56 protein-coding genes (2 of these 56 only partly in view) are annotated in these 55,856 nt (G+C 71.9%); 28 read left to right on the top strand and 28 right to left on the bottom strand.

Going from position 1 to position 55,856, the window contains the following annotated elements; genetic code table 11:
- Both ispD and J2X63_RS12720 read right to left on the bottom strand, forming a co-directional pair.
- Positions 1-153, bottom strand: partial view of a 2-C-methyl-D-erythritol 4-phosphate cytidylyltransferase gene (gene ispD, locus J2X63_RS12725; protein ID WP_309977599.1) — the 5' portion only. Its footprint begins 1,098 nt before the window's first position; only the first 153 of its 1,251 coding nucleotides appear in the window; it begins with the start codon at positions 151-153; its stop codon lies off the left edge, out of view.
- A gap of 82 nt (positions 154-235) precedes the next feature.
- Positions 236-718 (bottom strand): CarD family transcriptional regulator, encoded by a 483-nt coding sequence (locus J2X63_RS12720; RefSeq protein WP_159603022.1) that lies wholly within the window; start codon positions 716-718, stop codon positions 236-238.
- Positions 719-879: 161 nt separating this feature from the next.
- Between J2X63_RS12720 and J2X63_RS12715 the strand changes: the two genes are divergently transcribed.
- Positions 880-1,365, top strand: a complete 486-nt coding sequence (locus J2X63_RS12715; RefSeq protein ID WP_309977596.1) for a hypothetical protein — start codon at positions 880-882, stop codon at positions 1,363-1,365.
- A 74-nt stretch (positions 1,366-1,439) separates the two neighbouring features.
- Here J2X63_RS12715 and J2X63_RS12710 read toward each other — a convergent pair whose 3' ends face one another.
- Both J2X63_RS12710 and J2X63_RS12705 read right to left on the bottom strand, forming a co-directional pair.
- Complete coding sequence (locus J2X63_RS12710; protein ID WP_159603026.1) at positions 1,440-2,120, bottom strand: response regulator transcription factor; 681 nt, start codon at positions 2,118-2,120, stop codon at positions 1,440-1,442.
- Complete coding sequence (locus J2X63_RS12705) at positions 2,117-3,400, bottom strand: ATP-binding protein (protein ID WP_309977593.1); 1,284 nt, start codon at positions 3,398-3,400, stop codon at positions 2,117-2,119. Before J2X63_RS12705 ends, J2X63_RS12710 begins: the two co-directional genes overlap by 4 nt.
- Before the next feature lie 187 nt (positions 3,401-3,587).
- On the opposite strand from J2X63_RS12705, the gene phoU reads away from it, so the two are divergent.
- Positions 3,588-4,256 (top strand): phosphate signaling complex protein PhoU, encoded by a 669-nt coding sequence (gene phoU / locus J2X63_RS12700; protein ID WP_309977592.1) that lies wholly within the window; start codon positions 3,588-3,590, stop codon positions 4,254-4,256.
- 67 nt (positions 4,257-4,323) lie between these two features.
- Here phoU and J2X63_RS12695 read toward each other — a convergent pair whose 3' ends face one another.
- Positions 4,324-5,070: a phosphoglyceromutase gene (locus J2X63_RS12695; protein WP_309977591.1), complete on the bottom strand. Its 747-nt coding sequence runs from the start codon at positions 5,068-5,070 to the stop codon at positions 4,324-4,326.
- 76 nt (positions 5,071-5,146) lie between these two features.
- Between J2X63_RS12695 and J2X63_RS12690 the strand changes: the two genes are divergently transcribed.
- A complete protein-coding gene (locus J2X63_RS12690) occupies positions 5,147-5,956 on the top strand; it encodes a class I SAM-dependent methyltransferase (protein WP_309977589.1) in 810 nt (269 codons plus the stop codon).
- A gap of 16 nt (positions 5,957-5,972) precedes the next feature.
- Here the strand turns inward: J2X63_RS12690 and J2X63_RS12685 are convergent, their stop codons facing one another.
- From J2X63_RS12685 to J2X63_RS12670, 4 genes are all read right to left on the bottom strand, one after another.
- The gene (locus J2X63_RS12685) at positions 5,973-7,052 is read right to left on the bottom strand and encodes an FUSC family protein (protein ID WP_309977587.1); all 1,080 of its coding nucleotides are present in this window, start codon (positions 7,050-7,052) and stop codon (positions 5,973-5,975) included.
- Positions 7,049-8,206 carry a folate-binding protein gene (locus tag J2X63_RS12680; protein WP_309977585.1) on the bottom strand — a complete coding sequence of 386 codons (1,158 nt, stop codon included), beginning with the start codon at positions 8,204-8,206 and terminating at the stop codon, positions 7,049-7,051. Before J2X63_RS12680 ends, J2X63_RS12685 begins: the two co-directional genes overlap by 4 nt.
- Positions 8,206-8,814 (bottom strand): FABP family protein, encoded by a 609-nt coding sequence (locus tag J2X63_RS12675; RefSeq protein ID WP_309977583.1) that lies wholly within the window; start codon positions 8,812-8,814, stop codon positions 8,206-8,208. Before J2X63_RS12675 ends, J2X63_RS12680 begins: the two co-directional genes overlap by 1 nt.
- A gap of 139 nt (positions 8,815-8,953) precedes the next feature.
- Entirely contained in the window at positions 8,954-9,268 is a 315-nt protein-coding gene (locus tag J2X63_RS12670) for a hypothetical protein (protein WP_309977581.1), read from the bottom strand.
- Between the two features lie 77 nt (positions 9,269-9,345).
- Here J2X63_RS12670 and J2X63_RS12665 point away from each other — a divergent pair, with 77 nt between their 5' ends.
- From J2X63_RS12665 to pstB, 7 genes are all read left to right on the top strand, one after another.
- The gene (locus J2X63_RS12665) at positions 9,346-10,038 is read left to right on the top strand and encodes a response regulator transcription factor (protein ID WP_309977579.1); all 693 of its coding nucleotides are present in this window, start codon (positions 9,346-9,348) and stop codon (positions 10,036-10,038) included.
- 45 nt (positions 10,039-10,083) lie between these two features.
- Positions 10,084-12,258 carry an RNA degradosome polyphosphate kinase gene (locus tag J2X63_RS12660; RefSeq protein WP_309977577.1) on the top strand — a complete coding sequence of 725 codons (2,175 nt, stop codon included), beginning with the start codon at positions 10,084-10,086 and terminating at the stop codon, positions 12,256-12,258.
- Positions 12,255-13,193, top strand: a complete 939-nt coding sequence (locus tag J2X63_RS12655) for an NUDIX hydrolase (RefSeq protein ID WP_309977575.1) — start codon at positions 12,255-12,257, stop codon at positions 13,191-13,193. Before J2X63_RS12660 ends, J2X63_RS12655 begins: the two co-directional genes overlap by 4 nt.
- A gap of 175 nt (positions 13,194-13,368) precedes the next feature.
- Positions 13,369-14,460 carry a phosphate ABC transporter substrate-binding protein PstS gene (gene pstS / locus J2X63_RS12650; protein WP_309977574.1) on the top strand — a complete coding sequence of 364 codons (1,092 nt, stop codon included), beginning with the start codon at positions 13,369-13,371 and terminating at the stop codon, positions 14,458-14,460.
- A 101-nt stretch (positions 14,461-14,561) separates the two neighbouring features.
- Positions 14,562-15,500 carry a phosphate ABC transporter permease subunit PstC gene (gene pstC, locus J2X63_RS12645; RefSeq protein ID WP_159603702.1) on the top strand — a complete coding sequence of 313 codons (939 nt, stop codon included), beginning with the start codon at positions 14,562-14,564 and terminating at the stop codon, positions 15,498-15,500.
- The gene (pstA, locus tag J2X63_RS12640) at positions 15,500-16,597 is read left to right on the top strand and encodes a phosphate ABC transporter permease PstA (RefSeq protein ID WP_309977571.1); all 1,098 of its coding nucleotides are present in this window, start codon (positions 15,500-15,502) and stop codon (positions 16,595-16,597) included. The genes pstC and pstA overlap by 1 nt, the downstream gene beginning before the upstream one ends.
- A gap of 22 nt (positions 16,598-16,619) precedes the next feature.
- A complete protein-coding gene (gene pstB, locus J2X63_RS12635) occupies positions 16,620-17,399 on the top strand; it encodes a phosphate ABC transporter ATP-binding protein PstB (RefSeq protein ID WP_309977569.1) in 780 nt (259 codons plus the stop codon).
- A 28-nt stretch (positions 17,400-17,427) separates the two neighbouring features.
- Here pstB and J2X63_RS12630 read toward each other — a convergent pair whose 3' ends face one another.
- Entirely contained in the window at positions 17,428-18,315 is an 888-nt protein-coding gene (locus J2X63_RS12630) for an aminodeoxychorismate lyase (RefSeq protein WP_309977568.1), read from the bottom strand.
- Positions 18,316-18,591: 276 nt separating this feature from the next.
- Positions 18,592-19,230, bottom strand: a complete 639-nt coding sequence (locus J2X63_RS12625; RefSeq protein ID WP_309977567.1) for a DNA-directed RNA polymerase subunit beta — start codon at positions 19,228-19,230, stop codon at positions 18,592-18,594.
- Between the two features lie 600 nt (positions 19,231-19,830).
- Here J2X63_RS12625 and J2X63_RS12620 point away from each other — a divergent pair.
- Positions 19,831-20,088, top strand: coding sequence for a hypothetical protein (locus J2X63_RS12620; protein WP_309977566.1), 258 nt, complete (start codon positions 19,831-19,833; stop codon positions 20,086-20,088).
- Positions 20,089-20,361: 273 nt separating this feature from the next.
- Here the strand turns inward: J2X63_RS12620 and J2X63_RS12615 are convergent, their stop codons facing one another.
- From J2X63_RS12615 to sigK, 3 genes are all read right to left on the bottom strand, one after another.
- On the bottom strand, positions 20,362-21,402 hold the full coding sequence (locus J2X63_RS12615; RefSeq protein WP_309977564.1) for an LLM class F420-dependent oxidoreductase: 1,041 nt from the start codon (positions 21,400-21,402) through the stop codon (positions 20,362-20,364).
- A gap of 102 nt (positions 21,403-21,504) precedes the next feature.
- The gene (locus J2X63_RS12610) at positions 21,505-22,401 is read right to left on the bottom strand and encodes an anti-sigma factor (protein WP_309977562.1); all 897 of its coding nucleotides are present in this window, start codon (positions 22,399-22,401) and stop codon (positions 21,505-21,507) included.
- Positions 22,398-22,976 carry an ECF RNA polymerase sigma factor SigK gene (sigK, locus tag J2X63_RS12605; protein WP_309977560.1) on the bottom strand — a complete coding sequence of 193 codons (579 nt, stop codon included), beginning with the start codon at positions 22,974-22,976 and terminating at the stop codon, positions 22,398-22,400. The genes J2X63_RS12610 and sigK overlap by 4 nt, the downstream gene beginning before the upstream one ends.
- 298 nt (positions 22,977-23,274) lie before the next feature.
- Here sigK and J2X63_RS12600 point away from each other — a divergent pair, with 298 nt between their 5' ends.
- Positions 23,275-23,940: a fasciclin domain-containing protein gene (locus J2X63_RS12600; protein WP_309977558.1), complete on the top strand. Its 666-nt coding sequence runs from the start codon at positions 23,275-23,277 to the stop codon at positions 23,938-23,940.
- Positions 23,941-24,097: 157 nt separating this feature from the next.
- Entirely contained in the window at positions 24,098-25,273 is a 1,176-nt protein-coding gene (locus tag J2X63_RS12595) for a MarP family serine protease (protein ID WP_309977555.1), read from the top strand.
- Between the two features lie 36 nt (positions 25,274-25,309).
- Here J2X63_RS12595 and J2X63_RS12590 read toward each other — a convergent pair whose 3' ends face one another.
- Together J2X63_RS12590 and J2X63_RS12585 are read right to left on the bottom strand one after the other, a co-directional pair.
- The gene (locus tag J2X63_RS12590) at positions 25,310-26,242 is read right to left on the bottom strand and encodes an aldose 1-epimerase family protein (protein WP_309977554.1); all 933 of its coding nucleotides are present in this window, start codon (positions 26,240-26,242) and stop codon (positions 25,310-25,312) included.
- Positions 26,239-27,084, bottom strand: coding sequence for a DeoR/GlpR family DNA-binding transcription regulator (locus J2X63_RS12585; RefSeq protein ID WP_309977552.1), 846 nt, complete (start codon positions 27,082-27,084; stop codon positions 26,239-26,241). Before J2X63_RS12585 ends, J2X63_RS12590 begins: the two co-directional genes overlap by 4 nt.
- An 83-nt stretch (positions 27,085-27,167) precedes the next feature.
- Between J2X63_RS12585 and galT the strand changes: the two genes are divergently transcribed.
- Together galT and galK are read left to right on the top strand one after the other, a co-directional pair.
- Positions 27,168-28,337, top strand: a complete 1,170-nt coding sequence (galT, locus tag J2X63_RS12580; protein WP_396133134.1) for a galactose-1-phosphate uridylyltransferase — start codon at positions 27,168-27,170, stop codon at positions 28,335-28,337.
- Entirely contained in the window at positions 28,334-29,491 is a 1,158-nt protein-coding gene (gene galK / locus J2X63_RS12575) for a galactokinase (RefSeq protein WP_309977550.1), read from the top strand. Before galT ends, galK begins: the two co-directional genes overlap by 4 nt.
- 55 nt (positions 29,492-29,546) lie before the next feature.
- Here galK and J2X63_RS12570 read toward each other — a convergent pair whose 3' ends face one another.
- Both J2X63_RS12570 and J2X63_RS12565 read right to left on the bottom strand, forming a co-directional pair.
- Positions 29,547-30,119 carry a GNAT family N-acetyltransferase gene (locus J2X63_RS12570; protein WP_309977548.1) on the bottom strand — a complete coding sequence of 191 codons (573 nt, stop codon included), beginning with the start codon at positions 30,117-30,119 and terminating at the stop codon, positions 29,547-29,549.
- Positions 30,116-30,613 carry a YbaK/EbsC family protein gene (locus J2X63_RS12565; protein WP_309977546.1) on the bottom strand — a complete coding sequence of 166 codons (498 nt, stop codon included), beginning with the start codon at positions 30,611-30,613 and terminating at the stop codon, positions 30,116-30,118. The genes J2X63_RS12570 and J2X63_RS12565 overlap by 4 nt, the downstream gene beginning before the upstream one ends.
- Positions 30,614-30,670: 57 nt before the next feature.
- Here J2X63_RS12565 and J2X63_RS12560 point away from each other — a divergent pair, with 57 nt between their 5' ends.
- Positions 30,671-31,966: an APC family permease gene (locus J2X63_RS12560; protein ID WP_309977544.1), complete on the top strand. Its 1,296-nt coding sequence runs from the start codon at positions 30,671-30,673 to the stop codon at positions 31,964-31,966.
- Between the two features lie 26 nt (positions 31,967-31,992).
- Positions 31,993-32,529: a gamma carbonic anhydrase family protein gene (locus J2X63_RS12555; protein WP_309977542.1), complete on the top strand. Its 537-nt coding sequence runs from the start codon at positions 31,993-31,995 to the stop codon at positions 32,527-32,529.
- A gap of 43 nt (positions 32,530-32,572) precedes the next feature.
- Here J2X63_RS12555 and J2X63_RS12550 read toward each other — a convergent pair whose 3' ends face one another.
- The 5 genes from J2X63_RS12550 to glyA all read right to left on the bottom strand — a co-directional run bounded on the left by J2X63_RS12550 (position 32,573) and on the right by glyA (position 38,458).
- Positions 32,573-33,904, bottom strand: a complete 1,332-nt coding sequence (locus tag J2X63_RS12550; RefSeq protein ID WP_309977540.1) for a DUF6716 putative glycosyltransferase — start codon at positions 33,902-33,904, stop codon at positions 32,573-32,575.
- Positions 33,901-34,776: an N-acetylneuraminate synthase family protein gene (locus tag J2X63_RS12545; protein WP_309977538.1), complete on the bottom strand. Its 876-nt coding sequence runs from the start codon at positions 34,774-34,776 to the stop codon at positions 33,901-33,903. The genes J2X63_RS12550 and J2X63_RS12545 overlap by 4 nt, the downstream gene beginning before the upstream one ends.
- 4 nt (positions 34,777-34,780) lie before the next feature.
- Complete coding sequence (locus J2X63_RS12540) at positions 34,781-36,106, bottom strand: acylneuraminate cytidylyltransferase (protein WP_309977537.1); 1,326 nt, start codon at positions 36,104-36,106, stop codon at positions 34,781-34,783.
- A gap of 184 nt (positions 36,107-36,290) precedes the next feature.
- Positions 36,291-37,175, bottom strand: coding sequence for a bifunctional methylenetetrahydrofolate dehydrogenase/methenyltetrahydrofolate cyclohydrolase (locus tag J2X63_RS12535; RefSeq protein ID WP_309977535.1), 885 nt, complete (start codon positions 37,173-37,175; stop codon positions 36,291-36,293).
- Positions 37,176-37,183: 8 nt separating this feature from the next.
- Complete coding sequence (glyA, locus tag J2X63_RS12530; protein WP_309977533.1) at positions 37,184-38,458, bottom strand: serine hydroxymethyltransferase; 1,275 nt, start codon at positions 38,456-38,458, stop codon at positions 37,184-37,186.
- A 292-nt stretch (positions 38,459-38,750) separates the two neighbouring features.
- Between glyA and J2X63_RS12525 the strand changes: the two genes are divergently transcribed.
- Both J2X63_RS12525 and J2X63_RS12520 read left to right on the top strand, forming a co-directional pair.
- The gene (locus J2X63_RS12525; RefSeq protein ID WP_309977530.1) at positions 38,751-40,427 is read left to right on the top strand and encodes a family 20 glycosylhydrolase; all 1,677 of its coding nucleotides are present in this window, start codon (positions 38,751-38,753) and stop codon (positions 40,425-40,427) included.
- Positions 40,428-40,624: 197 nt separating this feature from the next.
- The gene (locus tag J2X63_RS12520; protein WP_309977528.1) at positions 40,625-41,458 is read left to right on the top strand and encodes a DNA/RNA helicase; all 834 of its coding nucleotides are present in this window, start codon (positions 40,625-40,627) and stop codon (positions 41,456-41,458) included.
- 206 nt (positions 41,459-41,664) lie between these two features.
- Here the strand turns inward: J2X63_RS12520 and J2X63_RS12515 are convergent, their stop codons facing one another.
- The 3 genes from J2X63_RS12515 to J2X63_RS12505 are packed head-to-tail and all read right to left on the bottom strand — an operon-like array spanning position 41,665 to position 44,860.
- A complete protein-coding gene (locus J2X63_RS12515) occupies positions 41,665-42,573 on the bottom strand; it encodes a carbohydrate ABC transporter permease (RefSeq protein ID WP_235934291.1) in 909 nt (302 codons plus the stop codon).
- Between the two features lie 3 nt (positions 42,574-42,576).
- A complete protein-coding gene (locus J2X63_RS12510; protein WP_309977524.1) occupies positions 42,577-43,554 on the bottom strand; it encodes a sugar ABC transporter permease in 978 nt (325 codons plus the stop codon).
- Positions 43,555-43,609: 55 nt separating this feature from the next.
- Positions 43,610-44,860: an extracellular solute-binding protein gene (locus J2X63_RS12505; RefSeq protein WP_309977522.1), complete on the bottom strand. Its 1,251-nt coding sequence runs from the start codon at positions 44,858-44,860 to the stop codon at positions 43,610-43,612.
- A gap of 318 nt (positions 44,861-45,178) precedes the next feature.
- On the opposite strand from J2X63_RS12505, the gene J2X63_RS12500 reads away from it, so the two are divergent.
- From J2X63_RS12500 to J2X63_RS12470, 7 genes are all read left to right on the top strand, one after another.
- Entirely contained in the window at positions 45,179-46,117 is a 939-nt protein-coding gene (locus tag J2X63_RS12500) for a sugar isomerase (protein WP_309977520.1), read from the top strand.
- A gap of 5 nt (positions 46,118-46,122) precedes the next feature.
- Complete coding sequence (locus J2X63_RS12495; protein ID WP_309977519.1) at positions 46,123-47,076, top strand: ROK family protein; 954 nt, start codon at positions 46,123-46,125, stop codon at positions 47,074-47,076.
- Positions 47,073-48,035, top strand: coding sequence for a hexose kinase (locus tag J2X63_RS12490; protein WP_309977517.1), 963 nt, complete (start codon positions 47,073-47,075; stop codon positions 48,033-48,035). The genes J2X63_RS12495 and J2X63_RS12490 overlap by 4 nt, the downstream gene beginning before the upstream one ends.
- Positions 48,032-48,883: a class II fructose-bisphosphate aldolase gene (locus J2X63_RS12485; protein ID WP_309977515.1), complete on the top strand. Its 852-nt coding sequence runs from the start codon at positions 48,032-48,034 to the stop codon at positions 48,881-48,883. The genes J2X63_RS12490 and J2X63_RS12485 overlap by 4 nt, the downstream gene beginning before the upstream one ends.
- Positions 48,880-49,665, top strand: a complete 786-nt coding sequence (locus J2X63_RS12480; protein WP_309977513.1) for a DeoR/GlpR family DNA-binding transcription regulator — start codon at positions 48,880-48,882, stop codon at positions 49,663-49,665. Before J2X63_RS12485 ends, J2X63_RS12480 begins: the two co-directional genes overlap by 4 nt.
- Positions 49,666-50,823, top strand: a complete 1,158-nt coding sequence (gene nagA, locus J2X63_RS12475; protein WP_309977510.1) for an N-acetylglucosamine-6-phosphate deacetylase — start codon at positions 49,666-49,668, stop codon at positions 50,821-50,823.
- A gap of 362 nt (positions 50,824-51,185) precedes the next feature.
- Entirely contained in the window at positions 51,186-53,015 is a 1,830-nt protein-coding gene (locus tag J2X63_RS12470) for a sigma-70 family RNA polymerase sigma factor (protein WP_309977508.1), read from the top strand.
- Here J2X63_RS12470 and J2X63_RS12465 read toward each other — a convergent pair.
- The gene (locus J2X63_RS12465; protein ID WP_309977506.1) at positions 53,002-54,216 is read right to left on the bottom strand and encodes an MFS transporter; all 1,215 of its coding nucleotides are present in this window, start codon (positions 54,214-54,216) and stop codon (positions 53,002-53,004) included. The genes J2X63_RS12470 and J2X63_RS12465 overlap by 14 nt on opposite strands.
- Positions 54,217-54,353: 137 nt before the next feature.
- Between J2X63_RS12465 and purU the strand changes: the two genes are divergently transcribed.
- Together purU and J2X63_RS12455 are read left to right on the top strand one after the other, a co-directional pair.
- Entirely contained in the window at positions 54,354-55,226 is an 873-nt protein-coding gene (gene purU, locus J2X63_RS12460; RefSeq protein ID WP_309977503.1) for a formyltetrahydrofolate deformylase, read from the top strand.
- 78 nt (positions 55,227-55,304) lie between these two features.
- On the top strand, positions 55,305-55,682 hold the full coding sequence (locus J2X63_RS12455) for a YrdB family protein (RefSeq protein ID WP_309977501.1): 378 nt from the start codon (positions 55,305-55,307) through the stop codon (positions 55,680-55,682).
- 78 nt (positions 55,683-55,760) lie between these two features.
- Here the strand turns inward: J2X63_RS12455 and J2X63_RS12450 are convergent, their stop codons facing one another.
- Positions 55,761-55,856, bottom strand: partial view of a hypothetical protein gene (locus tag J2X63_RS12450; RefSeq protein WP_309977499.1) — the 3' portion only. Its footprint extends 990 nt past the window's final position; the window shows 96 of its 1,086 coding nt (coding positions 991-1,086); its start codon lies off the right edge, out of view; its stop codon occupies positions 55,761-55,763.

Raw genomic sequence — 55,856 nt, 5'->3', positions numbered from 1 at the left:
GTGCGGCGTCTCCCGCATGCCGAGCACGGCATCGAGGGCGACGCCCAGCATCGTGTCGTCGCCGAGGGGCACGAACGCCTTGGGCTCCGAGTGCCCCAGGCGGGTGCCGCTGCCCGCGGCGACGACGATAACGGCGACCCTTGACGCGCTCATGGCACGAGCGTAGCGCGCGTCACCGGGCCACGAGCGCGCGAACGCCGCCGGCCTGGGGCCGACGGCGTCGCGGGGTTCGAGCCTAGGAGGCGAGGACCTCGTCGAGCACGGTCGACGCCTGCTCCTCGTCGGTCTTCTCGGCGAGCGCGAGCTCGGAGATGAGGATCTGGCGAGCCTTGGCCAGCATCCGCTTCTCACCAGCGGACAGGCCGCGGTCCTGGTCACGACGCCACAGGTCGCGTACGACCTCGGAGACCTTGATCACGTCGCCCGAGGCGAGCTTCTCGAGGTTCGCCTTGTAGCGGCGCGACCAGTTGGTCGGCTCTTCGGTGAAGGGTGCGCGCAGCACCTCGAAGACCCGGTCGAGGCCTTCCTTGCCGATGACGTCACGAACGCCGACGAGGTCGACGTTCTCGGCGGGAACCTCGATGACGAGGTCACCCTGCGTGACGTTCAGCTTGAGGTAGAGCTTCTCTTCACCCTTGATGATCCGTTTCTTCACCTCGGTGATCGTTGCGGCTCCGTGGTGGGGGTAAACGACGGTTTCGCCAACCTCAAAAAGCATGAATGAATGTCCTTTCGGCAACTATCAGGATATCACATTCCGGATCGTGCTAAGGTTCGCCACCCCTCCCCGGACGGGCTCCCGCCGTAGGCTACACTCGGATCGATTCCCTTCGCGCGGGCTCGCATCCGTTCGCGCGCACGCTCGCACTTGGAGGTTCTGTGAAGGCGCGTCTCGCGGCATCCGCTGCTCTGGCCCTCGGTCTCGCACTGGGCGCGAGCGGCTGCTCGATGCTCACCTACCAGGCGACGACCGAGAAGTACGACGCGAGCGACGGCGTCTCGGTCGATGTGGGCGACCTCGACCTGCGCAACGTGCTCGTGGTCAGCGAAGACGGGGAGGACGGCATCCTCGTGATGACCGTCGTGAACAACGGCGACGACGACGTCGAGCTCGGTGTGCAGTTCGGCGAGGGCGGGGGCGACACCCAGACCGTCGAGATCGAGGCCGGCGGCACCGCGGCATTCGGCGTCGACGAGGTCGAGGGCATCGACGTGCTCGACCCGATCGTGCTCGAGGGCATCGACACGATGCCCGGCGCGCTCCTCCCCATGTACTTCCAGTACGGCGACAACGAGGGCATCCAGAAGCAGGTGCCCGTCCTCGACGCCCGCCTGGCCGAGTACAACCACCTCTCCTCCAAGTAGGTCTCCGACTTCCGAAGGGGCGGATGCCGCGGCATCCGCCCCTTCGTCGTGTCGGCGCTGAGGCGCCCAGTCGCTCAGGCCTCGAAGCGGTAGCCCAGTCCCCGCACGGTGACGAGCTGAACGGGCTCCGAGGGCTCCGCCTCGATCTTCGAGCGGATGCGCTTGATGTGCACGTCGAGCGTCTTGGTGTCGCCGAAGTAGTCGGAGCCCCAGACCCGGTCGATCAGCTGGCCGCGGGTCAGCACGCGGCCGGGATTGCGCATGAGCAGCTCGAGCAGCTCGAATTCCTTCAGCGGCATGGGCACGGGGTCGCCGTCCACCTCGACCGTGTGCCGGTCGACGTCCATGCGCACGCGCCCGCCCTCGAGGATCGCCTCGTCGAAGTCCTCCACCTCGATGCGGCGCCGGAGCACGGCCCTAATCCGGGCGAGCAGCTCCCGCGTCGAGTACGGCTTGGTCACGTAGTCGTCGGCGCCGAGCTCGAGGCCCACCACGATGTCGATCTCGGAGTCCTTCGCGGTGACCATGATGATCGGCACGGTCGAGCGGGTGCGCAGCTCCCGGCACACCTCGGTGCCCGGCAGCCCGGGCAGCATCAGGTCGAGCAGCACGAGGTCCGCGCCGTCCTGGTCGAACGCCGCGATGGCCGACGGGCCGTCCGCGGCGACGACCACCTCGTAGCCCTCGCGCTCCAGTAGGAAGCTCAGCGGGTCGCTGAGGGCGATCTCGTCTTCGACGAGCAGGATGCGGGTCAACTCGGTTCTCCTCGGTCGGGGGTGGCCACACGGGCGGCGCGGTCGGCGCCCTTCCGGGCAGCGCGGTCGCTGGTCTTGCCCGAGCTCGCGGGGCGCGGCTGGTCGGGCTGCTGCTTCGGCTGCGAGGGGACTCGCTCGGGGCCGTCGGCGGGCAGCGCGTCCTCGGCGCGTGGCAGCCGGATGATGAAGGTCGAGCCGCGACCCGGCGTCGACCACACGCGCACGTCGCCGCCGTGGTTCTGCACGGTGTGCTTCACGATGCTGAGTCCGAGCCCGGTGCCGCCGGTGTTGCGCGAACGGGCCTGGTCGACGCGGTAGAAGCGCTCGAAGACGCGCTCGAGGTCGTCGCCCTCGATGCCGATGCCCTGGTCGGTGACGGCGATCTCCACCGTGTCGCCGACCACCTTCGCCCCGACGCCCACCCGGCCGCCCTCGTTCGAGTACGCGATGGCGTTGGCGATGAGGTTGTGCACCGCCACGATCATGAGCGAGCGGTCGCCGTAGACGATGGCCTTGTTGGAGGTGCGCACGGCGATCTCCACGTGCTTCGCCGTCGCGACCACGCGGTTCTGGTCGACCGCCGCCGCCACCACGTCGTCGACGCGCACGCGGACGTCGGGTCGGAGGGCGTCGCGCGCCTGCAGCCGCGACAGCTCGATGACCTCGCTCGTGATGTGCGCGAGGCGGCTCGCCTCGACCGTCAGCCGGCCGGCGAAGCGCCGCACCTGCTCGGGCTCGTCGGCCGCCTGGTCGAGCGCCTCGGCGAGCAGGCTCACCGACGCGATCGGCGTCTTCAGCTCGTGGCTGATGTTCGCGACGAAGTCGCGTCGCACCTCGTCGAGCCGGTGCGCCTCGGTGCGGTCCTCGGCGAGGAGGAGGACGAATCGGGTGCCGAGGCGCGCCACGCGGACGCGCAGCCTGATGGTGCCCTCGCCGTAGGGACCTCGCGCGACGTCGATCTCCTCGACCACGGCCTCACCCGTGCGTCGCACGCCGGCGACGAGGTCGAGGAGCTCGGGATGCACGAGCGCCTGCTGGCGCACGAGGCCCATGGCCAGGGCACCGGGCGAGGCCCTGAGCACGTTGTTCGACGGATCGAGGACGACGCCCGCCGACTCGAGCACCTCGAGCACCTGGTCGATGCCGTCGGGGATGGTGGGCGCGACCACCCGCGCCGCACTCGATCCGCGCCGTTCGGCGATGTGCAGAACGATCATGAAGGCGGCGCCGATGAAGACGCCGAAGGCCAGCGCCGTGAGCACCAGCCACATGGAGTCCATGGGTTCACCCTAACCAGTGCGATCGGCTGCTCCGCCCGCTGCGCCCGGCCCCCCGGCGGTAGGTTAACGAGTGTTCAGGCTCCCGGTACCTGTTGTTCACCCGTCGCGGGGATGATGTCCGGGGCCGGATGAGACCGGTGCGTCCGCGCGCGCTTCGGCGCCGGACCGAACAGACAAGGATTTCCACATGCGTGAGGTGTTCCAGCAGGAACTGCGCGAGGTGCAGGACCGACTCGTCGAGATCGCCGAGCTCGTGGCCATCTCGATCGAGAAGGCCACGCGGGCGTTCAACGAGTCCGACGTGAGCCTGGCCGAAGAGGTGATCGCCGAGGACCCGCGCATCGACCAGGCCACGTTGGCGCTCGACGAGCACGCGGTCACCATCCTCGCGCGGCAGCAGCCCGTCGCCCGAGATCTCCGCATCGTCGTGAGTGCGCTTCGCATCAGCGCCTCGCTCGAGCGCATGGGCGACCTGGCGACGCACATCTCGCAGCTCGCCCGCTACCGGTTCCCCGACAAGGTGGTGCCCAAGTCGCTCCGCGGCACCTTCGCCGAGATGGGCGCGCTCGACGTCGAGATCTCGCAGAAGCTCGCCGAGCTCCTGCGCAGCGAGGACGTCAACCTCGCCGAGGAGATCCGCAACGAGGACGACAAGGTCGACGCGCTGCACCTCTCGGTCTTCGACCGGGTGCTGGGCGAGAAGTGGAAGGGCGAGGCCGTCGACACCGTCGACGCCACGCTGGCGAGCCGGTATCACGAGCGGTTCGCCGACCACGCGGTGGCCATCGCGAAGATGGTGCAGTACCTCGCGACCGGCGACTGGGACCCCGAGAAGTCGGCGGCCTCGTCGCTCTGAGCCGAGACGCGCATGACGAAGGGCGGGGGATGTCGCATCCCCCGCCCTTCGTCGTGTGCCGGTGCGGCTACTTCTTGCCTTGGGCGGCGACGGCGGCCGCGCCCGCCGCGGCGGCCTCGGGGTCGAGGTAGCGGCCGGGCTCGAGCGGCATGTAGTCGTCGCCCAGGTCGTAGACCAGCGGGATGCCGGTGGGGATGTTGAGCTCGGCGATGTCGTCGTCGGAGATCCCGTCGAGGTGCTTCACGAGGGCGCGGAGCGAGTTGCCGTGGGCGGTGACCAGCACCGTCTTCCCGGTGGCGAGGTCGGGGATGATGTCCGACTCCCAGTACGGGAGCATTCGCGCGATGACGTCCTTCAGGCACTCGGTGCGCGGCAGCTCGTCGTCGGCGAGGTCGGCGTAGCGCGGGTCGCCGACCTGCGACCACTCGGCATCGTCGGCGAGCACCGGCGGCGGGACGTCGAAGGATCGACGCCAGAGCTGGAACTGCTCGGGACCGTACTTCTCCAGCGTCTCGGCCTTGTCGAGCCCCTGCAGCGCGCCGTAGTGACGCTCGTTGAGCCGCCAGGATCGGCGTACGTCGATCCAGGCGCGGTCGGCGACGTCGAGGGCGATGTTCGCGGTCTGGATGGCGCGGGTGAGCACCGAGGTGTGCTGCACGTCGGGCAGCACCCCCTGCTCGACGAGGAGCTCGCCGGCACGCTTCGCCTCCTGGAGGCCGAGTTCGCTGAGTCGCACGTCGACCCATCCGGTGAACAGGTTCTTCTGGTTCCATTCGCTGTTGCCGTGGCGCAGCAGCACGAGCGTGTGAGGCATGGGGAACAGCCTAGCCGCGGCGCATCCCCGACCCCTCCTGCGAGACCTCCGGCGTCGTGCTGCGAGACTTGGGGGCATGCCCGTCGGATCGATCACGCGCGGCACGACGAACACCAACCGGCTGCGCCGCGTCGACCGGTGGATCGCCGAGCAGCCCGCCCTCCGCCATGCCGCCGACCCCTTCGTCGTCGACCTCGGTTTCGGCGCGAGCGCCGTGACGACGTTCGAGCTCGCCGCACGCCTCATCCGGTCGCGCCCCGACGTGGAGGTGCTCGGGCTCGAGATCGACCCGGCACGGGTCCGCACCGCGCGCGAGCAGCTCGACCGCACGCGCGCCGGCGACGGGCACTTCCCCGCCGGCCTGCCCGTCACGTTCGGCCTCGGCGGCTTCGAGGTGCCGACGCCAGACGCACGCCGCCCCGCGGTGATCCGCGCGTTCAACGTGCTCCGGCAGTACGACGAGGCCCAGGTCGACGAGGCCTGGCGGCGCATGTCGGCGCGCCTCGCGCCCGGCGGTCTCGTGGTCGAGGGCACCTGCGACGAACTCGGCCGGGTGTCGAGCTGGGTGGGCGTCACGGCCGAGGGGCCGCGCACCTTCACGATCAGCCTGCGCCGGTCGGGCCTCGAGCGGCCCTCGATCGTCGCCGAGCGGCTGCCGAAGGCGCTCATCCACCGCAACGTGCCCGGCGAGCGCATCCACGAGCTGCTCGCGACCCTCGACCGCGCCTGGCGGGTGCACGCGCCGATGTCGGTCTACGGCGGTTCGCAGCGGTGGATCGCCGCCGTGGCCACCCTCCGGCACGAGGGCTGGCCCGTGATCGGCGGGCCGCGTCGCTCACGCCTCGGGGAGCTCACCTTGCCGTGGGACGCCGTCGCGCCCGTCTGAACGCCGACCTCCCGCCTCAGTCGGCGGGGAGCAGCTCCCGCGCCCCGTCGAGGTCGAGCCCGGTCGCGGTCAACAGGTCGACGAGGTAGGGCCGCAGCGCGGTGATCGTGTTCCGGTCGCCGACCGGACCGTCGGGCAGGATCGCCACGGGATCCAGATGGCGCGCGATCTCGGCGAACGACTGCCGCGCGACCGGCTGCGCCGACACGTCGCGCATCGAGTCGGCGAGGGGTCCCAGCGCCACCGCGACGCGAGCGTGCACGTCGGCGACCTCGGGCCGGGCTCGTCCGTCGCGCAGCACCCATTCGATCCGGCGCGCGATGATGCGCAGGTTCCTCGTCGCGAGGTCGAGCCCGCCGAGCATCACCCGCTGGCGCTCGAGGTCGAACTTCGCCCGGTGCACGATCGGCGAGACGCGCGCGATCGCGAGTCCCGAGTCGACCGACGCCATCCACGCCTCGACGAGCGGCTGCGTCGCCCTGGCCCGCGAGAGCGCCCGGCCCGCCACATCCGTGCTCCCCGACCGCAGCGCTTCGGCGAGCTCGCCGAGCACCGCCACGTGCTCGTCGATGAGGCGACGCCCCTCACGCGTGGCCGCGCGGTAGGGGTCGCGCGGGATGATCGCCGTGGCGGCGAGCGCGAACGCCCCGCCCACGATGGCGTCGACCGTGCGCACGAACGGGCCACCGGCGGGCGCGGGCACGAGCATGACGAGCGAGCACTGCACGGCGGCCGCGATGGCGAAGGCCGCGTTCGCCGACACCAGCCGCGCGAGCGCGAGCGTGAGGGCCAGTGCCAGCGCGTACTGCCAGATGCCGGCGCCGAACGCGAGCAGCAGCACCTCGGCGAGCACGATGCCGAGCGTCATCGCGACCACGGTCTCGAGCACCCGCACCGGGCGCGCGTCGCGCACGAAGCCGAGCGCGGTGATCGCGACGATCGCCGCGATCAGCGGCTGCGCATGGCCGAGCACGAGTGAGGCGAAGGCGTATGCCGCGACGGCCGTGACCGTGATCTGCAGGATCGCGGGAAGGGAGTCGCGGACCCGGATCGAGCCCGCCGCGAGGCGCGCGCCGACCCGGCCCGAGGCGCTCACTTGCGGATGCCGAGCCTCGGCAGTCTGGGCACGTCGACGGCGGCACCGGCGTCGGCGGGGACGATCTCGACCTGTGCGGCGGCGACGTCGATGCCGTGGCTCTCGACGATGAGGGGCAGGTCCGCGGGCACCGCGCGCTTCACGACCGCGAGCGCCACCGGGCCGAGCTCGTGGTGCATGGCGCTCGAGGTGACGTGGCCGACCTCGCGTCGCTCGGGCGCCTCGCCCTCGGCGGGCTCGGGCCGCACCTTCTCGCCCACCACGACGTCGCCCGGGGCGGGAAGCACCGTGTCGCTGCCGTCGAGGTGCAGGAGCACGAGGCGGCGCGGCGGCCGGCCGAGGTTCAGCACCTTGGCCACGGTCTCCTGCCCCTTGTAGCAGCCCTTGCCGAGGTCGACCGCGCTGCGCAGCCAGTCGAGCTCGTGCGGGATGGACCGCTCGTCGACCTCGGTCGCCAGCCTCGGCCGCCACGCCGCGATGCGCAGCGCCTCGGCCGCGAGCGAGCCGGCCACGGCCACGCGACCGGCCCGTACGGCGGCGGCCGCCTCGGCGAGCGCGGAGCGCGGCACGATGCGTTCGATCCAGTGCCAGTCGGACGCCGGGTGGCCGGCGTCGGCCGCGTAGCGGTGCGCGTTCGGGGCCGGCGACGACCACGGGTCGGCCCAGTCGAGCGGCACCCCCGCCGGCGCGTACGCCGGCACCGCGGCATCGAGGGCCGACGACGACATCGCGGCGACGACCGCCAGCTCGCCCGATCGGTCGGCGACCTCGACGCGCAGCATGAACCGCATGCGGTCGAGGAAGGCGGCCAGCGGGGCGGCATCCGTGCCCTCGACGATGAGCCACGCGGTCTCGCCGTCGTCGACGACGTGCACCACGTGCTCGATGCGACCGGACGCGTCGAGGAAGAGCGCCTCAGCGGCGACGCCGGGCGAGAGCCGGTCGAGCGCCTGGCTCGCCATCGAGTGCAGCCAGCTGAGTCGGTCGGGCCCCGTGACCGAGAGCACCCCACGGTCGGAGAGGTCGACGATCGCCTGCCCGCCCTCGAGGCGGCGCTGCTCGACGATGGGGTTGCCGTAGTGGCCGGGCACGCCGACGTCGACGCCCTCGGCGGGCACGGCACCGGGCAGCGCGAGGAAGGGCGATCCGGTCATCAGTCGACCTTCGCGAGTCGGGCGGACGCGTGCGTGCGCAGGTCCTGCCCGAGGGCGGCGATGTCCCAGGCCCACAGCAGGTGGCCCTCGACGAGGCCGTAGAGGCGGGTGGCGGCCGCGTAGTCCTTCGCGCCGGCGGTGCGCATGACGGCGTCCGTGGCGAGGTCGATGCGCGGCCCCTTGACCTGCCCGAGGTAGAGCTCGGCGACACCTCCGGGGTGCACGAGCGAGACCTCGAGGTCGAACCCGCCGGTCGCATTGCGCAACGTTTCGACGGACTCCGCGTCGGGATAGCGGTTCTCGCCCACGGCGGGCAGCAGCGCGGGGCCGGGGTCGCCCTCCCCCAGCGGGCGCTCGATGCGCCAGTAGCCCGTCTCGGTCGCGAGCGGCCTCGGGTCGCCGTCGGGCTCCTCGGGGAAGAGCCACGTGTACGACGTGTAGTTCAGGTGCGGCAGGCCGTCATGGCTGAAGCTCACGCGCTGGCCGAACTCATGGGTGATCGACTCGTCGCCCACCTTGTAGTCGATGACGCCCGAGCCCTCCCAGACCCCGATGAGCCAGGAGAGCGGCACGAGCTCGGCCGGAAGGTCGACGGGAAGCTCGATCATCGGATCAGCGCTGGCCCTTGAAGAGCTTGTACACGACGACGCCGCTGATCCACGCGATGGCGAGGCTCGCGAGCCCGAGCAGGCCGATGAAGAGGAGTTCGAGGGCGAGCAGCTGCGACATGGCGTCGAGTCTACCCGCTCACCCGAAGGCGACGGGCGCCACGGCGATCGCCGCGATGAGCATCACCACGGCCGCACCGGCGATGCTCGTGCTGGTGCGCGTGACGAAGCCGCCGGGCTTCCGCGACGCGAGTTCGACGATGAGCGCGGCCAGCACGGATGCCGCGAACGCGACGCACAGCGCGCCGTAGACCCCGAGCGACGACGCGTCGCCGAACCACGCACCGGTGCCCGAGTACGCGCCGGAGACGACGAGGACCGCCCCGACCGCCGCGATGGCCCAGACGAGCACGATCCGCGGCCAGCCGCCCCGTGTCTCAGAGCCCGCTCGCATGTTCCCCCCGTTCGCGTCGCACAGCCGGTGTCCGGCGTCACGTAGTATTGACCGCACCTTACTACTGGAGGGTGTGCGTGGCGCAGTTACTGATCCTGTCGCCGGCGGCAAACGATGAGGTTCTCCCGGCGTTGTCACTCCTGACTCACCGAACGAGGGTCATCCCCGCTTCGCCTGAGCAGCTGGTCAGAGCGCCAGAATCCGATCTCGTGTTCCTCGACGCCCGCACGAACCTCGCGGGCGCGAAGGCGCTGTCGCAGATCCTTCGCACGACTGGGCTGTCGGTCCCGCTCCTGCTCATCGTCACGGAGGGCGGCCTCACCGCGGTCACGCCCGACTGGGGCGTCGACGACGTGGTGCTCATGGACGCCGGGCCGGCGGAGGTCGATGCGCGCATCCGCCTCGCCCTGGGCCGGGCACAGTCCGCGCAGCCGTCGGAGCGCATCCAGACCTCCGGAGTCGTCATCGACGAGGCCAGCTACTCGGCGAAGGTGCACGGCCGCACGCTCGACCTCACCTACAAGGAGTTCGAGCTGCTCCGCTTCCTGGCCGCGCACCCCTCGCGCGTGTTCACCCGCGAGCAGCTGCTCAGCGAGGTGTGGGGCTACGACTACTTCGGCGGCACTCGGACGGTGGACGTGCACGTGCGGCGCCTCCGGGCCAAGCTCGGCGACCTCGACAGCCTCATCGGCACCGTCCGCAACGTGGGCTACCGCTTCAACGTGCACGAGGAAGACGACCAGGGCGCGCCGACCGTCACCGCACGTTAACGTCGCACCCCTCGCCTGCGGCGGGCCGGGTGGCATGATGAGTGGATGACCGACAGCGCCCTCGACGAAGACCGCACCGCCAGCGACTTCGACGACGACTTCGAGCCGTTCGACATCGAGGGCGCGCCCGAACTTCCCGCCGAACGCTACCTCGACCGCGAGCTCAGCTGGCTCGCGTTCAACCAGCGCGTGCTGGAGCTCGCCGAGGATCCGCTGCTCCCCGTGCTGGAGCGCGCCAACTTCCTCGCGATCTTCGCGTCGAACCTCGACGAGTTCTTCATGGTGCGGGTCGCGGGCCTGAAGCGCCGCATCGTCACGGGTCTCGCGGTGCCCACGAACGTGGGTCGCGCCCCGCAGGACGTACTGAGCGACATCTCGAGGAAGGCGCACGAACTGCAGGAGCGGCACGCCGCCGCGTACCAGGAGCTCGTGAAGCCCGCCCTCGCCGAGGCCGGCATCCGCGTCGTCGCCTGGTCCGACCTGGGCGAGCGCGAGACGGCCCACCTGCGCGCCTACTTCTCGGCCCAGATCTTCCCAGTGCTCATGCCGCTCGCGGTGGATCCGGCGCATCCGTTCCCCTACATCTCGGGCCTCTCGCTGAACCTGTCGGTGCGCGTGCGCAACAGCCGCACGGGCCGGCAGGAGTTCGCCCGCGTCAAGGTGCCGCAGATGCTGCCGCGCTTCGTGCGCGTCGACCCCGACGAGTCGATCGAGCAGGCCAGGTACGTCACCCTCGAGGACCTCATCGCCAACCACCTCGGCGACCTGTTCCCGGGCATGGAGATCGTCGAGCACCACGTGTTCCGCATCACCCGCAACGAGGACGTCGAGATCGAGGAGGACGAGACCGAGAACCTCATCAAGGCGCTCGAGAAGGAGCTCCTCCGGCGCCGCTTCGGTCCGCCCATCCGCCTCGAGATCACCGAGGACATGGACGACGTGACGCTGGGCCTCCTCGTGCGCGAGCTCGACGTCACCGAGCAGGAGGTCTTCCGCCTTCCCGCGCCGCTCGACCTCGGCGGGTTGTTCGACCTGGCCAGGCTCGACCGTCCCGAACTGCACTACCCCACCCACGTGCCCACGACGAACGCGCACCTGCTGCCGTCGGAGCCGAACCGCCAGGCAGACATCTTCAAGGCCGTCTCGCGACAGGACGTGCTCCTCCACCACCCCTACGAGTCGTTCGCGACGAGCGTGCAGGCCTTCCTCGAACAGGCGGCCGCCGACCCCGACGTGCTCGCCATCAAGCAGACGCTCTACCGGACGTCGGGCGACAGCCCCATCGTCGAGGCGCTCATCGACGCGGCCGAGTCCGGCAAGCAGGTGCTCGCCCTCGTCGAGATCAAGGCACGCTTCGACGAGCAGGCGAACATCTCGTGGGCCCGCAAGCTCGAGAAGGCGGGCGTGCACGTCGTCTACGGCCTCGTCGGGCTGAAGACCCACTGCAAGCTCGCCCTCGTGATCCGGCAGGAGAAGGGGGGACTCCGCCACTACAGCCACATCGGCACGGGCAACTACAACCCCAAGACGAGCCGCATCTACGAGGACCTCGGCCTGCTGACCGCCGACGACCAGGTCGGCAAGGACCTCACCCGCCTCTTCAACGAGCTCTCGGGCTACGCGATCGAGAAGAAGTTCAAGCGCCTGCTCGTGGCACCCCTGCACCTGCGCAAGGGCCTGCTCAAGCTCATCGCCGCCGAGACGCGCAACGCCGAGGCCGGCCGGCCCAGCGGCATCCGGATCAAGGTGAACTCGATCGTCGACGAGGCCATCATCGACGCGCTCTACCGGGCGTCGAACGCCGGCGTGCCCGTCGACGTCTGGGTGCGCGGCATCTGCAGCCTGCGCCCGGGCATCCCCGGGCTCAGCGAGAACATCCGGGTGCGCTCCATCCTCGGGCGCTACCTCGAGCACTCGCGCATCTTCTCGTTCCTGAACGACGGCGACCCGCAGGTGTTCATCGGCTCGGCCGACATGATGCACCGCAACCTCGATCGTCGCGTCGAGGCGCTGGTGCGGCTCGTCGACCCCGAGCACCTCACCGAGATCGCATCCCTGTTCGACCGCGCCATGGACGACCGCACGAGCGCGTGGCACCTGTCGGGCGACGGCGAGTGGGTGCGGCATTGGATCGACGACGCCGGGCATCCGCTGGAGGACATGCAGTCGAAGCTGATGCAGCAGATCGGCCAGCGTACCCGTCCGGGGAAGCGGCGTTGACCGCCACGGCCATCTACGCGGCCGGCGCCGTGTGCTGGCGCGTCATCGACGGCCGGATCCACGTGCTCGTCGTGCACCGCACCGCGTACGGTGACGTGACCATCCCCAAGGGCAAGGTCGACCCCGGCGAGTCGCTCCCCCGCACGGCCGTGCGCGAGATCGCCGAGGAGACCGGCCTCGACGTCGCGCTCGGCGTGCCGCTCGGCGTCTCGCGCTACCCGCTGCCCAGCGGGCGCGAGAAGATCGTGCACTACTGGGCCGCCGAGGTGAGCGATCGCGCCGTCCAGCGATCGACGTTCAAGCCGAACTCCGAGATCGCCGCCCTCGAGTGGGTCACGGTGAAGCGCGCCCGCGGCTACCTCAGCCACCAACCCGACGTCGAGATCCTCGACACGTTCGCGAAGCTGCTCGACCAGGGCGTCACGAGCACCTTCCCGCTCCTTCTGGTGCGCCACGGCAAGGCCGTCTCACGGGGCGGATGGAAGGGCACGGATGCCGCGCGCCCCCTCGCCGAGCGCGGCGTGCAGCAGGCGGCCGCGCTCGTCGACACGATCACCGCGTGGGCGCCCCGGCGCATCGTCACCTCGCCCGCGGTGCGCTGCGTCACCACGGTCGCGCCCCTCGCCGCCGCCACCGGCATCCCGATCAAGCGCGACGAGGGCATCAGCCAGGACGCCTGGGAGTCGGGCAACGACGAGGTGCGCCGCGTCGTCGGCAAGCGCGTGCGCGCTGGCAAGCCGGCCGTGATCTGCGGACACGGTCCCGTGCTGCCCGAGATGGTGCGCGAGATCGCCTTGGCGACGGCCACGCCGCTCGGTTCGTACGTGACGGATGCCGCGGGGCTCGAGCCCGGCGCCTTCAGCGTGGTGCACCTCTCGGCCACGAATTCCGGCTCGGGCATCGTCGCCATCGAGACGCACGCGCCCCGCGCCTGACGCCGTCCCGAGGGCGGCTTCCGGGGAACTCCCAGCCCGCGGCATCCGTGCGACAGGGCTCGTTCACCTGCCGTTTACCGTCGTGGCGGAAGCTCGTAAGGCGCGCGGCCTAGCGTCGCAGGCGGGCCGGCACCCGGCCCATCCCCTGCAATCAAGAACCCCGGAAGGGAATCACGTGAACCTCAAGCGTTTCGGCGTGCCCGTCGTCGTCGCCATCACCGCGGCGATCGCGCTCAGCTCCTGCGCCGCGAACGAGGGCGGCGCCGCCGCCCCGGAGTCGGCCTCGTCGCTCTCGGGCAACCTCGTCGGCGCCGGCGCGTCCTCGCAGGATGCCGCACAGCAGGCGTGGATCGCCGGCTTCCAGACGGCCAACCCCGACGTGACGATCGACTACGACCCCTCGGGCTCGGGCGCAGGCCGCGAGACCTTCCTCGAGGGTGCGAGCGACTTCGCCGGCTCGGACCGCGCATTCAAGGACGAGGAGATCGCCGCGGGCGGCTTCGCCAAGTGCGCCGCCGACACGTCGGTGGTCGAGCTGCCCATGTACATCTCCCCCATCGCGGTGATCTTCAACGTCGAGGGCGTCGACACGCTCAACCTCGACGCCGCGACCATCGCGGGCATCTTCGCCGGCAACATCACGAAGTGGAACGACGAGGCCATCGTCGCGCTGAACCCCGACGCGACGCTGCCCGACCTGGCGATCACGCCCGTGCACCGCTCCGACGACTCGGGCACCACCGAGAACTTCACCGACTACCTCGGCGCCGCGGCCCCCGACGTGTGGACGTACGAGGCCGACGGCGTCTGGCCGTTCGAGGGCGGCGAGGCCGCACAGGGCACCTCGGGCGTCGTCGACGCGGTGACCAACGGCACCGGCACCATCGGCTACGCCGACGCCTCGCGCGCCGGCGACCTGGGCACCGTCGCGGTGCAGGTCGGCGACGACTTCGTCGAGTTCTCGCCCGAGGCCGCCGCGGCCATCGTCGACGCCTCGCCCGAGGCCGAGGGTCGCGCCGACGGCGACATCGCCATCGAGATCGACCGCACCTCCGAGGAGGCCGGCGTCTACCCGATCGTGCTGGTGAGCTACATCATCGGCTGCCAGGACTACGAGGACGACGAGAACGTCGAGCTCGTGAAGTCGTACTTCTCGTACATGGCCAGCCCCGAGGGCCAGAACGTGGCGGCTGACGCCGCCGGCTCTGCGCCGATCTCGGACACCCTGCGCGAGCAGATCACGGCTGCGATCGACTCGATCCAGTAGTAGGTTCGTGCCCGACCCCGACGTTTCCTCATGAACGCGACGGGGTCGGGCACGGTCATGTCCCACGATCCACCACCACCTGAACTCGAGGATCACGCCAGATGAGCACCGCCACCACCGCCATCAAGGCGAAGCAGCGACCGGGCGACCGGGTCTTCTCGGGCTCCGCGGTCTTCGCGGGATCGATGATCCTCGTCACGCTCGCCGCCGTCGCCGTCTTCCTGATCGTGCAGAGCCTTCCCGCGCTCATCGCGAGCCACGAGGATGCGTCGATCCTCACCGACAACTTCTGGAACTACGTCGGTCCCCTGCTCTTCGGCACGGTCTGGGCCGCCGCGCTCGCCCTGCTCATGGCGATCCCCGTCTCGATCGGCATCGCCCTCTTCATCTCGCACTACGCGCCGCGCCGTCTCGCCTCGGTCCTGGGCTACATCGTCGACCTGCTCGCCGCGGTGCCGTCCGTGGTGTTCGGCCTCTGGGGCATCGGCGTGCTCGCCCCGGCGGTGCAGCCGGTGTACTCCTGGCTCGTCGACAACTTCGGCTGGTTCCCCCTCTTCGCCGGCCCCGTCTCGGGCACCGGCCGCACGATCCTCACCGCCGCGATCGTGCTCGCCGTGATGGTGCTGCCGATCATGACCGCGATCTGCCGCGAGGTGTTCCTGCAGACCCCGGTCCTCCACGAGGAGGCCGCACTCGCCCTCGGCGCCACCCGGTGGGAGATGATCCGCACCGCCGTGCTGCCCTTCGGCCGCTCGGGCATCGTCTCGGCCGCCGTGCTCGGCCTCGGCCGGGCGCTCGGCGAGACGATGGCGGTGGCCATGGTGCTCTCCGCCAGCGGCGCCGTCACGTTCAAGCTGCTCACCTCGGTGAACCCGTCGACGATCGCGGCGAACATCGCCCTGACGTTCCCCGAGGCCTACGGCATGAACGTCAACGTGCTCATCGCGACGGGCCTCATCCTCTTCATCGTGACCTTCGTGGTCAACGCCATCGCACGCTGGATCGTCAGCCGCCGCAAGGAATTCTCGGGAGCCAACTGATGTCCGTCACGACGAAGCCCGAGCCCACCGCCGTCGCGGTGCCCATCGAGAACTCCCTCACCGCCGGGCGCCTGCCCACCCCCGCACCGTGGATGATCCTCGGCGCAGCCATCCTCGTCGCCGCCGCGATCTTCGGCGTCCTGGCCCTCGCCGACGGCAGCGGATTCAACTGGGGCGGCGCGCTGCTCGTCGGCGCCGTGCTCTACATCCCGTCGATCTGGCTCTTCTCGATGCTCGTCGAGGGCCGCCGGCGGGCCATGGACCGCCTCGTCACGGCGCTCGTGACCGGTGCATTCGTGCTCGCGATGATCCCGCTCATCTCGCTCACCATCACCGTCATCACGTTCGGGCTCAACCGGTTCGACGCCGACTTCTTCACGATGTCGATGCGCAACGTGACCGGCGAGGGCGGCGGCGTGCTGCACGCGATCGTCGGCACGGTGCTCATGACGGGCACCGCGGCGATCATCTCCATCCCCATCGGCCTGATGACCTCGATCTACCTCGTCGAGTACGGCCGCGGCCGCCTCGCGCGGGGCATCACGTTCCTCGTCGACGTCATGACCGGCATCCCGTCGATCGTCGCCGGCCTGTTCGCCTACGCCCTGTTCTCGATCTTCCTGGGGCCGGGCACCCGCACGGGCATCGCCGGCGCCGTGGCCCTGTCGGTGCTGATGATCCCCGTGGTCGTGCGGTCGAGCGAGGAGATGCTGCGCCTCGTGCCGAACGAGCTGCGCGAGGCGGCCTTCGCCCTCGGCGTGCCGAAGTGGCTGACCATCGTGAAGGTGGTGCTCCCGACCTCGATCGCCGGCATCACGACCGGCATCATGCTCTCGATCTCGCGGGTCATCGGCGAGACCGCCCCGCTCCTCATCGCGGCGGGGTTCACCCAGAGCATGAACTGGAACCTGTTCGACGGGCGCATGTCGTCGCTGCCCGTCTTCGTCTACACGCAGTACGCCAATCAGGGCAACCCACCCGAGGCGTACCTCGACCGCGCGTGGGCCGCCGCGCTCACCCTCATCCTCATCGTCATGGCGCTGAACCTCATCGCCCGTCTCGTCGCCAAGTTCTTCGCACCGAAGTTCGGCCGCTGACCCTCCCCCAGTAAGGAAATCCGTGTCAAAGCGCATCGAAGTCCGCGACCTCAACGTCTACTACAGCAAGTTCCTTGCCGTGGAGGGCGTGAGCCTCGAGATCGAGCCCCGCAGCGTCACCGCCTTCATCGGCCCGTCGGGCTGCGGCAAGTCGACCTTCCTCCGCACGCTCAACCGCATGCACGAGGTGATCCCCGGCGCGCGCGTCGAGGGCGAGGTGCTCGTCGACGGCAACAACCTGTACGACCCCGACGTCGACCCGGTGCTCGTGCGGCGCCAGGTGGGCATGGTGTTCCAGCGACCCAACCCGTTCCCCACGATGTCCATCAAGGAGAACGTGCTCGCGGGAGTGAAGCTCAACAACCGGCGCATCTCCAAGACGGATGCCGACGACCTCGTCGAGAAGTCCCTGCGCGGCGCCAACCTCTGGAACGAGGTCAAGGACCGCCTCGACCGCCCCGGATCGGGCCTCTCGGGCGGCCAGCAGCAGCGCCTCTGCATCGCCCGCGCCATCGCGGTGTCGCCCGAGGTCATCCTCATGGACGAGCCGTGCTCGGCGCTCGACCCGATCTCCACGCTCGCGATCGAGGACCTCATCGAGGAGCTCAAGCTGCAGTACACGATCGTCATCGTGACGCACAACATGCAGCAGGCCAGCCGCGTCTCCGACAAGACGGCGTTCTTCAACATCGCCGGCACCGGCAAGCCGGGCAACCTCATCGAGTACGCGGACACCACCACGATCTTCTCGAACCCGACCGTGCAGGCCACCGAGGACTACGTGTCGGGCCGCTTCGGCTGATCACCGTCCGATTCGCCGACGGCGACCGTCAGTCGCGCGGGCTCAGCAGGTACGCGTTGAGGTCGCGCGTCTCCTCCACGTCATAGGGCATCGGCCGGCCGTCGAGCTCGGTGATGCCCGCAGCCAGTCGCACGCTCGACACGAGCCACGCGGCATCCGCCGACCTGAGCTCGTCGACGGGGATGTCGCGGTACTCGGTGCGCCGACCGGATGCCTCGAGGTGCTCGAAGAGGCTCAGCTGGGTCGTGCCGTGCAGGATCGCGCCCGAGGGCGCGGGGGTGGACCAGACCTCGCCGTGCCGGAGGATGACGCTCGAGGTCGGGCCCTCCATGACGTAGCCGTCGCTCGTGACGAAGATCGTGTCGTCCGCGCCACGGCGGCGCGCCTCGCGGAGCGCCGCCATGTTGACGGCGTAGCTCAGCGTCTTCGCCCCGAGGAGCAGCCAGGGTGCGCGTTCCGCGGTGCCGCGGTCGTAGCCGCGATCGAGCGTGACGACGCGGATGCCGCGCTCGCGCACCGCGCTGAAGTCGGCCGCGGGCGCCACGTGCAACCACGCGGTGGGCGCAGGCCCGTGCTCGACGCCACGGCTCAGCACGAGCTTGAGCGCGAACTCGCCCGTCACCGGCAGGCCCGCGACGGCCCGCGCGATGGCCGCCTCCCACTGCGGGAGGTTCGGCTCGGGCAGCTCGCAGATGCGCGCTGAGTTGCGCAGCCGCTCGAGGTGCGGCCGCGCCTCCTGCGGGTGGCCGTCGACCACGCCGATGGTCTCGAAGATGCCGTCGCCGCGCTGCGTCGAGAGCTCGCCCACGCGGAGCGCGGGAGCCGACGCATCGACCTCGCGGAACGTGCCGTCGAGATCGGTCGCGGGGGCGTCGGCGGGCAGCGGTTCGATGAGCAGGGTGAGCGTGTCGGGCATGCTCCGATGCTACGCGGACGAGCCGACCGGCAGGGTCGACGACCGGGCGTCGTCCGCGCCGGGGCATGGAAATGCCGGGCCGCAGAACGCCTCTCGGCGCGAGGCCGCTCGGAGCGGCGAATATTGGAGCCCGGGGTTACTGCGGCCCGGCACATCAAGTGTAAACGAGGTCGGGGGGTGGTTCATTCCCGGGAGCGGGGCCGTCGCGGCATCCGCTTCGCTCCGGGGCACCCGGGGCAGCCTGGGGCACCCGGGGCCCGCAGGGCACCCGCCGACTCAGTCCAGGGCGTCGCGACGCCAGAGCCGGGCGCACGAGGAGAGCTCGTCGGCCAGCTGGGTGAGGCGCAGCGCCCGCTGGGTCAGCTCGCCGGGGCGATCGGGGTGCACCGCGTCCGCGGCATCCGCATCGTCGGCGAGGCTCGTGAAGCCCGCCGCGACGACCCGCGAGAAGGCGGCGGCACGGTCGAGCGCCACCGCGAAGTCGCCGGCGAAGAGCCCGTGCAGGATGCGGTCGGCGAGCTCGCGCACCTCGTCGGGACCGGCCGGCACCGGTGCGCCCGCGACGACCTGGTCGATCGTGTGCGAGACCTCCGTGCCGCGCTGGAAGGCCAGGCTGATGCCCAGCGGGTCCTGTCGGATCAGGGTGCGCAGCAGGTAGACCCGCCAGAGCGCCCCCGGCAGGCTCTTCGCCGACGCGTGGGACCAGAGCTCGGCGATCGCGTCGATGCCGTGCTCGTCGGTGTAGGTGACGAGTCGCTCGACGACCGTCGGGTCGGGATCGGCACGCACCCGGGACAGGATCGCGGCCGCGGTGTCGTGGGCGACCCGGCTCACGTGAGCCGGATCCTCGGCGCCGAGGTAACCCTCGAACATGCCGTTCGGAAAGCGAGTGGGTCGATGGAAGTCGGAAGCCATTACGGCAAGGCTACTCGCCCCGGCTGGACGAGGGACCGGCATGCGGCTCCTGTTAGGGTGGTCGATGCCCCTATAGCTCAGTTGGTTAGAGCAACGGACTTCAACACAACAATGGAGCGCCAGCGCCGAAATGCGCTGGATGACCGCCGCTATATGCTGGAACGCCCTGAGAGCCGGCCGTACTCGCCTCGTTCGCGCGAGGCAGTGACAATCGGACCGGATTGGGTAATCAGCAGGTAACCGCAAGGGAACCTCAGAGACTACACGCGGCGCACCTGAACGATCCGGTCGAAGGTGAAGATATAGTCCAGACTGCAAGCCGCCACGGCGGTGGCTGGGGAAACCCAGTGCAGCAGGTTAATCCGTGGGTCCAGGGTTCGAGTCCCTGTGGGGGCACCGCCATATTGCATCTCGCCTGAGGCATGTCAAGGGCCTATCGACGCCCCGCAGCCCCGCGTAGAACTGATGTCACGGGTCGCAAGACCCGGACAGGCGGGCCGGGCCGACCGGCGCAGCGCAATCGACCACGCGCATCCCAGGACGCGTCGGCCGGTGCCGGTCCGCCATGAACGAACGCAATTCGATGGGGAATGGTGCGAGATGCTCGCGCGACAGGAAACGCAGGCCCGCTCCCGCGTGGAGCTCATGCCGCTGAGTCCGACGACGTGGCGTGTGTGCAACGATCGCTACGCCGACGGCGACCTCAGGCGCGTGGTCGGCTACCTCCAGACCATCGACGACGGGTACGAGATGCTGTGGATGCGTCCTCGCCCGGGAGTGGTCTACCGGTACGCGACGATGGATGCCGCAGTGACGGCGATCACCGCTCGGCTCGAACTCACCTCGGACCCCGACTGACGAGCCGACCCGCCTTGCCGTCAGCGACCCGTCGCCATGGGCACCGCCCGACGGGAGTCCGGGTCACGCGGAGGACTCGGACATCCCCGTCACGGCAGCTCCTCCCCAGGTTCCCCTTCCCGCACGGCGTCGAGCGGGTGACAACACGGTAGCCCCGCAAGCTCGCGGCCGGAAGGGGCATCCGCCGATCGACCGTGCGCGGAATGCGGGAATCCGGGAGCGGTTGTGGACCCCCGCAGTCGAAACCGTCGAAGCGATGTGCCCGAGCGCAGGTCAGCCGACGAGCGCCCGGAACCCCGACATCAGTGCGACGCGCTCGGCCGAGTCGCGAGCCAGCGGGGTGACCGACAGCGTGGTGACGCCCGCGGCACGGAACGCCTCGACCCGTTCGGCGACGTACGAAGCCGGACCGATGAGCGACACCGCGCGCACGAGCTCATCGGGCACCGCCGCGATGGCCTCGTCACGACGGCCCTCGAGGTAGAGGTCCTGGATGCGCGCCGCCTCCGCCTCGAAGCCGTAGCTCGAGATGAGGTCGTTGTAGAAGTTCTTGCCGCGGGCACCCATGCCGCCGACGTAGAGCGCCAGCTGCGGCTTCACGAGCGGCAGCACCGCCTCGGGATGATCGGTGATGGCGAGCGCCGGGCTGGCGAACACGTCGAGCGGGGCCAGGTCGGCGGACCGCTTGGCGGTGCCGGCCGCCAGCGCGTCGCCCCACACGTCGGCCGCCCGTTCGGGGTGGAAGAACATCGGCAGCCAGCCGTCGGCGATCTCCGCCGTCTGCTCGACGGACTTGGGGCCCAGGGAGGCGATCGTGATCGGGATGCGCTCGCGCACCGGGTGGTTGATGAGCTTCAGCGGCTTGCCGAGCCCCGTGCCCTCGCCGGCGGGCAGCGGGATGCGGTACTTCGCACCGTCGTGCACCACCGGCTCGCGCCGCCAGGTCATGCGGCAGATGTCGACGATCTCGCGGGTGCGGCCGAGCGGCGCGTCGTAGCGCACCCCGTGGAATCCCTCGATCACCTGGGGTCCGGATGCCCCGATGCCGAGCTCGAAGCGTCCGCCGGAGACGTAGTCCAGGCCCGCCGCCGTCATCGCCGTGAGCGTGGGGGTGCGCGTGTAGAGCTGCAGGATGCCCGACGCGAGCGTGATGGTCGACGTGCGCGCCGCGAGGAAGCCGAGCTGGCTCACCGCGTCGAACGAGTAGGCCTCCGGCACGGCGACGAGGTCGACGCCCGCCCGCTCGAGCTCGGCGACCTCGTCGGCGACCTCGCGGAATCCGCCTGCGTAGCTCAGGAACATGCCGACGCGCATCCATCACTCCTCGTCGTGTGCTGTGGCCCGGCGTGGTGTCGACGGGCACCTCAGACCATAACCGAGGACCGGCGCGCGGCCGCGTCGGTTGTGGGGACCCGACTACGTGGCGATGACGACGATCGGATCGGTGGTGGGTTGCGCTGAGCCGCCCTCGGGCTCGACCGTGACCCCCACGGCGACACCCGGGCTGAAGGAACCGTCGAGCACGCGCCACGTCTCGCCGCCGTTCGCGTCGAACGTGCCGGCGGCCGCGGCGCCCGAGTCGTCGATGTACCAGAGCTCGTAGGTCTGGCCGGCCTCGAGTGGCGGCAGTCCATCGACGACGACGCCCGACCGGCCCTTCGCGGCCGAGGTCACGAGCGTGATCTCGCCGCCGCCCGGAACCTCGTGGGTCTGCGACTGGGCGTCGGGCGCTGAAGCGATGGCGGCCATCTCGCGCTGGGCGCCCCAGCCGTTCGGGCCCGACCATCCGACGCCGAGCACGATGCCGGTGATGAGCACGACGGCCGCGGCGGCCGAGGCGATGAGCGCGACGGGCCGCTGGAACCAGCGGCGGTGCGCGGCGGACTCGACCGGGCCCGCGACGGAGGGCGGGGCTGCCGGCGCGGGCGTCGAAGCATCGACGGCTGCGGCATCCGGAACCGGCGCGGCATCCGGGACCGACGCGGCAGCCGTGACGGGAGCGGAGGCGACGTGCGCCCTCGGCTGCCCGGGCGACTGCTGCGGCGTGCGATCCAGCGCGGCCATGAGGCCGGCCTTCAGCGACGGCGGCGGCGTCACCGCTTCGGTCTGCTCGGCGAGATGCGACGCCGATCGCGCGTAGGCGTCGACCTCCTCGCGCAGTTCGGCGGAGTCGGCGAGCACGCGCTCGAACGCGACGCGCTCGTCGGGGTCGAGCGCGTCGAGCGCATAGGCCGCCGCGAGCCCCCGGTACGCCTCGACGGAGGCGGGCCGGCGATCCGAGCCGTCGTCGGGTCGCTCCTGGTCGTCGCTCATGTCGTCACCCCCAATGCCGTGCGGAGCCGGATCATGCCGTCTCGCAACCGGGTCTTGACGGTGCCGAGGGGCACCTGGAGTCGTTCGGCGATCTCGCTCTGGGTGAGGCCGCCGTAGTAGGCGAGCCGCACGCACTCGCGCTGCAGGTCGCTCAGCTCGCCGAGCGCGCCCTGCACCCGCTCGTGCTCGACGCTCGTCTCGGCGGCCTCGGCCACCGTGTCGACGGGAACGTCGAGATCGCGCACGCCGATGCGAAGGTCGCGATCGCGAGACGCCTGGGCGGAGCGGATGCGGTCGACGGCCCGGCGATGCGCCATGGTGAACATCCACGAGAGCGCGTTGCCCTTGTGGGCATCGAAGCGGGCGGCGGACTGCCAGATCTCGAGGTACACGTCCTGCGTCACCTCCTCGGCCTGCGCGGGATCGACGACCAGGCGGCGGATGAGGCCGAACAGGCGCGGGGCCGTCGCGTCGTAGAGCGCACTGAACGCGACGCGGTCACCGCGCCCGACGGACGCGAGCAACTCGTCGATGGTCGGGCGCGACGCCGACGTGCGATCACCGTCGTCTGCCATTGCGTCAAGCATGACAGATCGCTGCTGCGGCGCGGCACCGGTTGCGGCGCGCGCCGGAGGATAGGCGAGTGCACGGCTCATTCCTCGGCGGGGGCTGGGGTGGTCACGGGGGATCCTGCTCTCTCGGGTCGTCGGTGATTCGCAGCCGAAGGCAGAACCGATTGGTCGGACGCCGCCACGATCGGTGGCCGGATGCCGGGACGCGCCGATTCGCGATCGGTCCAATCCGTTCCCGAGCCCACGCCGAACCCCTCGCATCGGCCCCGAACGAGGCCGACTTCCACGAAGGAGTACACCGATGCGATCCTCGTCACGCAGCACTCGCACCGCCATCGCCGCCCTCTCGATCGTCGCACTCGCGACCCTCGGGCTCGCCGGCTGCAGCGCGAACGCAACGACCACCGAGAGCGAAGAGCCCATGACGTCCGAGTCGGCTGAGCCGACCGAGGAGGCCATGGAGATGGACCCGGCGGCCGACCTCGTCGGCGCCGGCTGCGCCGCCTACGCCGAGCAGGTGCCCGACGGCGCCGGATCGGTCGAGGGCATGTCGACCGACCCCGTGGCCGTTGCGGCCTCCAACAACCCGATCCTCACGACGCTGACCGCGGCCGTCTCGGGGCAGCTGAACCCCGACGTGAACCTCGTCGACACGCTCAACGGCGACGAGTTCACCGTGTTCGCTCCGGTCGACGACGCGTTCGCGAAGATCGACCCGGCGACGATCGAGGCGCTGAAGACGGATTCCGCGACGCTCACGAGCATCCTCACGTACCACGTGGTGCCCGGCCAGCTGTCGCCCGATGAGGTGGTCGGCACCCAGACCACCGTGCAGGGCGGCACCGTCGAGGTGACCGGCTCGGGTGACGACCTCATGGTCAACGACGCCAAGGTGATCTGCGGTGGCGTGCACACGGCGAACGCGACCGTGTACCTCATCGACACGGTGCTCATGCCCCCCATGTAGCACCCACCGTGCGAACGGCTCCGACGATCCGGCGTCGGAGCCGTTCTCGCGCGTCGGGCCGCAGGCCGTGCCCGCGCGCTTGCAGGTGTCTCCGAGCGGGATGGCGCAAGCTGGTCCTCCACGGACGTGCGACCCGACGCGACGGAACGGAGGCACCATGGGCTGGAGCCTGCTGCTCGACGTGTTGCTCGTGCTGGCCTTCATCGCCGCCGCCGTGCACGGGTACCGCGCGGGCCTCCTGCGCACCGCCGCCGGCCTCATCGGGCTCGTGCTCGGCGGCCTCGCCGCGTACCTCGTGATGCCGTGGGTGTCGGGGTTGGTCCCTGCACCGGAATGGCGCGCACCCGCGGCGATCGGGACGGCGCTGGTGCTCCTGTCACTCGGCGCGTGGCTCGGGGCCGTGGTCGGGCGTGCACTCCGCCGTGGAGCGCAAGCCGTGAAGCTCGGAGTGCTCGACCGCGTGCTCGGCGCCATCGGCAACCTCCTCGTCGCGGCCTTCGTGGTCGCGCTCGTCGCCTCCGGCGTGTCCGCGATGGGCGTGCCCGTGCTCTCGCCGGCCATCGCCGGCTCCCGCGTGCTCACCACGCTCGACCAGGTCACCCCCGCGCCGACCCGCACGCTGCTCGCCGAGATCCGCACCGCGGCGCTCGGCCAGGGCATCCCGTGGCTGGTGCAGGTGCTCGATGCGCCGACCGAGGCGCCCGAGTTGCCCTCGGGCGGCGTCGATGACGCCGAGCTCGCACGCGCGGCGACCTCGGTGGTGCGCGTCACCGGCACGGCCTTCCAGTGCGGCAGCAACCTGTCGGGCAGCGGCTTCGTCGTCGCCGACGACCGGATCGTCACCAACGCGCATGTGGTCGCCGGCGTCACCGAGCCGATCGTCGAGGCGCCCGGGCAGCCGGCGCTCGCCGGGCGCGTGGTGGCCTTCGACCAGGAGAACGACCTCGCCGTCATCGCCGTGTCGGGGTTGCTGACCCCGCCGCTGCCGATCGACGACCTCGCCACCGGCTCCGACGCCGCCGTGGCGGGTTACCCGTTCGGCGGTCCGCTCGAACTGCGCCCGGCCCGCGTGATGTCCGTCGGGCCGATCACCATCGAGGAAAGCGGCCGCACCTCGACGCGCGAGATCATGACGGTCGCCGCCGACGTCGACCACGGCAACTCGGGCGGTCCGGTGCTCACGGGTGACGGCGCCGTGGGCGGCGTGGTGTTCGCCAAGTCGGACTCCGTCGAGAACGTGGGCTACGCCATCCCGGTGTCGACGCTGTCGCCGCTCGCCGAGCAGGCGCCGTTGCTGGACGACGCGGTGGACTCGGGGTCGTGCGCCGACTGATCGGCCACACGGCCGAGCGGTGCAGCGCCGTCCGGCTCAGTCGGCCGTGAACCCCTCGAACCGGATGCCCCAGCTGACCTGCCACTCGTCACCCGGGTCGAGCCAGCGCAGCCCGCGACCCGAGTTGAACGCCTCGGCGGGAGCCGTCATCGGCTCCACGGCGATCGCCACGTCGCCGTCCTCGCCGGGGAACTCGCGGCTGGTGTAGACCTGCACGTAGTCGAACTCGTCGTCGGCCCAGATGGACACCGTTCGCCCGTCGGGCGCGGTGAGCGTGTGCAGCACGACACCGTCTTCGCTGGCCACCTCGCCGAACGCGTCGTCGAGGTGGAGGTCGCTCACACGCCGGCCGTCGCGCAGGTCCCACTCGGTGTCGTCGACGGGAACCTCGCCGGTGGGCAGCAGGCGGTCGTCGACCTCGATGTGGCTCGCCGCGTCCAGGCGCAGCGTGAGGTCGCCGGTGGGCACGCCGCCGATCTTCAGGTAAGGGTGCGAGCCGAGCGCGACCGGCGCCGCCTCGGCGCCCAGGTTCTCCACGTAGTGGGTGACCTTGAGGCCGTCGGCGACGAGCTCGTAGTGCACGGCGGTGCCGAGCAGGTAGGGGTAGCCGAGCTGCGGGTAGATCGTCGCCGAGAGGGTCACCGAGTCGCGCTCGCGGGCGATCGGCTTGTACTCGGTGTACCGCAGCAGGCCGTGGATGGCGTTGTTGCGGGCCGGCTCGGTGATGGCGAGCTGGTGCTCGACGCCGTCGTGGGTCCACCGGCCGTCGCGGATGCGGTTCGGCCACGGCGCGAGCACGATGCCGGCGCCCATGGGGGGCGCCTGGTCCTCGGCGTAGGGAGGAACGAGGTCGATGCCGTTGATGCTGAGGGTGCGGATGCCCGCAGCGACGGCCGTGATCGTGGCCTGCAGGTCGCCGCTCGACGTCGAGGTCTCGAGCACGAACTGCTCGCCCGTGGGAAGAGTCATGGATCCACTTTAGGGTCTCGGGCGAGGTGCACCGCGAGCCCCGACGCCTCGAGTTCGGCGACGAGCGGCGCCGGCGCCGCGGCATCCGTCACCAGCACGTCGAAGGCGTCGATCGGGGCGATGCGGCCCAGGTGCACCTCGCCGAGCTTCGAGCCGTCGGCAACCACGACGGCCCTGGCCGCGGCGCGCAGCATGAGCGCCTTCACCGCCGCCTCGGGCAGGTTCGCGTTCGTCACGCCGTGTGCCGGGTCGACGCCGTTGCAGCCGATGAAGGCGAGGTCGGCGTGCACCTCCTCGAGCATCGACCCGGCCAGCGGATGCACCAGCGAGTGCTGCTTCGGGCGCAGGGTGCCGCCCGTCACGACGACCGTGAAGCGCGGGATCTCGTCCTCGAGCTCGAGCGCGATCGAGAGGCCGTTCGTGAACACGACGAGGTCGTCGAGGTCGGCGCGGGCCCGCAGGGCGCGTGCGATCTGGAGGGTCGTCGTGCCGACGTCGAGGATGACGCTCTGGCCGCTGCGCACGAGCGACGCGGCGTACTCGCCGATCGACCGCTTCGGCTCCACGGATGCCGCGAGCGCCTCCTCGAAGCTCGGCTCGCGTTCGGGGCGCTCGGCCTCGAGCACCGACGAGGCGGGCACCGCTCCGCCGTGCACGCGGCGGATGGCGCCCTGCCGTTCGAGCGCATCGAGGTCGGCTCGGGCGGTCACCGTCGTGACGCCGAAGGCCGCGCTGAGCTCGGCGACGCGCACGAATCCGCGCTCGGCGACGAGGCCCAGGGCGAGCTGGCGTCGCCGGGGAGCGTCGAGGGGCGCGGGCGTGGCCGTCGCGGCATCCGTCATACCGGCATTCTCGGCGCCGAGCACGGCCTTTGCAATACGAAACCCCGGTTGTTTGCGAAACGAAAGTCGCGTAGGGTGTGCGCGTGCCCGATACCGAACCAGACGCCACCGCGGGGCTCGACGCCATCGTCGACCCGCGCATCGCCGTGCGCCCCACGACGCTCGCCGACGGCCGCGAGCTCATCTACTTCGACGACGCCGACACGACGCTGCCGCCCGAGCGCGCCGTCGACGCGCGCACGCTCGACCCTCGCCCTGCCACGGCCCGCATGCGACAGGACCCGCTCACCGGCGAGTGGATCTCGATCGCGGCGGCCCGCCAGAACCGCGTGTTCCTCCCGCCCGCCGACGCCGACCCGCTCGCGCCGCAGACGGCCACGAACCCGTCCGAGATCCCGAGCAGCTACGACGTGGCCGTCTTCGAGAACCGCTCGCCGTCGTTCGGGCCGGAGCTGTCCGACCCGGCCGCTCCTGCCGCCGACGCCCTGGCCTCGCTCCGCAGCGTCGGGCTCGAGCGCACGCTCACGTCGGTCGGGCGCTGCGAGGTCGTCTGCTTCAGCCCCGAGCACGAGGGGTCCTTCGGCACCCTCGGCGTCTCGCGGGCGCGCACCGTGATCGAGGCGTGGGCGCAGCGCACCGCCGCGCTCTCGGCGCTGCCCGGAGTGGAAGAGGTGTTCCCCTTCGAGAACCGCGGACGTGAGATCGGCGTCACGCTGCCGCATCCGCATGGCCAGATCTACGCCTACCCGTACGTCACGCCGCGCACCGAACGCCTGCTCGCCGCGATCGACGACTACGGCCCCACGCTCATGGCCGACATCCTCGAGCGCGAGCGCAACGGGCCGCGCGTGCTGCTGAGCGGCGAGCACTGGACCGCGTTCGTGCCGTTCGCCGCTCGCTGGCCGATCGAGGTGCACCTGCTCCCCCACCGGCACGTGCCCGACTTCGCGGCAACGACCCTCGCCGAGCGCGATGAGCTGGCTTCGCTGTACCTCACGTTGCTCCGCGGCGTCGACCGGCTCTATGACACCCCGACGCCCTACATCGCCGCCTGGCACCAGGCCCCCGTCAGCGAGCGACGCGACGAGGTGCGGCTGATGCTCCAGCTCACGAGCCCGCGCCGGGCCGCCGACAAGCTCAAGTACCTCGCCGGCTCCGAGGCCGCGATGGGCGCATGGATCGGGGATGTCACGCCCGAGTCACAGGCCGGCGCGCTGCGCCGCGCGATCGGGGAGGTCGAGGTCGACGCATGAACGAGGTCACGGAGGCGATGCACGGGTTCGCCGAATGGTACGGACGGCAGCCCATCGGCGTGTGGTCCGCTCCCGGACGCGTGAACCTCATCGGCGAGCACACGGACTACAACGACGGGTTCGTCTTCCCGTTCGCCATCGACCAGCGCACGGCCGTCGCCCTCGGCGACCGCGACGACCGGGTGATTCGCGTCGCGTCGGGCTTCGCCCCCGACGCCGTCGAGATCCACCTCGAAGAGCTCGCGCCCGACGCGATCAGCGGCTGGTCGGCGTATCCGCTGGGCGTCGCCTGGGCGCTCGGGGAGCTGGGTGCCGACCTCGAGCACGTGCGCGGGGTCGATCTCTACGTCGCGAGCTCGGTGCCGGTCGGCGCCGGCCTCTCGTCGTCGGCCGCGATCGAGAGTGCCGTGGCGCTCGCGCTCGACGAGCACTGGGGCCTCGGCTTCGACCGGCCCACGCTCGCGAAGGTCGGCCAGCTCGCCGAGAACCGCGTGGTGGGGGCGCCGACGGGAATCATGGACCAGTCGGCGTCGCTCCTCGGCGAGGCCGACGGCGGTGTCTTCCTCGACTGCCGCAGCCTCGACGCCGACGTGATCCCGCTCGGCTTCACGGCCGACGGGCTCTCCCTGCTCGTCATCGACACGAAGGTGGAGCACGCGCACGCCTCGGGCGGGTACGCCGCGCGACGCGCATCCTGCGAGGCGGGCGCCCGCGCCATGGGCGTCGAGTCCCTCCGTGACGTGCGCCACGACGACCTCGGCCGTGCGGCCGAACTGCTCGACGACGAGACGTTCCGTCGGGTGCGACACGTGGTGACCGAGGACCAGCGCGTGCTCGATACCGTGCGCACACTGCGCGAACAGGGACCGGGCGCGATCGGCCCGTTCCTCGACGCCTCGCACGTCTCCATGCGCGACGACTTCGAGATCTCGGTGCCCGAGCTCGACCTCGCGGTCGCGACCGCGCAGGCGCATGGCGCGATCGGCGCGCGCATGACGGGCGGCGGCTTCGGCGGCTCGGCCATCGCGCTCATGATCGACGACCTCGTGCCGGTCGTCACACGCGAGGTGCTCGCGGCGTTCGCCGAGCGGGGCTACCGCGAGCCGTCGGTCTTCGTCGTGCACCCGAGCCAGGGCGCGCGCCGCGACGCGTAGGCTGCGGCCGGCGCCGGCGCCGGCGCCCGGTGCGCGGTGCCCCGTGCGTCGCGCGTCAGGACGCCGGCGGCCACTCCTCGGCGAGGATGCCGTAGGTGTATCCGTCGATCCAGCCGAGCTCGGCGTGCCACGAGTCGCGCACGCCGTGCTGCTCCCGTCGCATGCCGAGCTTCTCCATGACCCGCCACGAGGCGACGTTGTCGGCGAAGCACCCGGCGGTCACCCGGTGGAGCCCGAGTTCAGCGAAGGCGAGGTCGAGCAGGGCGCGCGCGATCTCGGTCGCGTACCCCCTGCCGGCGTGCGTCGGATCGATGCAGTAGCCGAGCTGCCCCTCGGCGCCTCGCCACGCGTCGCCGTCGAACTGGCCCATGCCGTCGCGCACGTCGAGCGAGCCTGTTCCGACGACCGCGCCGTCGAGCAGGGCGACCACGGCATGCTGGTCGGGGTCGTCGACGGTGTCCAGCCACGCCGTGCGGAACGCCTCGGGGTCGACCGTGGTGCGCAGCAGCCAGCGGATGACGTCGGGCCGGTTGCGCCAGACGAGCACCTGGTCGAGGTCGTCGCTCGTGGGCGGACGGAGCGTCAGCGGGCCGGCGGCGCGCGGCCAGGCGACCACGTCGGATGTCATGCCGAAGCCTCGACGTGGCTCGGCGTGCCGCCCGTGATGCGCACGAGCTCGTCGAACGTGGTCGGGAAGACCGTCTTCGCGTGCCCGGCGGCGGCCCACACCTCGTCGTAGTCGGCCAGCTGCACGTCGACGATCGTGCGCACCGGCGCGGGATGACCGACGGGCGCGACGCCGCCGATCACCTGGCCGGTGGCCTCCTTGACGGTTTCCTTCGATGCGCGACGGATGGTGCCGCCGAGACGTTCACCGAGCCACTCGGTGTCGACGCGGTGCGCGCCCGACGTGAGCACGAGGATCGGCTCGTCGTCGATCGTGAACACCAGGGAGTTGGCGATCTGCCCGACCTCGACACCGAGGGCGTCGGCGGCGAGCTGTGCGGTGGTCACGGCGTCATCGAACCAGACGACGCGCGGCTCGACGCCCTGCGCAGCGAGTGCGGCGGTGACGCGGTCGACGGCGGCGTGGGACGGCGTGGACGTCTGCTCGGCGGGCATGCGTCGATCCTACGATTCGGCGACGAGCACTTCACGCCCGTGGAGTAGGGTTCCCGCGTGACCGCGACTCCGCCCCCGCCCCCCGGGCGCCTGGCCCGCCGCCTCGGACTCCGCGACGCCGTGGCGATCGGCCTCGCGTCGATGATCGGCGCCGGCGTCTTCGCGGTGTGGCAGCCGGCCGCCGCGGCCGCCGGCCCGTGGCTGCTCGCAGGCCTCGTGATCGCCGCGTTCGTCGCGTATGCGAACGCGAGCTCGACGGGGCAGTTGGCCGCACGCTACCCCGAGTCGGGCGGCGCCTACCGGTACGGGCGGGAGCGGCTCGGCGAGTGGCCGGGGTTCCTCGCGGGGTGGGGCTTCGTCGTCGGCAAGACGGCGAGCTGCGCGGCGATGGCGCTCACGGCCGCCGACTACCTCGTGCCGACCGCCTGGGAGCGGCCCGTCGCCGTGGCGGCCGTCGTGGTGCTTGCGGCGGTCAACCTGCTCGGCATCACCCGCACCGCACGGGCCGCGACGGTCATCGTGGTCGTCGTGCTGGCCGTGCTCGCGCTCGTGCTCGTCGCCGGCGCGACCGGACTGGCCCGCGACGGCATCCCGCCGCAGCAGGATCTGCTGGGAGCCGCGGGCGCCGACCCGTACGGCGTGCTGCAGTCGGCGGGACTCCTCTTCTTCGCCTTCGCGGGCTACGCCCGCATCGCCACGCTCGGGGAGGAGGTGCGCGATCCCGCCCGCACGATCCCGAAGGCGATCGCCATCGCGCTCGGTATCGTCGTGGCGATCTACGCGGCCGTCGCGATCGTGCTCCTGCTCACCCTGGGCGCGGCATACCTCGCGGCCGGCGTGGACGCTCCCCTCGCCGACCTCGTCCAGGTCGGCGGCTGGGACTGGGCGGTGCCGATCGTGCAGGTCGGCGCCGCGGTCGCGGCGCTCGGTGCCCTGCTCGCGCTCATCGCCGGCATCGGCCGCACCACCCTCGCGATGGCGCGCGACCGCGAGCTGCCTGCGCCGCTCGCGGCGGTGCATCCGCGATCGCACGTGCCGTATGTCGCCGAGATCGCGGTGGCCGTCGCGATCGTCGGGCTGGTGCTCGTCGTCGACCTTCGGGGCGCGATCGGGTTCAGCTCCTTCGGCGTGCTCCTGTACTACCTCGTCGCCAATGCGTCGGCGTTCACCCAGCCTGCCTCCGAACGCCGGGTACCGCGCTGGCTGAACATCGCGGGGGCGATCGGATGCCTCGTGCTCGTCGCCACGCTCCCGGTGCAGGCCGTCATCGGGGGGATGGTCGTCTTCGCGGTCGGGGCGGCCGGCCGCCTGATCACGGCCGCCGTCCGGCGTCGACCCCGCGCCGACGGCTGAACGCGCGGCGCGCGTAGGCTGACGCCATGAGCGCCGACCCCTCCGCCCGCATCCTCACCATCGCCGGCGTGCCGGCCCCCGTCGTGAACGACGGCGCGTTCGTCGCCGCCGGTGCCGTGATCGTGGGGAACGTCCACCTCGCCGCGGGCTCGAGCGTCTGGTACAACGCGGTGCTGCGCGCCGAGGCCGAGCCCATCCGCCTGGGCGAGGACGCGAACCTGCAGGACGCCGTGGTCGGCCACGTCGACGCGGGCTTCCCGCTCACGATCGGCCGCGGCGTCTCGGTGGGGCACGGTGCGGTGCTGCACGGCTGCACCGTCGAGGACGACTGCCTGATCGGCATGGGCGCGACCGTGCTGAACGGCGCGGTGATCGGCGCCGGGTCGCTCGTCGCGGCCGGCGCGGTCGTGCTCGAGGGCACCGTGGTGCCGCCGGGGTCGCTGGTGGCCGGGGTCCCCGGCAAGGTGCGGCGCGAGCTGTCCGAGGCCGAGCGCGACGGCATCCGCCGCAACGCGACCGCGTACCTCCGTCACGTCGAGGAGCACACGGCGCCCGTCGACTGAGCCGGCCGCCGGCGGCGCCGCACGAAAACCCCGCCGGCCGGTGTCAGGGCCTCGCGCTGAGCGTCGCGAGCGCGGCACGCACTCGATGCATGCGGCGCACCACCCAGCGCACGGGCAGCGCGACCACCATCGCGGCGGCGCCTCCCGGCGACCGGTCGTGGGGTCCCAGCATCCGCCGGCGCTCGTACGCGCGCCGCACCGCGCCGCCCACCCGGTTGTGCCGACGCGGCGGCAGCGGCAACGGCTCGACCCGGCGGCGTTCGACGAGCTCCACGAGTCGGGCGAGCCAGTCGTCGGCGGCCGGCCCGTGGAAGTAGTTGTCGTCGAGCCACGCCGGATCCGGATCCCTCGCGGCCCCGGCCGCCACGTCGTCGGCGCCGCCGAACAGGCCGCTGCCGACGAACACCGTGTTGATGAGCCTCGGGCCCACCCCGAACTCGTCGACGACGAGCGCCGGCACCCCCTCGGCGATCGCCTCGAGCACCGCCGTCGAGCTCACGGTGACGAGCGCTGACGCGCGCGCCAGGTGCTCGGCCATCGGGCCGTCCTCGACGACGAGGTTGGGGGGCATCGAGCCTCCGAGCTGCGCACGCACGGTCGGGTCGGCGAGCAGGTCCGCGTAATCCCAGCTCTCGGCGTGCGTCTGGGCCTCGCCGGCGCGGGCGCGCACCTTCACGACCACGCGTCGGTTCGGACGGCGGCGCGCGGCATCCGCGAGCCAGCCGAGCAGGCGCACCCGGTCGTCGCGCTCGGACGGCACCTTTGCCTGCGCGGCGAAGACGAGGTCGGTGCGCTCGGGCCGGATGCGCTCGGGCCCGTTCGGAGCGGGCGCGGGCGGCCGCGATCGCGCGGCGGCCGGCTCGAGCTCGCGCGCCGCGACCCGGAGGAACGGCAGGGTCGCGAGACCGAGTCCGACGGGCACCCCGAGCTCGTCGGCGATCGCGCGGAACTCGCGCACCTCGCGCCGGCTGTGCAGCACGATGAGGTCGGTGCGCTCGCGGTAGATCACGGCCTTCCGTGCCGCGGGAATGGTCAGGCCGGGGAATCCGGTCGCGATCACGGGGCGGCCCGCCCGTTCGCCGACGACCGGCACGACGACGCGCACGAGCGGACCCCGCAGCGCGAGCAGCACGGCATCGGGCCGCAGCCCGTCGACGAGGTCGCCCAGCGCGTCGAGCTCGACCACCGCGACGTCGGCGGGCGCGAACCGCGTGCCGGCGAGCGCGACCCGCAGCTGGCGTGCGCTCGGTTGCGCGGGCGTCGCGACGACGACGAGCCGCGCCTCCCACTCGTCGGGCAGCTGCGACGCGAGCGCCGCGCCCCACTTCACGTACGAGTCGGTGTCGGCGACGACGAGCAGCGTGCCACCGGTCACGCGGGCACCCTGCGGAGCTTGGCGCGCGGGGCCTCCTCGCCCGGGAACACCCGCTTCACGCCGTCGCCCATCGCCTCGCCGATGATGCGGATGTCGCGCACGAGGTGCTCGAGGCCCTGCGGCTCGAGCGAGGCCGCCTGGTCGCTCCCCCACATCGCCCGGTCGAGCGTGATGTGCCGCTCGACGGCCACGGCGCCGAGCGCGACGGCCGCGAGCGAGATCTGGAGTCCCCGCTCGTGCCCCGAGTAGCCGATCGGGACGCCGGGATACCGGTGCTGCAGCCGGCCGATCATGCGCAGGTTCGCCTCCTCGGCGGGCATCGGGTAGCTCGACGTGGCGTGCATGAGCACGAGCCGCTCGGTGCCGAGCGCCTCGACGGCGCGGTCGATCTCGTCGAGGGTCGACATGCCGGTCGACAGGATGACGGGCTTGCCCGTGGCGGCGACGGCCTCGAGCAGCTCGAGGTCGGTCACCGACGCCGAGGCGATCTTGTGCGCCACGACATCGAGCCGTTCGAGGAACTCGACCGAGGGCACGTCCCACGGCGACGCGAACCAGTCGACCCCGGCGCGCAGCGCATAGGAGGCGATCTCGAGGTACTCGGCCTCGCCGAACTCGACGCGTCGGCGGTAGTCGAGGTAGGTCATCGTGCCCCACGGCGTCTCACGGGGCACGTCGCGCATGTGCTCGGGCGTCGCGATCTCGGGCGTGCGCTTCTGGAACTTCACCGCCTGCGCGCCGGACTCGACCGCCACGTCGATGAGCCGCTTGGCGATGTCGACGTCGCCGTTGTGGTTCAGGCCGATCTCGCCGATGACGTAGACGGGCATTCCCGGGCCGACCACCGATCGACCGATGCGCACAGCTGCCATTCGCTCACTCCTCCTCGTCGCGGGCGCCGGTCGCGCCAGCCCTGGTCCTCGCTCCGACGATGAGGTCGGTGAGCTCTCGCACCGCGCCCTCCCCGCCGCGGCGTTCGAGCACGTGCCTGGCCGCAGCGCGCACGTCGGGCACCGCGTCGGCGACCGCGACGGGCCAGCCGACCTCGGCGAGCGCGGGCAGGTCGCCGCGGTCGTTGCCGAGGTAGGCGATGCGGTCGAGGCGGATGCCGCGTGCCGCCGCCCAGTCGCGCAGCACCGCGCCCTTGTCGGCGACGCCCTGCGCGCACTCCACGCCGAGCTTCTCAGCCCGGCGCCCCACGACCGGGTTCTCCTCGGCCGACAGGATCAGCACGGGAACGCCCGCCGCCCGCAGGCGTGCCACGCCGTGCCCGTCGCTGCGGCTCACGCGCACGGTCTCGCGCCCGAGCTGGTCGACCATCACGGTGTCGTCGGTGTGCACGCCATCGAAGTCGGTGACGAGCGCGTCGACGTCGACGTGCGGATGCCGCGGGCCGGCGATCCCCCGCCCGGCCTCGGCGAGCGCGGCGTCGACGTGGGGCGCGAGGGCTCGAGCGCGGTCCAGGTCGGCGGCGTCGTCGATCTCGATGGCGTGGTCGGGATGCACCGGCTGCACGCCGACGCGACCGAAGAACCGGTGCCCCGCGGCGCGGAACCCCTCGGTGCGGAACACGTAGAAGGCGCCGGTCTCGGCGAACTCGGGCTCGCGGTCCTGGCGGCGCGGCCGCTGCGCGGCGTCGTGGTTCACGCCGACCGCCCCGGCAGCGGCATCCTCACGCCAGAGGAACACGTGGGTCGGCGCGGCCGAGAACACGGCGTCGCGGTGACCGCGCACGACCTGGTCGACCGCGGCGTCGAGGTCGGCCGGGTCGATGAACGGCGACGTGGCCTGGATGAAGATGGTGACGGGGTCGACGGCGTCGAGCTGCTCGAGCGCATGCAGCACAGCCGACTCGCTCGACGCCGTCGGTCCAGCCAGGGACGCGGGACGCATGACGACCTCGGCGCCGGCGACGCGCGCGGCCTCGGCGATCGCGTCGTCGTCCGTGGTGACGACCACCCGCGCGATCCGCGCCGCAGCGAGCGCGGCCATCACCGCCCTGGCGACGAGCGGGATCCCGCCGACGCGGGCGACGTTCTTGCCCGGCAGGCCCTGCGAGCCGCCACGGGCGGGGATCACGGCCGTCGCGTGCGCGGTCGGGGCATCCGCCGCGTGCTCGACCACGTCGGGTCGGATGGCGCGGTCGGCCCCCTCCGCTCGCGCCACCCGGCCGGGCGTGACGAGGAGCTCGGCGTGGGTCATGGCGCGAACCTATGCAGCCGCGACGACGGCGCGGTGCACGGGCGGTGAACGCCGGGCGACGGTCAGGTCGACGGGTGGTGCCGAGCACGCTCGGATCGCGTTCGAGGCGGAACGAGCGGATGCCGCGGGCACCCGGCCCGCGGCATCCGCTCGCGTTCGTTCTCGCTCTGGCTCGTCGCGCGCGCTACCGGCGCAAGCGCTGCTCGGCGGCCTTCACCACGTTCGCGAGGAGCATGGCGCGGGTCATCGGACCGACGCCACCGGGGTTCGGCGAGAGGTGCCCGGCGACCTCGGCGACCGCAGGGTCGACATCGCCCGTGAGCCGTCCCTTGCCGGTCTCCTCGTCCTGCACGCGCGTGATGCCCACGTCGAGCACCGCCGCGCCCGGCTTGATCCAGTCGGGCTGCACCAGGTGCGGCACGCCCACGGCCGCCACCACGATGTCGGCCCGGCGCACCTCGGCCGCGAGGTCCTCGGTGCGCGAGTGCGTCAGCGTGACCGTCGCGTCGAGACCCTTGCGGGTGAACAGCAACCCGAGCGGGCGGCCCACGGTGAGGCCGCGCCCGATGACCGTGACATGGCGCCCGCGGATCGGCACGTCGTAGCGGCGGAGCATCTCGACGATGCCCGCCGGCGTGCACGGGAGCGGCGAGTGCAGCTCGCCCTCGATGCCCAGGACGAGGCGCCCCAGGTTCGTCGGGTGCAGCCCGTCGGCGTCCTTGTCGGGGTCGATGAGCTCGAGCATGGCGTTCTCGTCGTGCCCGGCGGGCAGCGGCAGCTGGACGATGTACCCGGTGACCTCGCGTGCCGAGTTCAGGTCGTGGATCGCCGCCCGCACGTCGTGCGTGGTCGCCGACGCCGGCAGGTCGACGCGGATCGACTCGATGCCGACCTCGGCGCAGTCGCGGTGCTTTCCCGCCACGTACGAACGCGAGCCGGGGTCGTCGCCCACGAGGAGCGTGCCGAGGCCCGGCACGACCCCGTGCGCCCGCAGCAGCGCGATGCGCGACGCGAGCTCGGACTTGACGGCGGACGCCGTGGCGACGCCGTCGAGGGTGATGGCCGTCATGCCGCTCCCTACTGCTGGAGGCCCGGGTACAGCGGGAACGCCGCCGTGAGGGCCTCGACCCGCGAGCGCAGCGCCGCGACATCCGCCTCGCCCTGCAACGCGAGCGCGATGACGTCGGCGACCTCGGTGAACTCGGCGTCGCCGAAGCCACGCGTGGCGAGGGCGGGCGTGCCGATGCGCAGGCCCGAGGTGACCATCGGCGGACGCGGGTCGAACGGCACCGCGTTGCGGTTCACCGTGATGAGCGCGTCGTGCAGGAGGTCTTCGGCCTGCTGGCCGTCGATCTTCGAGTTGCGGAGGTCGGCGAGCACGAGGTGCACGTCGGTGCCACCCGTGAGCACGTCCACACCGGCGGCGCGCGAGTCGTCGGCCGTGAGGCGGTCGGCGAGGATCTGCGCCCCGCGGATCGTGCGGGCCTGGCGGTCCTTGAACTCCTCGGATGCCGCGATCTTGAAGGCCGTGGCCTTCGCCGCGATCACGTGCATGAGCGGTCCGCCCTGCTGGCCCGGGAACACGTTGGAGTTGAGCTTCTTCGCCAGCTCGGTGTCGCGCGACACGATGAAGCCGGAGCGCGGGCCGCCGATCGTCTTGTGCACCGTCGACGACACGACGTCGGCGTGCGGCACGGGGCTCGGGTGCAGGCCCGCGGCCACGAGGCCGGCGAAGTGCGCCATGTCGACCCAGAGCTTCGCGCCGACCTCGTCGGCGATCGCGCGGAACGCCGCGAAGTCGAGGTGGCGGGGGTACGCCGACCAGCCGGCGATGATGACCTGCGGCTTGTGCTCGAGGGCCTTGTCGCGCACCACGTCCATGTCGACGAGGAACGACTCGGGGTTCACGCCGTACGAGACGGCGTTGTAGAGCTTGCCCGAGAAGTTGAGCTTCATGCCGTGCGTGAGGTGGCCGCCGTGCGCGAGCTCGAGGCCGAGGATCGTGTCGCCGGGGGTGGCGATCGCCGACAGGACGGCGGCGTTGGCGGTGGCGCCCGAGTGCGGCTGCACGTTCGCGTACTCGGCGCCGAACAGGCTCTTCGCGCGCTCGATGGCGAGCGACTCGGCGACGTCGACGTACTCGCAGCCGCCGTAGTAGCGACGGCCGGGGTAGCCCTCGGCGTACTTGTTCGTGAGCACCGAGCCCTGGGACTGCAGCACCGAAACGGGCACGAAGTTCTCGCTCGCGATCATCTCGAGGTAGTCGCGCTGGCGACCGAGCTCGAGCTCGAGAACTTCGGCGATCTCGGGGTCGACCTCGGACAGGGGGGCATTGAAGACGGATTCGGCCAAGACTGGCTCCTTATGACATGCGGACCTGAAGGGGTGCTGCTGCGAGCGCGACTCGCGCGGCAGCAGGCGCACCGGCCCAGGCGAGCGGTCGGTCCGTGCCAGTCGCTCCCCGATGGGTACCCATCTCAACGCCAGTCGCGACGCTGGCAAGCATAGCAACGGATGCCGCGAGCGGCCGTCTCGGGCTCGATCGGGACTGTCATACGGCGTCGCCGCATGGGAGGATGGACGCGACCGTGTTTGTAAGGAGTCCTGCCTTATTCGGGCGGACCGAACGACGACCAGGGGACGCATGCGCCGACGCAGCATCCGCGCCACGACCGCCGCGCTCACGGCGGTCGCCGCGCTGGCCCCCCTCGCCACCACGCTCACCGCCTGCACCGCCGACGAGAACGGAGACGCCGTGACCGGCATCGTCCCCGCCCCCACCACGTTCGAGACGCACGACGCGCCGCCGTTCCGGCTCACCGCGGAGTCCCGGCTCGTCGCCACCGGTGAGGGCGCCGCCGCGGTCGCCGAGACGTTCGCCGCGCAGGCGCGCGCCGCCACGGGCTACGCGCTGCCCGTGGTCGACGGCGAGGCTGCGGCATCCGACCTCGCGTTCGTGGTGGCCGCCGGGGAGGCGCCCGACGGGGTCGCCGGGGCCGACGAGGGCTACACGCTCGAGTCGGGCGACGAGGGCGTGCGCCTGGCCGCCTCCACCGCTGCGGGGCTCTTCCGCGGCACGCAGACGCTGCGGCAGCTGTTGCCTGTGGCGATCGAGCGGGCGGATGTCACCGGCGAGCCCGACGGCGGATGGACCGTGCCCGCGGCATCCGTCGCCGATGCACCGCGCTTCGCCTACCGCGGCGCGATGCTCGACGTCGCCCGGCACTTCCTGCCGGTCGACGACGTGCTGCGCTACATCGACGCGATCGCGATGCTGAAGCTCAACGTGCTGCACCTGCACCTGACCGACGACCAGGGCTGGCGCATCCAGATCGACGCGTGGCCCGAGCTCACCCGCATCGGCGCGTCGACCTCGGTGGGCGGTGACGGCGGCGGCTTCTACACGAAGGACGACTACCGGCGCATCGTCGGCTACGCCGCCGAGCGGTTCGTCACCGTCGTGCCCGAGCTCGACCTGCCCGGCCACACCAACGCCGCGCTCAGCGCCTACCCCGAGCTCAACTGCGACGGGGTTGCACCCGAGCCGTACGAGGGCGTCGAAGTCGGGTTCTCCTCGCTCTGCGCCTCGCCCGAGCGGGCGGAGGCCACCGACCGGTTCCTCGCCGACGTCACGCGCGAGGTCGCCGAGCTCACGCCCGGGCCCTGGCTGCACCTCGGCGGCGACGAATCGCTCTCGACCCCCCAGGCGGACTACCTCGACCTCGTACGGCGCATCGCGGCGGCCGGGGCGGCGACCGGCAAGACCGTGATCGGCTGGCACGAGATGGGCGCCTCACCGGCGCTGCCGGCCGGCACGATCGGCCAGTACTGGAGCTTCGTGGAGCCGGAGGAGGACGCGGTCGCCGCCACGCACTCGTTCGTCGCGCAGGGTGGCCGGGTGATCATGTCGCCCGCCGACGTCGCCTACCTCGACATGAAGTACGTGGACGACCCGCAGGGTCCGCTCGGCGGCACCCTCGGCCTCGACTGGGCGAAGGGGCCCACCACGCTCGACGAGGCCTACCTCTGGGACCCCGCGGCGATCGTGCCCGGTATCGGCGAGGACGAGCTGCTCGGCGTGGAGGCGCCGCTCTGGACCGAGACGATCGGCACGCTCGGGGAAGCCGAGTTCATGGCGTTCCCGCGCATCACGGCGATCGCGGAGATCGGCTGGACGGCGGCGCCGGCATCCGGCTCGGGCAGCGGCGCCGCGCTGCTCGACACGGACGCGTTCTTCGCGCGCGTGGCCGGGCTCGGCGAGCGGTGGGATGCCGCGGGCATCCGCTACTACCCGGTGCGCGGGGTGCCCTGGCGCGACTAGCGCGCATGGCGGGAGGTGTTTCGCGCCGCGGGAGGTCGCGAACGGCGCCCTCCGCCTCCACACCCGCAGGAGTCCTCCGCTCGCGTTCCGCAGGATCCTGGACGACTCCTCCTCGACAGCGGCTTCTCAGCGGCCATCGTTCGCCACCCGCTCACCAGCGTCGCTGGCCGGTGAGTTGAGTCCCCGAGACTGGCGCGATGTCATTCGAGTCGTGGCTGCAAGCTCGCGGAGGCGTCGCGCACCAGGTCGATGCGACGCGAGCCGGATTCTCCAGACATGCCATCGACACCGCGGTCCGCGCTGGCGACGTCGATCGACTCCGGCGATCATGGCTCGCACACCGGGGCGCGCCGAGTGCGCTCGCCGCCGCCGTCAGCGCCGGTGGCCGCCTCGCCTGCGTCTCGGCTGCGCACCATCTCGGACTGTGGACGTTCGACGACGCGCGGCTTCACCTGGCGGTGCCATCACATGCCGGCCGAGCGAACGCGCCGAATGCGGTGCGACATTGGGGCGCAGGTCCAGTGGCAACCCACCGCCACGAGGCGATCGAGCCCCTGCCGAACGTCCTGGCGCAGGTGGCCCGGTGCCAGCCGCTCGAACGGGCCTTGGTCGTGTGGGAGTCGGCGATCCGGAATGAGCGGATCAGTCTCGACGTCCTGCGACGAATTCCCCTCCGCGGACCACGACCTCGCGCACTGATCGAGGCGTGCTCGATGCTCTCTGACAGCGGAATCGAAACGGTTCCCGTGCTGCGACTTCGACGGATCGGGATCGACGTGCGCCAACAGGTGCGGGTCCACGGGCACCGAGTCGACGGCCTCATCGGCGACCGGCTGGTGTACCAGGTCGACGGATTCGCCTTCCATCGCGAAGCACCGCAGCGGCGTCAGGACATCGCGCACGACCGTCGACTGGTGCTGGCCGGATATACGGTCCTGCGTTACGACTACGCCCAGATCCTCTTCGAATGGCCATCCGTCGAGGCCGAGATCAGGCTCGCGGTCGCGCAGGGCCTCCATCGTGCCGCATGAACTGGGGAGGATCGTGCCCGATGGAAGGAGGACGCATGCACCGGCGGAGGGAGTGCACGCCGCGGGAGACCTCCGCTCCCGCGGATGTCCTCCGCTCGCGGTGCCTGCCGCGGCGCGAGCCGGCAGGGCGGGGCGCGCCGCCCCCGGGCTCGGGCGCTGCGCTTGCGGCGGCGGGCGCGCGGACCTGGGCCCGTGGCATCCGCCCCCTACTTGACGCTGCCCGCGGTGAGGCCGCCGACCAGGCGCTTCTCGATGAGCATGAACAGGATGACCACGGGGATGATCGCCACGATCGAGACGCCGAACACGTAGTGCCACGAGGTCTCGTACTGCCCGACGAACTTCGTGAGGGCCACGGAGAGCGGCTGGTTGCCCGCCGTCGAGAGGATCACGAGGGACGCCGCGAACTCGTTCCAGCAGGCGACGAACGTGAAGACGATCGCGGTGACGATGCCCGGCCACACGAGCGGCAGCTGGATGCGGAAGAGCACCGTGAGACGTCCGGCGCCGTCGATCTGCGCGGCCTCGTCGATCTCCTTCGGAACCCCGGCGAAGAACGAGTGCATGATCCACACCGCGAACGACAGGTTGAACGCCGCATTGATGAGGATCATCGCCGCCCACGTGTCGATCAGGCCGAGGGTGACGAACTGGCGGAAGAGGCCCGACGTGAGCACCGCCGGCTGCAGCATCTGCGTGACGATCACGAGGAAGAGGAACACGAAGCGGCCCGGGAACCGGAACCGCGCCGTGTAGTACGCCGCGGGCATGGCCACGCCGAGCACGAGCACCGTGGCGAACACGGCGATCACGATCGTGGAGATGAGGTTCTGCGGCAGCGGCGTCTCGGGGGTGGACCACATGTTGATGTAGTTCTCCCAGTGCCACTCCGTGGGGAGGTACGTGGGCTCCACCGACCGGATCTGCGCCTTCGTCTTCACGGAGCCGAAGAACATCATGGTGTACGGGAGGATGAAGATCGCCAGCACGATGAGGCCGCCGAGCATGCGCAGCAGCACACGCCCGATGGGCACCTGGTCTTCGGTGTAGCGGCGACGGCGAGCGGATGCCGCGGGCGCGTCGATCGTCTCGAACGCGGGGGCGGTGACGGCCACGGGTCAGACCTCCTGCATGGGCTTGACGACCTTCACGTACACCGCAACGATCACGATCACGATGACGAAGGCGACGACCGACAGCGCGCTGGCGACGTCGACCTTGTGCTGGTTCTGGATGTACTTGAAGATCAGCGTCATGATCGTGTCGGCGTCGTAGCCGGGGATCGACCCGGTCATCACCTTCAGGATCGGCAGCGAGTTGAAGACGTTGATGATGTTGATGAGCACGGCCACGCTCAGGGCGCCGCGCAGCTGCGGCAGGATGACGCTCACGTACGTGCGCACGGGCCCGGCGCCGTCCATCTTCGCCGCCTCGCGCACGTCGCCCGGGATCGTCGCGAGTCCGGCGAGGATCGTGTAGGTCGTGAACGGCAGCGAGACGAACACCGCGACGACGATCGACCAGGCGAACGCCGTGGCGGGGTTGCGCGTCCAGCCGTAGCCCTCGGGGGTGTCGACGAGGCCGACGTCGACGAGGAACTTGTTGATGATGCCGAAGTACGGCTCGAGTCCGTAGTAGACGACGAGGGTCGTCATGACGACGGATGCCGCCCACGGGATGATCACCGCGAGTCGGACGATGCGGCGCCCGGGGAACGCCTTGTCGAGGATCTGCGCGAGGCCGAGCGAGATGAGCACGGTCGCGGCCACGACGACGACGACCCAGACGATGGTCCGCGCGAAGATCGGCCAGAAGTAGGGGAACGAGAAGACCTCGACGTAGTTGTCGATGCCGACCGAGCCGTGGTCGATGCCCGAGATCGAGATGTCGCGCGTCGAGTTGTAGAACATGACGACGGCCGGGAACAGCACGACGCCGAAGATGAGGATGAGGGCCGGCCCGATCCACGGGAGCGAGGCGAGCAGGTCGCGCCCGCCCCTCCTGCGCCTGCCGGTGCCCGGGTCGCTCCCGCCGGAGCGGGGGCGGCCGTGGGCCGCCCCCGCCTGGGTCGATGACGTGTCGGTCGTGGTGCTCATGATTCGATGGTCACCGATCCCTCCGGTGGTGCGTTCGTTGCGGATGTCGCGGGGCTCAGCCCGCGTCGACCTGGGCCTGGATCTCGGTCAGGACCTCCTGGGAGGGCTTGGTCTGGATCTGGCCGAAGAGCGCCTTGAACGCAGCATCCGTCGCCGACCACTTGGGGTTCGTGCTCGGGTAGAACTGCGCGTCGGGCAGCACCTCGAGGAACGGCGCGAGCGCCTCCTCGCCGCCGAGCGCCTCCGCGCCCGACTTCGTGACCGGCAGGAAGCCCTCGGTCTGCACCCACGGCACGTAGACGTCGGCCGTGTAGTAGTAGTCGAGGAACTTCGTGATCGCGTCCTGCTTGTCGCCGTCGTTCTGGAAGGCCATGAGCTGGTCCATCACGCCGAGCGTGAAGGGGCTGCCGTCCTCCGTGGGGATCGGGACGATCGAGTAGTCGAGGTCGGGGTTGTTCTCCTCGATCTGGCCGACGGTCGGCGGGAGGCCGACCTGCATGCCGATCTTGCCCTGGATGAAGATGTCCATGAGCGGCGAGCGGTCGGTCGAGCCGGGGTCGGCCTGGGTCGCGCCCGCGTCGATCATCTTCTTGATCTGGTCGGCACCCGGCAGGTTCGCCGGGTCGTCGACCGTGATCTCGGTGGCGTCGCCGAACGTGCCGCCGCCGCCCCAGAGCCACACGGCCGCCTCGGCCTGCGCCTCCTCGGAGCCGAGGGGCATGCCGTAGCCCGCGATGCCGCCGCCGAGCGCGGAGATCTTCGTGGCCGCGTCGAGCAGCTCGTCCCACGTGGTGGGCGGCGCGGCGACGCCGGCCTGCTCGAGCAGGGCGTTGTTGACGAACAGCGCACGAGCCGACGCGATCAGCGGCAGCGCGTAGGCGGTGCCGTCGACCTCGGCGTTCGCGATGAACGAGTCCTGGAAGTCGCTGAACGTGTCAGCCGAGACGACCTCTTCGGCGGGGTAGAGCAGGCCGTCGGCCGCGAAGCCGGCGAAGGGGCCGCCGTTGTAGATGTCGGGAGCCTCGCCACCCTGGATCTTGGTGGTGATGACCGACTCCAGGTTGTCCCACGACTGCACCTCGAGGTTGACCTTGATGTCGGGGTTCTCCTTCTCGAAGCCCGTGATCACGTCCTCCCAGAGGCCCTGGGTGTTGTCGGAGTAGCTCGGGACGAGCAGGTCGAGGGTGGTCGCGCCACCGGACTCGTCGTCGGAGCCGGAACCGCCGCCGAACCCGCAGGACGCGAGCGTGAGCGAAGCGGTGGCCGCGAGGGCGATCGCGGCGCCGAAGCGGAGCGACTTCTTCATACGTGGTTCCTCACTGTTCTTGGATCACGGGCGCCGCGGTCGCCGCGCCGGTGCGGGTGGCGGTCTCACCGCCGCGTGCATGGAACTGACCAGAATGAGCAAAGATCAATCAGTTTCAGTCACGGTGTGGTCACGATGATGTCGGAGGAGCCGCCGTGCCGTCAAGAGTCGGTTGCCTGATCGTTACCGAGCGGATATCCGGCCGGAATACGGAGTGCGTTCTCCGACAAGCGTTCATGGCGATGATCGCTGGACAGGACGAACGATCATTTGCAATCATGGTGTTTGCTCTCGCCGACCTGACACGGAGGACCACCCATGACCCACGGCACCGATGCCGCGACGCCCGAGGCGGCCGCCGCCGCGCAGGCCGTCCCAGGCGCGCACATGGCCGCCGAGCTCGCGTCCCAGCCCGAGACGTGGGCACGCGCCGCGTCCCTCCGCGACGAGCAGGCGGTGCTGCCCCGGCGCGGCGCCCGCATCGCCGTCGTCGGGTGCGGCACGTCGTGGTTCATCGCGCAGTCGTACGCCTGGCTGCGCGAAGCCGGCGGGCACGGCGAGACCGATGCGTTCGCGGCATCCGAGGCCTTCGTCGATCGGGGCTACGACGCGGTCGTCGCGCTGACGCGTTCGGGCACCACCACCGAGGTGCTCGAACTCGTCGACCGCCTGCGCGGCCGGGTGCCCACGATCGGCGTGATCGGCGACGCGACCTCACCTCTCGTCGGGCTCGTCGACGAGGCCGTCACCCTGCCGTTCGCCGACGAGCGCTCGGTCGTGCAGACCCGCTTCGCCACGACCGCCCTGGCACTCTTCCGCGCGTCGCTCGGCGAGGACCTCGACGCGGCCGTGGCCGACGCCGAGCGCGCCGTGACCGACGACCTCGACCCCGCGCTCGTCGCGGCCGAGCAGTACACCTTCCTCGGCCGCGGCTGGACCGTGGGCCTCGCCCATGAGGCCGCGCTGAAGATGCGCGAGGCGTCGCAGTCGTGGACGGAGTCGTACCCCGCAATGGAGTACCGGCACGGGCCCATCTCGATCGCCGCCCCCGGCCGGGTCACGTGGCACTTCGGCGACGCCCCCGCCGGGCTCGCGGGCGAGGTCGCCGCCACCGGCGCGCACTTCGAGGCCGGCACGCTCGACCCGATGGCCGAACTGGTGCGCGCCCAGCGTGTTGCACTCGAGCGCGCCCGTGCGCGGGGACTCGACCCCGACTCGCCGCGCAACCTCACGCGCTCCGTGATCCTCGAGGGCTGACGCGCATGACCGCGATCCCGGATGCCGCGGCGGCGGCGCCGCTCGGACCGGGCGACGTCGTGCTCGCCTTCGACGTCGGCGGCACCGACACGAAGTCGGCCCTGATCGACGCCGACGGGCGGGTGCTCGGCCTGCGCCGCACGCCCACGCCGCTCGACGGCGAGCGCACCGCCGAGGCCGTCGTCGGCCGGGTCGCCGAGCTCGCCGCCGAGCTGCAGGAGGCCCACCCCGAGGCGCGCCCGGTGGCGGCGGGCCTGCTCGTGCCCGGCATCGTCGACGCCGAGCGCGGCGTCGGGGTGTTCGCGAGCAACCTCGGCTGGCGCGACGCGCCGATCCGCGATCTCGCGGTGGCCGCGCTCGGGCTGCCGGTGACGTTCCACCATGACGTGACGGCCGCGAGCCTCGCCGAGCACCGCCTCGGCGCCGCGCGCGCGTTCGACGACGTCGTGGTGCTCGTCATCGGCACCGGCATCGCGGGGTCGCTGATCCTCGACGGCCGGCCCCACCTCGGCGGCGGCTTCGCCGGCGAGATCGGCCACTCGCCGGTCGCCGACGGCCCTCGGTGCGCCTGCGGGGCACGCGGATGCCTCGAGGTCGTCGCGTCCGCAGGCGCGATCGTACGCCGCTACGCCGAGCGCACCGGAGTCGACGTCGACGGCGCCCGCGAGGTGCTCGCCCGTGCCGAGGCCGGCGACGCCGACGCCCGCGAGATCTGGGACTCCGCCCTCGACGCCCTGGCATTCGGGCTGGCGCAGCTCGCCGCGACCATCGCCCCCGAGGCCATCGTGATCGGCGGCGGCCTCTCCCGCGCCGGCGATGCGCTGTTCGCTCCGCTCGCGTCGCGCATGAACGAGCGGCTCAGCTTCCACCGTCGTCCGCGGCTGGTGCCCGCGCAGCTCGGCGGCAACGCCGGCCTGCTGGGCGCCGCGCTCATCGCCCGGGACGGCGTCATCCGATGATCATCACGATCACGCCGAATCCGGCCCTCGACCTCACCTGGCACGTGGACCGCCTGTCGCCCGGTGCGACCCATCGCGTCCCGGCCGGCGCCGCCCGGGCCGGGGGCAAGGGGCTCAATGCCGCGCGCGTGCTGCACGGGACCGGGCACGACGTGGTCGCGCTGACCACCTGCGGCGGCCGGACCGGCGCCGAGTTCCGAGGCGAGCTGGAGGCATCCGGCATCCCGCATCGGCTGCTGCCCGTCGGCGCCGCCACCCGGCGCAGCGTGGCGATCGTCGACGACGCGTCGGGTGAGGCGACGGTGCTCAACGAGCTCGGCGCACCGCTGTCGGCCGACGAGGCCTCCGCGCTGGCCGGCGCCGCCGCAGAGGCCGTCCGCACCGCCGACGTGGTCGCGATCTGCGGCAGCCTGCCGCCGGGGTTCGACGCCGACGCGCTGGGCGCCCTCGTCGGCGCACTCACGGCCGGCGGCGCCAGGGTCGTCGTCGACACGAGCGACTCCGGCATCCTCGCAGCGGCTCGGGCCGGCGCGCACGCGCTGAAGCCTAACGGCGAGGAGCTCGCCGCCGCCACCGGCCACGACGACCCGATCGAGGGCGCCCGCGCGCTCATCGCCCTCGGTGCCCGCCTCGTGCTCGTCTCGCTCGGCGCCGACGGCCTCATCGTCATCGGCGAGCGCGGTCGCCCGGTGCACGCCCGGCTGCCGAGTGCGCTGCACGGCAACGCGACGGGCGCGGGCGACGCCGCCGTCGCCGCCATCGCCGTCGAGCTCGCGGCCGGCGACGACCTCTGGTCGGACACGGATGCCGCGGCAGACGCCCGCGCCCGGCTGGCCCGCCGCGCGACGGCGTGGTCGGCGAGCGCGGTGCTCATGCCGCTGGCCGGCGAGCTCTCCCCCGACCATCCGGCCCTCGCGGACGAGGTGGTCGTCACCACGATCGACGAGGACCGCCGATGACACTCACCCCCACCCGCACCATCCTCGACGAGGCCAGGGCGGTCGGCCGCGGCGTCGGCGCCTTCAACGTCGTGCACCTCGAGACCGCGGAGGCGCTCGCGGGCGCCGCGGAGGACGCCGGGCTCCCCGTCATCCTGCAGCTCTCCGAGAACTGCGTGCGCTACCACGGCGCCTTCACCCCGATCGCGCTCGCGACGCTCGCGGTCGCCGAGGCGTCGTCGGCGCGCGTCGCGGTGCACCTCGACCACGCCGAGGACCCCGAGCTGGCGCTGCTCGCCATCGAGCGGGGGTTCGGGTCGGTCATGTACGACGGCGCGAAGCTCGACTTCGACCGGAATGTGGCGACCACCCGCCTGGTGGTCGAGCGAGCGAATGCCGCGGGCGTGCTCGTCGAGGCCGAGCTGGGCGAGATCGGCGGCAAGGACGGCGCCCATGCCCCGGGCGTGCGCACCGACCCCGGCGAGGCCGCGCGGTTCGTCGCCGAGACCGGGGTGCACGCGCTCGCGGTCGCCGTGGGCTCCTCGCACGCCATGACCGAGCGGGTCGCGGCGATCGACCTCGACCTCGTCGCGCGACTGGCGGCGGCGGTGCCGGTGCCGCTCGTGCTGCACGGGTCGTCGGGGGTGCCCGACGAGACGATCGTGCGCGGCATCCGGTCGGGGCTGACGAAGATCAACGTGTCGACGCACCTGAACGCGCGGTTCACCGGCGCCGTGCGGGAGTACCTCGCCGCGCACCCCGCGGCCGTAGACTCGCGCTCGTACGTCGCTGCCGGCCGTGCGGCCGTGCGTTCAGAGGCGGCACGACTGCTGACCCTGTTCGCCTCGACCTCCAAGGAGACCGGATGAACCGCGCCGAACGGCTCAGCGCCGTGCTCGACCTGCTGGCCGAGGCCGGCCAGGTCGAGGTCGACCAGATCGTCGACCGCCTCGACGTCTCCCCCGCGACCGCGCGCCGCGACCTCGACGCGCTGGCGCAGCAGCAACTGCTGACCCGCACGCGCGGCGGTGCCGTCGCCCACTCCGTGGCCTACGACCTGCCGATCCGCTACAAGAACCAGCAGAACCCCGCCGCGAAGGCCGCCATCGCCCAGGCGGCGAGCGCCCTCGTGCCGCGCGGCGCGGTGATCGGGCTGTGCGGCGGCACGACGGCTACGGCGATCGCCGATGCGCTGATGTCGCGCGCCGACATCATGGAGCCGTCGCACGAGCCGAGCCTCACCGTGGTGACGAACGCGATCAACATCGCGATGCAGCTCGCGATGCGTCCGCAGATCAAGACCGTCGTCACCGGCGGCGTGGTGCACGCCCGCTCGTACGAGCTCGTCGGCTCGTACGCCGATGCGGTGCTCGGCAGCATCACCCTCGACATCGCGTTCATCGGCGTGAACGGTGTCGACCCCGCGATCGGACCCACGTCGCACGACGAGCGGGAGGCCGCGGTGAACGCGCTGATGGCGTCGCGGGCCACGCACGCGGTGCTCGTCGCCGACGCGTCGAAGATCGACAAGCGCGCGTTCGCCGCGATCGGGCACCGCCGCCTGTTCTCGACGATCATCACCGATTCCGCCGCGACCGCCGACCAGCGACAGCGCCTCACCGACGGCGGGTACGACGTTATCGTTGCCTAGGTGAGCACCCCCACCACCGTCATCCACTCCGCCCGCCTCGTCAGCGGCCACGACACGGTCACCGACGCCTGGGTCCGCTTCGAGGGCGACCGTGTGGCCGCGCGCGGCATCGGCGCCGACTGGCGCGACACGATCGACGCGGATGCCTCGGTGACGGATGCCGCGGGCCGCACCCTCGTGCCGGGCTTCATCGACCTGCACTGCCACGGCGCCGGTGGCGCGGCATTCGAGCAGGGCGCCGACGCGATCGCGCGGGCGCTCGCCGTGCACACGGCGCACGGGACCACGCGATCGGTGCTCTCACTCGTCACGGCACCCGTCGAGGTGCTCGCCGGGCACCTGCGCACGATCGCCGGCGTCGCGGCATCCGACCCGCGCGTGCTCGGCGCGCACCTCGAGGGCCCGTTCCTCGACCACGAGTTCCGCGGTGCCCACGACCCGGCGCTCCTGCGCACTGCCGACCCCGCCGCAGTCGAGCTGTTGCTCGAGGCATCCGCGGGTTCACTGCGGCAGGTGACGATCGCCCCCGAGCACACCGGTGCGGCCGAGGCGATCGCCCGCTTCGTCGACGCGGGCGTCGCCGTGGCGATCGGCCACACGGGTGCGGACTTCGCGACGTCGCTCGCCGCGTTCGAGGCGGGCGCGACGATCCTCACGCACGCGTTCAACGGCATGCGAGGCATCCACCATCGCGCACCCGGGCCCGTCGTCGCGGCGATGCACGCCGACCACGTGACGCTCGAGATCATCAACGACGGCGTGCACGTGCATCCCGACGTGGTGCGACTCGCGTTCTCGGGCGCACCCGGACGGGTCGCGCTCGTCACCGACGCGATGGCGGCCGCCGGGTCCGACGACGGCGTCTACCAGCTCGGGTCGCTCGAGGTCATCGTCGAGGGCGGCATCGCCCGGCTCTCGCAGGGCGGCTCGATCGCCGGGTCGACGCTCACGCAGGATGTCGCGCTGCGGCGCGCCGTGATCGACAGCGGCATCGCGTTCGACGAGGCCGTCGGCGCACTCACCGTGACCCCCGCGGCCGCCATCGGCCGTGCGCACGACCTCGGCCGACTGGACGTCGGCTATGCGGCGGACGCGGTGCTGCTCACCGACGAGCTCGCCGTCGATGCGGTGTGGGGCGCGGGCGCGCGGCTCGCCTGAACCGTCGCCGGGCGGCATCCAGGGGCACCGTCGCGGCGTGCCATCGTGAGCGCCGACACCGGTGCGGGGTCCGGAGGCGTGCTCCCCTTCGCCTCCGGACCCCCGCCCGGTCAGCGCCGCAGGACCCCCCGATCGCGGCGCCTCCGCCGGCATCGCCGGCTCCGCCCCGGCTCGGGTGCTCGAGGCGGCGGTACGGTCGGCCCCCTGGAGGGCCTTCACCGAAGAGACCGCCTGCCCACGGATCTATGACGCGGGTTCGCGAAAAATCTGCTGGAATGAGCGAACCCCCGCCACGCGCGTCATGATCGGCCGGATTCCGCGTCTCTTCCATGACACCCCTGCACCCTGAACCTGGAGGCGATGTGCCACCCCTGCGCACCGACCTGGCCGACAGCGCGCTCATCGAGCGCACCCGTGGCGGCGACCGGAGCGCGTACGGCGAGCTCTGGCAGCGGCACTCGGCCTCGGCGCGCACCGTCGCCCGCTCGTACAGCTCCCTCGATCCCGACGACCTCGTCGCCGAGTCCTTCACGCGCATCTACGACGCCATCCTCGCCGGCGGCGGCCCGACGGGCGCCTTCCGTCCCTACCTGTTCACGACCATCCGGAACACGGCGTCGAGCTGGGGTCGCGCGCGCCACGAGACGAACCTCGAGACCCTCGAGTCGTTCGAGGATCCGGCCACGAGCGAGTCCGCGAGCCTCGACGCGCTCGACCGCTCGACCACCGCGCAGGCGTTCCGCTCGCTGCCCACGCGCTGGCAGGAGGTGCTCTGGTACACCGAGGTCGAGGGCATGTCGCCCCAGCAGGTCGCGCCCCTGGTCGGCATGAGCGCGAACGCCACGGCCGCACTCGCGTACCGGGCCCGCGAGGGCCTGCGCCAGGCCTGGATCCAGGCGCACCTGCGCAACGCCGCGAACGAGCCCGAGTGCCGCTGGACCATCGACCGGCTCGGCAGCTACACGCGCGGGCGCCTCAGGGGCCGCGAGACCGCCCGCCTCGAGGCGCACCTCGACGACTGCGCGCGCTGCACCATCGTCGCCGCCGAGGCGCGAGAGGTGGGCTCGCGGCTCGCGCTCGTGCTGCTGCCGCTCGCCGCGGGCATCGGCGGCGCGACGGCGTACTCGGCGTGGCTGTCGCAGGGCGCGCCCGCGGTCGACGTGGCGCTCGGGGCGGCGGGCCTTCCCGCGGTCCTCGGCGGACACGCTGCCGGCGCGAGCGCGTCCGGCGCGAGCGGGTCGGGAGCGGGCGCGTCGGGCGTCGGCGCTGGATCCGCCGCGACCGGGGCCGGCGCAGCCGCCACCGCCGGGGTGAGCGGCGTCGCGATCGGCGCCGGCGTGGGTGCGATCACCCTCGCGGCCGTCGCCGTCGCCGCCATGATCGTGGTGCCGACGCTGGCGAGCGCCGACCAGGCGCCGGCGGCCGCGATCTTCGAGACGGGCACCGAGGCCGGCGACCCCGAACCGCCGCTTCCCTTCCTCGGCAGCCCGGTGCTTCCCCAGCCCGTGCCGCCCCACGAACCGGATGCCCCGCCTGCGCCCGCAGACCCGCCGGCCGGCGATCCCGTGCCGGTCGATGCGCCGGCCCCGGCTCCCGTGCTCGCCGCCGATCCGCCCCCCGGCGGGACGACCGCAACGCCGCCCGGGCCGACCACCGGGCCGACCCCAGAGCCCGAGCCGGTGGACGACGTCGCCCTGCCGCCGGCCTTCACCGCCGACACGGCAGGCGGCCTGGTCGACCCGCTGCTCTCGGGCAGCGGGGAGGCCGGGGCATCCGTCACCGTGGCCGCCGACGACGGCCGCACCTGGAGCACCGTCGCCGACGGCTCAGGAGCATGGAGCCTCGTCGCCGACGCGCTGCGCGCCGGATCCACGACGCTCACGGCCTCGCAGACGGATGCCGCCGGCAACGCGTCACCCTCGAGCGCGCCCGTCACCGTCACGCTGTCGACCCCGACCATCGCAGTGCGCCGCACCGGATCGCATGTGGCGCACGGCACCATCGTGGGCGCTGCCGGGGCAGACGTCGAACTCCTCCTCGACGGCGCCGTCGTGAGCACGGTGCCGCTCGACGGCTCGGGATCGGCGCGCATCCTCGCGTTCGGGCGACTGGACGCGGCGAGTGTCGTCGAGGTGCGCTACGCGGCGAACGGCCGAACCGGCCCCGCCTCGACCGCGGTCATCGAACGCTGACGGCGGCCTCCACGGCGCGGGCGCGCCGCCGCACCGCGTCGGCGATGAGCACGGCTCCGACGGCGACGAGCACCACGGCGTACACGAACGGCAGGCTCTGCACGCCGATCCGCTCGAACAGCACGGCGCCGATGAGCGCCCCGCCGCCGATGCCGACGTTGAACGCCGTCGTGTAGAGCGCGCTGGCCGCATCCCGCTGGCGGGCCGGCGCGGACTGCAGCAGGCGCGTCTGCAGCAGCGGTGGGATCGCGCCGAAGGCGAGCCCCCACACGGCGAAGGCCACGAGCGACGCCACGACGCCGGCGCCGAGTCCGAGCACGCCGAGCGCCGCCGCCGCCACGGCCATCGCCACGACGATGGCGACGGTGGGCCGGTTCGCGAGCGGCGATCCGGCCACGACGAGCCCGACGGCGCCCATGACGCCGTAGACGAACAGCAGCGGGCCGACCGCGCCGGGCTCGAGGCCCACGACGTCGGTGATGAGCGGTGCCACGTAGGTGAAGACCGCGTACTGCCCGAGCATGGTCGCCGCGGTGATGCCGCAGACGAGCAGCACCGACCCGAGCGCCGCATCGCCGCGCCGGATGCGGGACGCGGTGCCACCCGCCTCCGGGGCAACCCGCGGGAGGAACCGCCAGACGGCGAGCGCACCCAACAGCGTGAGCCCCGCGACGATCGCGAAGACCGGGCGCCAGCCGATCGACTGGCCGAGCACCGTCGTCGCCGGAACGCCCGCGACGAGCGCGAGCGTGCCGCCCCCGAGCGTCACCGAGACGGCGCGGCCGATCTGGTCGGCGGGCACGAGCCGCGAGGCGTACGACGCGACGATCGCCCAGAACACGCCGTGGGCGAGTCCGCCGATGACGCGCACGGCGATGAGCATCCAGTACTCGGGCACGAACGCCGAGGCGAGGGTGGTGAGCCCCAGCACCGTGAGCACGGCGACGAGCAGGCCGTGCCGCGGCATCCGGCTGGTGAGGGCCGTGAGGGGCGTCGAGGTGACGACGACGGTGAACGCGAAGACCGACACGAGCAGCCCGATGAACGGCTCGGCGACGCCGAGGCCCTCGCTCATCTCGGGAAGCAGGCCGGTGGGCAGCATCTCGATCGTGATGGACAGGAAGACGCCCGCGGCCAGCATGAGGAGGCCGGGCCAGGGCAGTCGGGGTGCGCGCACGCGCGCGGATTCGGTGACGGACATGAGGATGTCTCTCCGACGGCGTTCCCCGCAGCGGGTGCATTCACCACGCGGGTCGACTACGCGCTCGTGTGCGCGCCCAGGGCCGTGCGTTGACCGCCGACCACGAGCCAGTCTACCCGACGCACTACTCTGGGCGGATGACCACGGATGCCGCACCCTCCCACCTGTTCCACTGGGTCGTGACGCTGGCGTGCACCGACGGTCCCGGCATCGTGCATGCGGTGAGCGGGGCGATCGTCGCGGCGCGCGGCAACATCACCGAGAGCCAGCAGTTCGCGAGCCTCGACACCGGGCGGTTCTTCATGCGCGTGCAGGTGGAGTCGCCCGCCGGCCGCGCCGAGCTCGAGGCCGCGCTCGCCCCCGTGGCCGAGCGCTGGGACATGACGTGGCACCTCGACGAGGTCGGACGCAAGCTCCGCACGCTCGTGCTCGCGTCGACCGCGGGCCACTGCGTGAACGACCTGCTGTTCCGCCAGCACGCCGGCCAGCTGTCCGTCGACATCCCGCTCGTGCTCTCGAACCACGGCACGCTGCGCGACCTCGTCGACTTCTACGGCGTGCCCTTCGAATCGCTCGCGGTGACGGATGCCGCATCGAAGGCCGCGTTCGAGGCGCGGGTGCTGTCCGCGGTCGAGGAGCACGACATCGAGCTCGTGGTGCTCGCGCGCTACATGCAGATCCTCACGCCCGAGCTCTGCGAAGCCCTCGCCGGACGCTGCATCAACATCCACCACTCGTTCCTGCCGGGCTTCAAGGGCGCGAACCCCTACCGCCAGGCCCATGCGCGCGGCGTGAAGCTCATCGGCGCGACCGCGCATTTCGTGACGAGCGACCTCGATGAGGGGCCGATCATCGAGCAGAACGTCGTGCGCGTCGACCACTCCCGCTCGGTCGCCGAGCTCGTCGCGATCGGGCAGGACGAGGAGAGCCGCACGCTCAGCCAGGCGGTGAAGTGGTTCTCGGAGCGGCGGGTGCTGCTCGACGGCGCCCGCACGATCATCTTCCGGTGACCGCGGGGCCATTCAGCGGTGGCCTCGGGCCATTCGGGTGACGGCGGACGCCGCCCACGCGAACTAGGCTGGAATGCCGTGAGCACCGCCCAGCCGAACCCGTCGAACGAGCCCCAGCCGAAGATCGGCCCCAATGACGTCCTGCGCTTCTTCCTCGAGCTGTTCGCCTTCGTGACACTCGGCATCTGGGGGTTCGTGTCGTTCCCGCTGCCCTGGCCGGGCGTGCTCGTCGGACTCGGCGCCCCGGCGCTCGCCATCCTGCTCTGGGCGCTGTTCAACTCACCGAAGGCGGTCTTCAAGGTCGACCCGTTCGGCCAGGCGCTCGTCGAGATCGCCGTGTTCTCGGCCGCGGCGATCGCCTGGTGGATGATGGGCCAGCCGGTGGTCGCGGTGGTGTTCGCGGTCGTCGCGGCCGTCAGCGGCATCCTGCACGGGCGCAAGCAGCTGGCCGACTGAGCGGGGCCCAGGCTCCCTGACGGCAGGCCCAGCGGCCCGGCGCATGGCGCCGGGCCGCTGTTTCGCCGTGGTGCGCGGTCAGGCTGCGACCGGCGCCGCGACGGGGTCGTCGGCGTGCGCCGCCTCGGCGTCGGGCTCGGCCCCGCCGGCCGTGCGGAAGTGCCCGACGATCGA

Source organism: Agromyces sp. 3263 (genome assembly GCF_031456545.1).
In the GTDB taxonomy this organism is placed as follows: Bacteria; Actinomycetota; Actinomycetes; order Actinomycetales; family Microbacteriaceae; genus Agromyces.
Note: the sequence above shows the minus strand (reverse complement) of the source record. Positions and strands in the feature narration are given on the sequence as shown.

Coding starts and splice junctions, on each gene's coding strand:
- J2X63_RS12720 (WP_159603022.1), bottom strand. CDS start 718: ATGCTTTTTGAGGTTGGCGAAACCGTCGTTTACCCCCACCACGGAGCC.
- J2X63_RS12705 (WP_309977593.1), bottom strand. CDS start 3,400: ATGGACTCCATGTGGCTGGTGCTCACGGCGCTGGCCTTCGGCGTCTTC.
- phoU (WP_309977592.1), top strand. CDS start 3,588: ATGCGTGAGGTGTTCCAGCAGGAACTGCGCGAGGTGCAGGACCGACTC.
- J2X63_RS12695 (WP_309977591.1), bottom strand. CDS start 5,070: ATGCCTCACACGCTCGTGCTGCTGCGCCACGGCAACAGCGAATGGAAC.
- J2X63_RS12690 (WP_309977589.1), top strand. CDS start 5,147: ATGCCCGTCGGATCGATCACGCGCGGCACGACGAACACCAACCGGCTG.
- J2X63_RS12680 (WP_309977585.1), bottom strand. CDS start 8,206: ATGACCGGATCGCCCTTCCTCGCGCTGCCCGGTGCCGTGCCCGCCGAG.
- J2X63_RS12675 (WP_309977583.1), bottom strand. CDS start 8,814: ATGATCGAGCTTCCCGTCGACCTTCCGGCCGAGCTCGTGCCGCTCTCC.
- J2X63_RS12670 (WP_309977581.1), bottom strand. CDS start 9,268: ATGCGAGCGGGCTCTGAGACACGGGGCGGCTGGCCGCGGATCGTGCTC.
- J2X63_RS12660 (WP_309977577.1), top strand. CDS start 10,084: ATGACCGACAGCGCCCTCGACGAAGACCGCACCGCCAGCGACTTCGAC.
- pstC (WP_159603702.1), top strand. CDS start 14,562: ATGAGCACCGCCACCACCGCCATCAAGGCGAAGCAGCGACCGGGCGAC.
- pstA (WP_309977571.1), top strand. CDS start 15,500: ATGTCCGTCACGACGAAGCCCGAGCCCACCGCCGTCGCGGTGCCCATC.
- J2X63_RS12630 (WP_309977568.1), bottom strand. CDS start 18,315: ATGCCCGACACGCTCACCCTGCTCATCGAACCGCTGCCCGCCGACGCC.
- J2X63_RS12625 (WP_309977567.1), bottom strand. CDS start 19,230: ATGGCTTCCGACTTCCATCGACCCACTCGCTTTCCGAACGGCATGTTC.
- J2X63_RS12620 (WP_309977566.1), top strand. CDS start 19,831: ATGCTCGCGCGACAGGAAACGCAGGCCCGCTCCCGCGTGGAGCTCATG.
- J2X63_RS12615 (WP_309977564.1), bottom strand. CDS start 21,402: ATGCGCGTCGGCATGTTCCTGAGCTACGCAGGCGGATTCCGCGAGGTC.
- J2X63_RS12610 (WP_309977562.1), bottom strand. CDS start 22,401: ATGAGCGACGACCAGGAGCGACCCGACGACGGCTCGGATCGCCGGCCC.
- sigK (WP_309977560.1), bottom strand. CDS start 22,976: ATGGCAGACGACGGTGATCGCACGTCGGCGTCGCGCCCGACCATCGAC.
- J2X63_RS12600 (WP_309977558.1), top strand. CDS start 23,275: ATGCGATCCTCGTCACGCAGCACTCGCACCGCCATCGCCGCCCTCTCG.
- J2X63_RS12595 (WP_309977555.1), top strand. CDS start 24,098: ATGGGCTGGAGCCTGCTGCTCGACGTGTTGCTCGTGCTGGCCTTCATC.
- J2X63_RS12590 (WP_309977554.1), bottom strand. CDS start 26,242: ATGACTCTTCCCACGGGCGAGCAGTTCGTGCTCGAGACCTCGACGTCG.
- J2X63_RS12585 (WP_309977552.1), bottom strand. CDS start 27,084: ATGACGGATGCCGCGACGGCCACGCCCGCGCCCCTCGACGCTCCCCGG.
- galK (WP_309977550.1), top strand. CDS start 28,334: ATGAACGAGGTCACGGAGGCGATGCACGGGTTCGCCGAATGGTACGGA.
- J2X63_RS12570 (WP_309977548.1), bottom strand. CDS start 30,119: ATGACATCCGACGTGGTCGCCTGGCCGCGCGCCGCCGGCCCGCTGACG.
- J2X63_RS12565 (WP_309977546.1), bottom strand. CDS start 30,613: ATGCCCGCCGAGCAGACGTCCACGCCGTCCCACGCCGCCGTCGACCGC.
- J2X63_RS12555 (WP_309977542.1), top strand. CDS start 31,993: ATGAGCGCCGACCCCTCCGCCCGCATCCTCACCATCGCCGGCGTGCCG.
- J2X63_RS12545 (WP_309977538.1), bottom strand. CDS start 34,776: ATGGCAGCTGTGCGCATCGGTCGATCGGTGGTCGGCCCGGGAATGCCC.
- J2X63_RS12540 (WP_309977537.1), bottom strand. CDS start 36,106: ATGACCCACGCCGAGCTCCTCGTCACGCCCGGCCGGGTGGCGCGAGCG.
- J2X63_RS12535 (WP_309977535.1), bottom strand. CDS start 37,175: ATGACGGCCATCACCCTCGACGGCGTCGCCACGGCGTCCGCCGTCAAG.
- J2X63_RS12525 (WP_309977530.1), top strand. CDS start 38,751: ATGCGCCGACGCAGCATCCGCGCCACGACCGCCGCGCTCACGGCGGTC.
- J2X63_RS12520 (WP_309977528.1), top strand. CDS start 40,625: ATGTCATTCGAGTCGTGGCTGCAAGCTCGCGGAGGCGTCGCGCACCAG.
- J2X63_RS12510 (WP_309977524.1), bottom strand. CDS start 43,554: ATGAGCACCACGACCGACACGTCATCGACCCAGGCGGGGGCGGCCCAC.
- J2X63_RS12505 (WP_309977522.1), bottom strand. CDS start 44,860: ATGAAGAAGTCGCTCCGCTTCGGCGCCGCGATCGCCCTCGCGGCCACC.
- J2X63_RS12500 (WP_309977520.1), top strand. CDS start 45,179: ATGACCCACGGCACCGATGCCGCGACGCCCGAGGCGGCCGCCGCCGCG.
- J2X63_RS12495 (WP_309977519.1), top strand. CDS start 46,123: ATGACCGCGATCCCGGATGCCGCGGCGGCGGCGCCGCTCGGACCGGGC.
- J2X63_RS12490 (WP_309977517.1), top strand. CDS start 47,073: ATGATCATCACGATCACGCCGAATCCGGCCCTCGACCTCACCTGGCAC.
- J2X63_RS12485 (WP_309977515.1), top strand. CDS start 48,032: ATGACACTCACCCCCACCCGCACCATCCTCGACGAGGCCAGGGCGGTC.
- J2X63_RS12480 (WP_309977513.1), top strand. CDS start 48,880: ATGAACCGCGCCGAACGGCTCAGCGCCGTGCTCGACCTGCTGGCCGAG.
- J2X63_RS12465 (WP_309977506.1), bottom strand. CDS start 54,216: ATGTCCGTCACCGAATCCGCGCGCGTGCGCGCACCCCGACTGCCCTGG.
- purU (WP_309977503.1), top strand. CDS start 54,354: ATGACCACGGATGCCGCACCCTCCCACCTGTTCCACTGGGTCGTGACG.